Annotated in this window: 60 protein-coding genes and 2 pseudogenes (1 of these 62 only partly in view); 39 read left to right on the top strand and 23 right to left on the bottom strand. The window is 42.2% G+C overall.

Annotation, left to right across the window (positions count from 1 at the left end; genetic code table 11):
- Window positions 1-444 precede the first annotated feature (444 nt).
- Complete coding sequence (locus tag V7K85_RS02225) at window positions 445-654, bottom strand: hypothetical protein (protein WP_334811032.1); 210 nt, start codon at window positions 652-654, stop codon at window positions 445-447.
- Between the two features lie 84 nt (window positions 655-738).
- Between V7K85_RS02225 and V7K85_RS02220 the strand changes: the two genes are divergently transcribed.
- From V7K85_RS02220 to V7K85_RS02185, 8 genes are all read left to right on the top strand, one after another.
- Window positions 739-1,140, top strand: coding sequence for an N-6 DNA methylase (locus tag V7K85_RS02220; protein WP_334811031.1), 402 nt, complete (start codon window positions 739-741; stop codon window positions 1,138-1,140).
- On the top strand, window positions 1,137-1,670 hold the full coding sequence (locus tag V7K85_RS02215) for a hypothetical protein (protein ID WP_334811030.1): 534 nt from the start codon (window positions 1,137-1,139) through the stop codon (window positions 1,668-1,670). The genes V7K85_RS02220 and V7K85_RS02215 overlap by 4 nt, the downstream gene beginning before the upstream one ends.
- A gap of 21 nt (window positions 1,671-1,691) precedes the next feature.
- On the top strand, window positions 1,692-2,714 hold the full coding sequence (locus V7K85_RS02210; RefSeq protein ID WP_334811029.1) for a hypothetical protein: 1,023 nt from the start codon (window positions 1,692-1,694) through the stop codon (window positions 2,712-2,714).
- A gap of 44 nt (window positions 2,715-2,758) precedes the next feature.
- Window positions 2,759-2,986: a hypothetical protein gene (locus V7K85_RS02205; RefSeq protein ID WP_334811028.1), complete on the top strand. Its 228-nt coding sequence runs from the start codon at window positions 2,759-2,761 to the stop codon at window positions 2,984-2,986.
- Complete coding sequence (locus V7K85_RS02200; RefSeq protein WP_334811027.1) at window positions 2,980-3,408, top strand: type II toxin-antitoxin system VapC family toxin; 429 nt, start codon at window positions 2,980-2,982, stop codon at window positions 3,406-3,408. Before V7K85_RS02205 ends, V7K85_RS02200 begins: the two co-directional genes overlap by 7 nt.
- Window positions 3,409-3,417: 9 nt before the next feature.
- Window positions 3,418-3,858, top strand: coding sequence for a hypothetical protein (locus V7K85_RS02195; protein ID WP_334811026.1), 441 nt, complete (start codon window positions 3,418-3,420; stop codon window positions 3,856-3,858).
- A complete protein-coding gene (locus V7K85_RS02190; protein WP_334811025.1) occupies window positions 3,855-4,109 on the top strand; it encodes a hypothetical protein in 255 nt (84 codons plus the stop codon). Before V7K85_RS02195 ends, V7K85_RS02190 begins: the two co-directional genes overlap by 4 nt.
- 283 nt (window positions 4,110-4,392) lie before the next feature.
- On the top strand, window positions 4,393-5,670 hold the full coding sequence (locus V7K85_RS02185) for a hypothetical protein (RefSeq protein WP_334811024.1): 1,278 nt from the start codon (window positions 4,393-4,395) through the stop codon (window positions 5,668-5,670).
- A 336-nt stretch (window positions 5,671-6,006) separates the two neighbouring features.
- Here V7K85_RS02185 and ruvC read toward each other — a convergent pair whose 3' ends face one another.
- On the bottom strand, window positions 6,007-6,498 hold the full coding sequence (gene ruvC, locus V7K85_RS02180) for a crossover junction endodeoxyribonuclease RuvC (protein ID WP_334811023.1): 492 nt from the start codon (window positions 6,496-6,498) through the stop codon (window positions 6,007-6,009).
- Between the two features lie 174 nt (window positions 6,499-6,672).
- On the opposite strand from ruvC, the gene V7K85_RS02175 reads away from it, so the two are divergent.
- Together V7K85_RS02175 and tsaE are read left to right on the top strand one after the other, a co-directional pair.
- Entirely contained in the window at window positions 6,673-8,043 is a 1,371-nt protein-coding gene (locus V7K85_RS02175) for a gluconeogenesis factor YvcK family protein (protein WP_334811022.1), read from the top strand.
- Between the two features lie 50 nt (window positions 8,044-8,093).
- The gene (gene tsaE / locus V7K85_RS02170) at window positions 8,094-8,549 is read left to right on the top strand and encodes a tRNA (adenosine(37)-N6)-threonylcarbamoyltransferase complex ATPase subunit type 1 TsaE (protein ID WP_334811090.1); all 456 of its coding nucleotides are present in this window, start codon (window positions 8,094-8,096) and stop codon (window positions 8,547-8,549) included.
- A 745-nt stretch (window positions 8,550-9,294) separates the two neighbouring features.
- Here the strand turns inward: tsaE and V7K85_RS02165 are convergent.
- Both V7K85_RS02165 and V7K85_RS02160 read right to left on the bottom strand, forming a co-directional pair.
- On the bottom strand, window positions 9,295-10,470 hold the full coding sequence (locus V7K85_RS02165; RefSeq protein ID WP_334811021.1) for a patatin-like phospholipase family protein: 1,176 nt from the start codon (window positions 10,468-10,470) through the stop codon (window positions 9,295-9,297).
- A 434-nt stretch (window positions 10,471-10,904) separates the two neighbouring features.
- On the bottom strand, window positions 10,905-12,239 hold the full coding sequence (locus tag V7K85_RS02160; protein WP_334811020.1) for a dihydroorotase: 1,335 nt from the start codon (window positions 12,237-12,239) through the stop codon (window positions 10,905-10,907).
- 513 nt (window positions 12,240-12,752) lie between these two features.
- Here V7K85_RS02160 and lepB point away from each other — a divergent pair.
- From lepB to V7K85_RS02145, 3 genes and pseudogenes are all read left to right on the top strand, one after another.
- Window positions 12,753-13,394: a signal peptidase I gene (gene lepB / locus V7K85_RS02155; protein WP_334811019.1), complete on the top strand. Its 642-nt coding sequence runs from the start codon at window positions 12,753-12,755 to the stop codon at window positions 13,392-13,394.
- A gap of 412 nt (window positions 13,395-13,806) precedes the next feature.
- Window positions 13,807-14,127: pseudogene (locus V7K85_RS02150) on the top strand (MOSC domain-containing protein); the annotation flags it as partial.
- Between the two features lie 586 nt (window positions 14,128-14,713).
- Window positions 14,714-16,015, top strand: a complete 1,302-nt coding sequence (locus V7K85_RS02145) for a hybrid sensor histidine kinase/response regulator (RefSeq protein WP_334811018.1) — start codon at window positions 14,714-14,716, stop codon at window positions 16,013-16,015.
- On the opposite strand, the gene V7K85_RS02140 is transcribed toward V7K85_RS02145, so the two are convergent.
- The 6 genes from V7K85_RS02140 to V7K85_RS02115 form a co-directional block, all read right to left on the bottom strand.
- Window positions 16,012-16,125, bottom strand: coding sequence for an element excision factor XisH family protein (locus V7K85_RS02140; protein WP_442940534.1), 114 nt, complete (start codon window positions 16,123-16,125; stop codon window positions 16,012-16,014). The two genes, V7K85_RS02145 and V7K85_RS02140, sit on opposite strands and share 4 nt — an antisense overlap.
- A gap of 72 nt (window positions 16,126-16,197) precedes the next feature.
- Window positions 16,198-16,752, bottom strand: coding sequence for a sensor histidine kinase (locus V7K85_RS02135; RefSeq protein WP_334811017.1), 555 nt, complete (start codon window positions 16,750-16,752; stop codon window positions 16,198-16,200).
- On the bottom strand, window positions 16,719-17,801 hold the full coding sequence (locus V7K85_RS02130) for a response regulator (protein WP_334811016.1): 1,083 nt from the start codon (window positions 17,799-17,801) through the stop codon (window positions 16,719-16,721). The genes V7K85_RS02135 and V7K85_RS02130 overlap by 34 nt, the downstream gene beginning before the upstream one ends.
- A gap of 23 nt (window positions 17,802-17,824) precedes the next feature.
- Window positions 17,825-20,809, bottom strand: a complete 2,985-nt coding sequence (locus V7K85_RS02125) for a PAS domain S-box protein (RefSeq protein ID WP_334811015.1) — start codon at window positions 20,807-20,809, stop codon at window positions 17,825-17,827.
- 18 nt (window positions 20,810-20,827) lie between these two features.
- Window positions 20,828-21,886 (bottom strand): PAS domain-containing protein, encoded by a 1,059-nt coding sequence (locus V7K85_RS02120; RefSeq protein ID WP_334811014.1) that lies wholly within the window; start codon window positions 21,884-21,886, stop codon window positions 20,828-20,830.
- 7 nt (window positions 21,887-21,893) lie between these two features.
- On the bottom strand, window positions 21,894-22,061 hold the full coding sequence (locus V7K85_RS02115; RefSeq protein WP_334811013.1) for a hypothetical protein: 168 nt from the start codon (window positions 22,059-22,061) through the stop codon (window positions 21,894-21,896).
- A gap of 430 nt (window positions 22,062-22,491) precedes the next feature.
- On the opposite strand from V7K85_RS02115, the gene ldpA reads away from it, so the two are divergent.
- The 6 genes from ldpA to V7K85_RS02085 all read left to right on the top strand — a co-directional run bounded on the left by ldpA (window position 22,492) and on the right by V7K85_RS02085 (window position 30,043).
- Window positions 22,492-23,655, top strand: a complete 1,164-nt coding sequence (ldpA, locus tag V7K85_RS02110; RefSeq protein ID WP_334811012.1) for a circadian clock protein LdpA — start codon at window positions 22,492-22,494, stop codon at window positions 23,653-23,655.
- Between the two features lie 85 nt (window positions 23,656-23,740).
- Window positions 23,741-25,474 carry a R3H domain-containing nucleic acid-binding protein gene (locus tag V7K85_RS02105; protein ID WP_334811011.1) on the top strand — a complete coding sequence of 578 codons (1,734 nt, stop codon included), beginning with the start codon at window positions 23,741-23,743 and terminating at the stop codon, window positions 25,472-25,474.
- A 180-nt stretch (window positions 25,475-25,654) separates the two neighbouring features.
- Window positions 25,655-27,034, top strand: coding sequence for a glycerophosphodiester phosphodiesterase (locus tag V7K85_RS02100; RefSeq protein ID WP_334811010.1), 1,380 nt, complete (start codon window positions 25,655-25,657; stop codon window positions 27,032-27,034).
- Window positions 27,035-27,513: 479 nt separating this feature from the next.
- A complete protein-coding gene (locus V7K85_RS02095) occupies window positions 27,514-29,286 on the top strand; it encodes a DUF4214 domain-containing protein (protein ID WP_334811009.1) in 1,773 nt (590 codons plus the stop codon).
- Between the two features lie 144 nt (window positions 29,287-29,430).
- Window positions 29,431-29,802 (top strand): hypothetical protein, encoded by a 372-nt coding sequence (locus V7K85_RS02090; protein WP_334811008.1) that lies wholly within the window; start codon window positions 29,431-29,433, stop codon window positions 29,800-29,802.
- Window positions 29,765-30,043 carry a hypothetical protein gene (locus V7K85_RS02085; protein WP_334811007.1) on the top strand — a complete coding sequence of 93 codons (279 nt, stop codon included), beginning with the start codon at window positions 29,765-29,767 and terminating at the stop codon, window positions 30,041-30,043. The genes V7K85_RS02090 and V7K85_RS02085 overlap by 38 nt, the downstream gene beginning before the upstream one ends.
- 630 nt (window positions 30,044-30,673) lie before the next feature.
- On the opposite strand, the gene V7K85_RS02080 is transcribed toward V7K85_RS02085, so the two are convergent.
- Window positions 30,674-31,867, bottom strand: a complete 1,194-nt coding sequence (locus V7K85_RS02080; RefSeq protein WP_334811006.1) for a Coenzyme F420 hydrogenase/dehydrogenase, beta subunit C-terminal domain — start codon at window positions 31,865-31,867, stop codon at window positions 30,674-30,676.
- Window positions 31,868-32,211: 344 nt separating this feature from the next.
- On the opposite strand from V7K85_RS02080, the gene V7K85_RS02075 reads away from it, so the two are divergent.
- From V7K85_RS02075 to V7K85_RS02045, 7 genes are all read left to right on the top strand, one after another.
- Window positions 32,212-32,340, top strand: coding sequence for a hypothetical protein (locus V7K85_RS02075; RefSeq protein ID WP_334811005.1), 129 nt, complete (start codon window positions 32,212-32,214; stop codon window positions 32,338-32,340).
- 112 nt (window positions 32,341-32,452) lie between these two features.
- Window positions 32,453-32,671, top strand: coding sequence for a type II toxin-antitoxin system VapC family toxin (locus V7K85_RS02070; RefSeq protein WP_334811004.1), 219 nt, complete (start codon window positions 32,453-32,455; stop codon window positions 32,669-32,671).
- A gap of 462 nt (window positions 32,672-33,133) precedes the next feature.
- Window positions 33,134-33,583 (top strand): hypothetical protein, encoded by a 450-nt coding sequence (locus tag V7K85_RS02065; protein ID WP_334811003.1) that lies wholly within the window; start codon window positions 33,134-33,136, stop codon window positions 33,581-33,583.
- Between the two features lie 13 nt (window positions 33,584-33,596).
- Complete coding sequence (locus V7K85_RS02060) at window positions 33,597-35,099, top strand: DnaJ domain-containing protein (RefSeq protein ID WP_334811002.1); 1,503 nt, start codon at window positions 33,597-33,599, stop codon at window positions 35,097-35,099.
- Between the two features lie 533 nt (window positions 35,100-35,632).
- Complete coding sequence (locus V7K85_RS02055; protein ID WP_334811089.1) at window positions 35,633-37,084, top strand: glycoside hydrolase 100 family protein; 1,452 nt, start codon at window positions 35,633-35,635, stop codon at window positions 37,082-37,084.
- Window positions 37,085-37,532: 448 nt separating this feature from the next.
- A complete protein-coding gene (rsmB, locus tag V7K85_RS02050; RefSeq protein ID WP_334811088.1) occupies window positions 37,533-39,035 on the top strand; it encodes a 16S rRNA (cytosine(967)-C(5))-methyltransferase RsmB in 1,503 nt (500 codons plus the stop codon).
- Window positions 39,036-39,092: 57 nt separating this feature from the next.
- Window positions 39,093-39,515 carry a tellurite resistance TerB family protein gene (locus tag V7K85_RS02045; RefSeq protein WP_334811001.1) on the top strand — a complete coding sequence of 141 codons (423 nt, stop codon included), beginning with the start codon at window positions 39,093-39,095 and terminating at the stop codon, window positions 39,513-39,515.
- A gap of 7 nt (window positions 39,516-39,522) precedes the next feature.
- Here the strand turns inward: V7K85_RS02045 and V7K85_RS02040 are convergent, their stop codons facing one another.
- The 3 genes from V7K85_RS02040 to V7K85_RS02030 all read right to left on the bottom strand — a co-directional run bounded on the left by V7K85_RS02040 (window position 39,523) and on the right by V7K85_RS02030 (window position 42,862).
- On the bottom strand, window positions 39,523-39,669 hold the full coding sequence (locus tag V7K85_RS02040) for a hypothetical protein (RefSeq protein ID WP_334811000.1): 147 nt from the start codon (window positions 39,667-39,669) through the stop codon (window positions 39,523-39,525).
- 263 nt (window positions 39,670-39,932) lie between these two features.
- A complete protein-coding gene (gene psb35 / locus V7K85_RS02035) occupies window positions 39,933-40,163 on the bottom strand; it encodes a photosystem II assembly protein Psb35 (RefSeq protein WP_334810999.1) in 231 nt (76 codons plus the stop codon).
- Between the two features lie 314 nt (window positions 40,164-40,477).
- On the bottom strand, window positions 40,478-42,862 hold the full coding sequence (locus V7K85_RS02030) for a transglycosylase domain-containing protein (RefSeq protein ID WP_334810998.1): 2,385 nt from the start codon (window positions 42,860-42,862) through the stop codon (window positions 40,478-40,480).
- A gap of 270 nt (window positions 42,863-43,132) precedes the next feature.
- Between V7K85_RS02030 and folK the strand changes: the two genes are divergently transcribed.
- From folK to V7K85_RS02010, 4 genes are all read left to right on the top strand, one after another.
- The gene (gene folK / locus V7K85_RS02025; protein ID WP_334810997.1) at window positions 43,133-43,648 is read left to right on the top strand and encodes a 2-amino-4-hydroxy-6-hydroxymethyldihydropteridine diphosphokinase; all 516 of its coding nucleotides are present in this window, start codon (window positions 43,133-43,135) and stop codon (window positions 43,646-43,648) included.
- A gap of 68 nt (window positions 43,649-43,716) precedes the next feature.
- Complete coding sequence (locus V7K85_RS02020) at window positions 43,717-44,265, top strand: NUDIX hydrolase (RefSeq protein WP_334810996.1); 549 nt, start codon at window positions 43,717-43,719, stop codon at window positions 44,263-44,265.
- 7 nt (window positions 44,266-44,272) lie between these two features.
- Window positions 44,273-44,437 carry a hypothetical protein gene (locus V7K85_RS02015; RefSeq protein WP_334810995.1) on the top strand — a complete coding sequence of 55 codons (165 nt, stop codon included), beginning with the start codon at window positions 44,273-44,275 and terminating at the stop codon, window positions 44,435-44,437.
- Between the two features lie 19 nt (window positions 44,438-44,456).
- Window positions 44,457-44,654, top strand: coding sequence for a hypothetical protein (locus tag V7K85_RS02010; protein ID WP_334810994.1), 198 nt, complete (start codon window positions 44,457-44,459; stop codon window positions 44,652-44,654).
- A 214-nt stretch (window positions 44,655-44,868) separates the two neighbouring features.
- Here V7K85_RS02010 and V7K85_RS02005 read toward each other — a convergent pair whose 3' ends face one another.
- Window positions 44,869-46,194 carry a calcium-binding protein gene (locus V7K85_RS02005; protein WP_334810993.1) on the bottom strand — a complete coding sequence of 442 codons (1,326 nt, stop codon included), beginning with the start codon at window positions 46,192-46,194 and terminating at the stop codon, window positions 44,869-44,871.
- Window positions 46,195-46,434: 240 nt separating this feature from the next.
- Here V7K85_RS02005 and V7K85_RS02000 point away from each other — a divergent pair, with 240 nt between their 5' ends.
- Both V7K85_RS02000 and V7K85_RS01995 read left to right on the top strand, forming a co-directional pair.
- On the top strand, window positions 46,435-46,635 hold the full coding sequence (locus V7K85_RS02000; protein WP_442940533.1) for a transposase: 201 nt from the start codon (window positions 46,435-46,437) through the stop codon (window positions 46,633-46,635).
- Between the two features lie 376 nt (window positions 46,636-47,011).
- Window positions 47,012-47,821, top strand: coding sequence for a prohibitin family protein (locus tag V7K85_RS01995; protein ID WP_334810992.1), 810 nt, complete (start codon window positions 47,012-47,014; stop codon window positions 47,819-47,821).
- A gap of 95 nt (window positions 47,822-47,916) precedes the next feature.
- Here the strand turns inward: V7K85_RS01995 and V7K85_RS01990 are convergent, their stop codons facing one another.
- The 3 genes from V7K85_RS01990 to V7K85_RS01980 form a co-directional block, all read right to left on the bottom strand.
- Window positions 47,917-48,378, bottom strand: a complete 462-nt coding sequence (locus V7K85_RS01990) for a hypothetical protein (RefSeq protein WP_334810991.1) — start codon at window positions 48,376-48,378, stop codon at window positions 47,917-47,919.
- A 348-nt stretch (window positions 48,379-48,726) separates the two neighbouring features.
- On the bottom strand, window positions 48,727-48,888 hold the full coding sequence (locus V7K85_RS01985) for a hypothetical protein (protein WP_334810990.1): 162 nt from the start codon (window positions 48,886-48,888) through the stop codon (window positions 48,727-48,729).
- Window positions 48,889-49,274: 386 nt separating this feature from the next.
- Window positions 49,275-49,781 carry a DUF6174 domain-containing protein gene (locus V7K85_RS01980; RefSeq protein WP_334810989.1) on the bottom strand — a complete coding sequence of 169 codons (507 nt, stop codon included), beginning with the start codon at window positions 49,779-49,781 and terminating at the stop codon, window positions 49,275-49,277.
- A gap of 354 nt (window positions 49,782-50,135) precedes the next feature.
- Between V7K85_RS01980 and V7K85_RS01975 the strand changes: the two genes are divergently transcribed.
- From V7K85_RS01975 to V7K85_RS01945, 7 genes and pseudogenes are all read left to right on the top strand, one after another.
- Window positions 50,136-50,261, top strand: a complete 126-nt coding sequence (locus tag V7K85_RS01975) for a hypothetical protein (RefSeq protein WP_334810988.1) — start codon at window positions 50,136-50,138, stop codon at window positions 50,259-50,261.
- A 48-nt stretch (window positions 50,262-50,309) separates the two neighbouring features.
- A pseudogene (locus tag V7K85_RS01970) lies at window positions 50,310-50,429 on the top strand (IS630 family transposase); the annotation flags it as partial.
- Window positions 50,430-50,818: 389 nt separating this feature from the next.
- Window positions 50,819-50,998 (top strand): hypothetical protein, encoded by a 180-nt coding sequence (locus V7K85_RS01965; protein WP_334810987.1) that lies wholly within the window; start codon window positions 50,819-50,821, stop codon window positions 50,996-50,998.
- A 228-nt stretch (window positions 50,999-51,226) separates the two neighbouring features.
- A complete protein-coding gene (locus tag V7K85_RS01960; RefSeq protein WP_334810986.1) occupies window positions 51,227-52,228 on the top strand; it encodes a helix-turn-helix transcriptional regulator in 1,002 nt (333 codons plus the stop codon).
- A 45-nt stretch (window positions 52,229-52,273) separates the two neighbouring features.
- A complete protein-coding gene (locus V7K85_RS01955) occupies window positions 52,274-53,947 on the top strand; it encodes a TonB-dependent receptor domain-containing protein (protein ID WP_334811087.1) in 1,674 nt (557 codons plus the stop codon).
- Between the two features lie 2 nt (window positions 53,948-53,949).
- Complete coding sequence (locus V7K85_RS01950) at window positions 53,950-54,123, top strand: hypothetical protein (protein ID WP_334810985.1); 174 nt, start codon at window positions 53,950-53,952, stop codon at window positions 54,121-54,123.
- Between the two features lie 604 nt (window positions 54,124-54,727).
- On the top strand, window positions 54,728-55,000 hold the full coding sequence (locus tag V7K85_RS01945) for a hypothetical protein (RefSeq protein ID WP_334810984.1): 273 nt from the start codon (window positions 54,728-54,730) through the stop codon (window positions 54,998-55,000).
- 139 nt (window positions 55,001-55,139) lie between these two features.
- Here V7K85_RS01945 and V7K85_RS01940 read toward each other — a convergent pair whose 3' ends face one another.
- The 5 genes from V7K85_RS01940 to V7K85_RS01920 all read right to left on the bottom strand — a co-directional run.
- Window positions 55,140-55,634, bottom strand: coding sequence for a DUF6174 domain-containing protein (locus tag V7K85_RS01940; protein ID WP_334810983.1), 495 nt, complete (start codon window positions 55,632-55,634; stop codon window positions 55,140-55,142).
- A 302-nt stretch (window positions 55,635-55,936) separates the two neighbouring features.
- Complete coding sequence (locus tag V7K85_RS01935) at window positions 55,937-56,728, bottom strand: phosphatase PAP2 family protein (protein ID WP_334810982.1); 792 nt, start codon at window positions 56,726-56,728, stop codon at window positions 55,937-55,939.
- A gap of 279 nt (window positions 56,729-57,007) precedes the next feature.
- Window positions 57,008-57,169 (bottom strand): hypothetical protein, encoded by a 162-nt coding sequence (locus V7K85_RS01930; RefSeq protein ID WP_334810981.1) that lies wholly within the window; start codon window positions 57,167-57,169, stop codon window positions 57,008-57,010.
- Window positions 57,170-57,177: 8 nt separating this feature from the next.
- Window positions 57,178-57,351, bottom strand: coding sequence for a hypothetical protein (locus V7K85_RS01925; RefSeq protein ID WP_334810980.1), 174 nt, complete (start codon window positions 57,349-57,351; stop codon window positions 57,178-57,180).
- Between the two features lie 217 nt (window positions 57,352-57,568).
- On the bottom strand, window positions 57,569-57,671 hold the final stretch of the coding sequence (locus tag V7K85_RS01920) for a redoxin family protein (RefSeq protein WP_334810979.1). 632 nt of this gene lie beyond the right edge of the window; only the last 103 of its 735 coding nucleotides appear in the window; its start codon lies beyond the right edge, outside the window; its stop codon occupies window positions 57,569-57,571.

Raw genomic sequence — 57,671 nt, 5'->3', positions numbered from 1 at the left:
TAGACGCAAAGCGGCTTGCCGCAGGCTACCACAGAGGACGCAGAGAAGCCAGTGTGTTGGGCGGGTTAAGAGACTTGTACTCCTACGGAGAAGCAAGCTACGCGCAGCGTCTCCCCTTCTCCCAAAGGGAGAGGCTAGCGCCAAGGGAGAAGCAACTGGCGCGACACAAAGAGAAGTCGGAGCGGCGGCTTCCGCCGATCTGAACTTCGGTGGGAATAAGAGTTTGAGAGGTTTTTTGCGTAAGTCCTATTAATGTCAGTGCGTCCACCAATCAAATGAAAATTTTGATTTGATTGGGCACTTAGCGTATTTAAAAACCTACTGTACAACGACAATATAGTTGGATACTCAGAGTGGCTAAAAGCCCTGATTTTCCGTTTGATATCGAACAGGCTTGAAAAAATAAAGTTGGAAACTCTAATCCAATTTGTCTTCCATCTGGCCTTAGCTGCAAATAATAAAGTTGGAAACTGTCACATAAGTATAAGTACTTATTTGTGTCAGGCAATTGAGCTTTTGCTGACGATTGGGGGCAATATCCTCTTGAGAAGATTTTCCCGTATTGGTGCGTACAATCAGAGAATAAGGGAGTCCAGCCTCTAAAGGCTTACCAGCATAAATTACCTGATTTGCCTTGGTTTTGGTTCTCCACATTAAACCTTTTGACCCTGTTACCTCAACGTCGTATTCTGTAACTCCAGATACTGGGTTCCAGCGGAGTAGGGGAGTAATCGTTGTTTGCAGTTGTTGAAACCGGGGGGAAGGTTATTAATAGTTTTTCCCGATGGGGTGCTTTGTAATTCTGGTGACAAATATGTGCGTGAGTACATTATGGGGAAGAAGGATGAAGCAACGGGGCAATTTCATGGGGGAAAGGCGATAGTTAAAGCAGTGATTAGTTTGCCATCGGATACGTTTAAGCTATCAGGAACGGGGGCAAAAACTAGTATCCTTTATTTACAGAAACGTCAGGTAAGGAAGGATGAGCCAGTAAGGTTTCAGGATGAGCCGCAACCGAATGTGTTTATGGGTATGGCTGAGACTTTGGGCTATTTGGTGAAAAATAATGTGGAAAATTATAGCGTCGGCGTGTCAAATGATTTGGCGGCGATCGTTGGTGCTTATGTGAGGGGAGAATGATGGCAAGTATTGTTAGACTTAATGCTCAACGTTTGAGCGATCGCCTAGATGCTGTTTATTATCATCCATTATTTCTTGATAACGAGGATCGTCTCAAAAGTTCATCTATAAAAATATCACGCCTCAAAAATATTGTTAAAGAAGGGCGGCGATCAATTTATTTTGGTACTGAAACTTTAGAAAATGATGATGTCCCTAATAACTGGATTCCTTTTTTGACAGCAGATGATTTTTGGGAAAATGGCTTTTTTGTTAATTTAAATTCATGTCGTAGGGTTTCTCCTAAATTTGCTGAACAATATCCCAAAGGTCAGCTTAGAGGTAATGAACTACTGGTAAAAGTAAAAGGGCCTAATCAGATTACTGCATATAATGAGATGCCACCGGAAAATAGAGTTTTAGTAAGTGGCACTATCTGGGGAGCATTAGTTAAGAAAGAGCAGGTAGATCCACATTATCTAGTATCAGTTCTATCTTGTCCTTATGCTGTAATTGCAAGGTCACGTTTGAGAACAAATCTCAATGTATAATTTCTTGCTCCTGATGACTTATTGAATATTAAGTTACCTATTCCAGAGATTCGTGAAGCTCAAAACTACATTGGTGATAAGGTGCGATTGGCGGATAGGTTGAGGGAGCGATCGCGGGAACTTCAAAACAAAATATCCGAAATTTTCACAGATTTTAATCCTAGGGAATTTTCTAAAGGTAAGACATCACGGATAAGCACAAATGAATTAGTCGATAGCCTTAATCCTAATGCTTATATGCCTCGTTTTTTAGAGTCTGATAGAATTGTACGTTCCTATCCCCATACATCAATTAAATCAATTTCTCTAAATATTGCAGATGGGCCATTTGGAAGTAATCTGAAAGTAACAGATTATCGTACAGGTAAAAAAGCATTACATCCTGTCATTCGAGTGATAAATTGTGAAAATGGGCAATTAAATACTGATGATTTAGCTTGGATAGATACTGCAAAGCAACAGGAATTATCCAGAAGTGAAGTTTTACCTAATGATTTATTAATTACTAAAGCTAGGCGCATAGGTTCATCTGCTGTATATCCTGATAATTTGCCACTTGGTAACATTACATCTCACCTGATTAGAGCTAGAATTAAACCAAATATTGACCCTTGTTATGTAGCAGAATTCCTCGAAACTAAGGTTGGTCGTGCTGTTACAGAAAGACATAGTTTTAAATCAACAAGACCTGAACTTACAAAAGGAGAAATAGAGTCTTGTAATATTGCTTTACTTCCGAATAACTTGATAAAGCAGGTAGGCAATTTTGCACGAATCAGAAACACTTGTTCTAACTTTGTAATATTGCTCACCATCACCGCACAACTTCTAGTAGAAGCCCTCATCGAAGGAAAAATAACCGAAGAAGAACTCCAAACCGCTCAACAAGTACTACAAAAAGGCGACAGAGAACCAGATAAAACCATCCTCTCACGCCTCACCCACAAAGGAATAGATATCAAAGACGAACCGCCCCTCTTCCCCGACTTAGACGCACTTTATGAAATTATCGACCAAATAACCAAAGACACAGAGGAGGAATAAACACTAAAGTCAAAATAGGTAAACTCAGCAAATTATAGAAAATTATGAAATGTACAATTGACCTACCCGATACCCTAGCCCAACAACTAGAACAATATTTACAAGATCATCCCGATCAAAACCTAGAACGTCTCATTCAGGAAGCCCTAGAAGAAAAACTAGCTGGTAAAAATCTATCTAAACTACTCACCTTAGCCGGAATAGTCAACGAATCTCCTAAAAATGCCAGCAACCAAGCGGAAGACTCTCCTAATATTATTAATCCATGCTAAGTCCCATCTCGCAAGTGGTGATTGATGCAGGGCCTTTAATCGCCTTGTTATATGCTAAAGACCCCCAACATACAGAATGCAGAATTGGCTTTGAACAACTCAGTCAAGCTAAAGTCAGAGTTTATACTCCTATTCCTATTTTGTTTGAAGTTTACAAATGGTTGTTATACACAACTAACCCCAGGACAGCCCAAAGCAGTCTAAACATCATGTTAGAAAGCTTACATCTAATTCCAGTCAACCAAGCTGACGTTCTTGAAATCTTCGCCCTACTGCAAACCATCCCTAACTGGCAGGGAAGCCTGGAAGATGCGACAGTAATTTGGGCAGCAAGAGTGCGTAAATGTCCCGTTTGGACAATTAATTATCGAGACTTTGGCAGCTTTCCCGCATTAGAGTTTTGGAATCCTGACCTCAACTGAGGCGAAAAAATGAAGCTTTCACATTCCACCATCCGCAACTTAGAACAACTCCTAACTATTGGTGAAATTCCCACCGCAGACATCAGCCCCCTAAAAATCGGGCAAAACCTCGGAATGTGGATAACTTCCACCGATGGTAGCCGCATCATCGCTACTCCTGCAACCGTCCAACTGCTGCAAACCTTACCTAGCCTCTCAGAAACAGTCGCCGCCCTCCTCAGTTGCGAAGCTGATATCCGCCAAGCTTGGGGTAAAATTATCGCCGCACGTCTGCAAGAACTGGGAACTCGCCGGGATGCACAAGGACTCAGCGAAGCTATTAACACCTTGGGACAAGCATCTGAAACTTTAATTCAACTCTTACCCCAAGCCGCCCTCAGTTCTAGCAATTACACAGAATTAGAACGTACTCTGTTTGACGCACCCGCCGAACAAGCCCCGAACCTGTGATGCGAACATTTGCCCAATATACTGCGATCGCGTCCGCTTTGGAAACTGCCAATAGCTTTGAAAAATGGATGGATGAGTTACTGGGTGCAGCTTTTAAAAAAGGCGCAATTGAACTACACGCCGCCGAATCAGGACAAGCCAGACATGGAAGGGGACTATTTGGCGACAGGCAACGTAAATTAATTAACTGGAGTATTTACCCAGAATTCGACGCTTTATTTCTAGCTTTTAAACCTATTAACTATGAATAATCTCAATAAATCCATTATTACTCTACCTAGTACTTTAACATTTACCTATCAGGGTGCGTATGAATTTAGCAGAGTTCTAAACTCTATTTGACTGGACATTAAACAATCAAGAGGTTGTATATAAAAAAATTAAAATTATTAATGCTGTACCAGAGATTAGGGAAACTATTGATTTTATTATGGATGAAAATACTGAAATTAGAGAGTGACTAGCTCATATTTTTGCCACAAATTACAGTAAAAAACATTTTTGATATATAAAAGCTATGCTGACCAATAAGTTATGAATAATCAAAAATTAGCAAAAGATAACCATAATACTGCTACTTATCGCTGGGCTACTACTGGTGTTTCTTCCTATCCCTTAACTCATCCCATTGTTGGACAAAGAGATTTCTTTTTTAAGTTTCGGCACTTTATCCACCTCATAGACCAAGAAGATGAACGCTTTGCCCATGTCTTTGCCATCATCGCCCAATGGGGTGTAGGTAAATCTCGCCTCGCCTACGAACTCATCAGCCAAATTAACAATACTTCCCCCGGTTGGGCAGTACGCGACCAAGCTGGGTCTTTAACTGATGCCAAACTATTTGATAATGATACAGACCGCGAACAATATCTTGGTCTTTACATCCGTTACAGCCAGATTGCCAACGAATACCACAACATCGATAACTGGTTTGGCTACGGTTTGTATAAAGCCCTTTTACCCCTAACTAAAAAGACCTTTGATACTTCTATTCAAGTCAGTATTGCCAAAGAAGCCTATGACCGCCTGATTGTTAAAGGTTTTGAAGAAAGCAAATTAGCCGCAGCCTTAGAAGTCGAAAAAAACTACTCAGATGAAATTCTCTATGAAGACTCTTCTCTAGTAACAAATCTCTGCCAAGCTGCTTACGATTATTTAAGCCAATTTGGGATTAAATATATCTTAATTACCCTGGATGAACTAGAAACAGCCGCCGAAGCCGCCACCTACGATTTAGAACCTGAAGATATTAAACGTCTTGATGGTCGGGCAATTAAACTGATGGGCAAAGCCATCAAAGAAGAAGATCCCCGGCGAAAATTACCTTGGCTGAGATATGTAGCTTTATGTTCCCCAGCTATTGGTGATGAACTAAGAGAAATCCAGTCTACAGCCCGACGTTTTGAATTAGTTGAACTTTCACAAAATGCATTTGCAGATGTTAGTGATTTTGTCAATGCTCTCACACAACAAGGACGCTTAAGCGAAACCTATCCCGAAGGCTTAGTAGAAGCTGCTTACGCTATGAGTGGCGGTAACTTCGGCTGGTTTAACGTCATTATGGCTAATGTAGATCAAATTTTGCGCGATCGCGGCATTAGTGGAGAAAAAGACCAACCAACAGTCGCTGCACTATTTGATGCATCTGTAAAAGTTTCTAACCGCATTAGCAATCATATCCTCGACCATAACGCCATCAATGAACTCAAACTAGACCGAGTTCATTTACTAGCAGCCAAAAAATTACTGTACGGGCAATTACCAGTTCCTTTAACGCAATGGCAAACAGAAGAACTCAACGCCTTATTATAGCAGTAGACAAAGCCGTTAGGACAAGTTGGCGGTAGATGCTTTCAACAAGCGTACATTGTGAATTGATTTTTGTCCTAAGCTTCCTGTCCGTTGCTATATGTAACGAAATATAAATTTAGGCAATACCTTAGAAATTCCTTATTTCACAGTTTTGACAAAACTAAACATATATCGGTTTTATCGTGCCTACCTATTTACTTCAAATCATAATTTTACATAAGTTCTGAAATTCTGATTTCTTGAGCCAAGTTCCCATCTGTGCCAGTTGGTTTCCAACTTTATTGTCTAGTTTCCACATTTATTATTCAGTTTCCAACTTTATTCTCTTTTTACAACCTACATCTGATACGAAGCCGTTAAAGCTACCGCCAAAGCATCCGCTGCATCATCCGGCTTGGGAATCTCATCTAAATCCAACTCCCGCGCTACCGCCTCTTGCACTTCCGACTTATCCGCATTGCCATAGCCTGTTAAAGCTTGCTTAATTTGAGCAGGAGTATACTCTACGTAGGGAAGACGACGCTGGCCCAAGACCAAAATGAGTACACCCCGCGCCTGTGCAACCATGATTGTACTTGACATCCGATAGAAGAATAGTTTCTCGATCGCCACCAAATCTGGTTGAAATTCCTCCATCAGGGTGTGTAAATCATCAAACAAGGTACATAGGCGCTGTCCCATTTCTACATTTGCTGAAGTTTTAATTACCCCAAAATCCAGCATATTTACTGTAGTCTCTTGTACCTTGTTGGGAGTTTGTGTGCAGGTAATTACCCCAAATCCTAAAATTGCCAGTCCTGGATCTAATCCTAAAATTCGTTTTTCCATTAAATTCACTTTTATCAAGCCAGCGTATTGTTTAACTAGGAATACTGGCAATCTTCACGACTTGCTCTTAGTCTAAAGGAATTGACAAATATAATAGTTCCACGCCTGGTGTTTTAAACCAAGTGGTGTACATTTTCTGTTAATTATTGTTTGTAGCACTGCTCCAAATCAGGTATGTCAATTGGTTTTCTCAGACAAGCCCTCAACGCCCTGCAAAAGCAGTCGCGTTCTCGTACTTCCTATCGGGTTAACCAGTGGTTCAAATGGTTATCCCCTGGACTATCGGTAAAACGTTGGTTGTTGATCAGTACTGGGGGTGTACTGCTGGCGAGTTTAGGGTTAGCTATTTGGATTAAGCTGACCCCGATTTTTTTGATGATTGAGTTGATTAGGGGTTTTCTGGGAGTAATCACCAACATCTTACCCAACTATCTCAGCGGGCCTTTGGTGCTGCTTGGCGGCTTGCTGTTAGTGCTTTGGGGACAAACTCGCACCGTAGGCTCAATTACTAAAGTACTAAGAGCAGAAGGCGGAGAGGAACTCATTGATGTTTTGCTGGCCCATCGTCGATTGTACCGAGGCCCGAAAATAGTGGTAATTGGTGGTGGTACAGGACTTTCTACGTTGTTGAGGGGACTGAAAACCTACAGCGCTAATATTACTGCGATTGTTACTGTCGCCGATGATGGTGGATCTTCTGGGCGGTTGCGCCAAGAATTTGGAGTGCTACCACCAGGGGATATTCGCAATTGTTTGGCTGCACTAGCAGATGAAGAAAAGTTATTAACAGAATTGTTTCAATACCGCTTTCGGGCTGGAGATGGGTTGACGGGTCACAGTTTTGGCAATTTGTTTTTAACGGCAATGAGTGATATTACTGGAGATTTAGAACAAGCGGTTGCAGCCAGTTCTAAAGTGCTAGCGGTACGGGGACAAGTACTACCAGCAACTCTCAGTGATGTTCGCCTTTGGGCAGAATTAGCCGATGGTCGCCGCATTGATGGGGAGTCTAGCATTCCCAAAGCTGGCGGTAAAATTGTTAAAATTGGCTGCATTCCAGCTAATCCCCCAGCGGTACCAGCAGCTATTAAGGCACTTAAAGAAGCTGATTACATCATTATTGGCCCAGGTAGCCTTTATACTAGCCTAATTCCTAATTTATTAGTACCAGAAATTGCCGATGCGATCGCTCAAACAGATGCCCCCCGTATTTATATCTGCAATATAATGACTCAACCAGGAGAAACTGAAGGCTACACTGTTGCTGATCACATCAGAGCAATTGATGCTGCTTGTGGGCAAAGACGGCTATTCGATGCTGTGCTGATACACAAAAAATCCCCCTCTGAGCAATCACTCATCCGCTACGCCCAACAAAACTCCCATCCCGTTTTCCTGGATAGAGAAGCTGTAACTCAGTTAGGGCGAAGGATTGTTCCAGCTAATGTTTTGTATGAAGATGAAACGGGTTTTGTCCGTCACAATCCGCAGAAACTAGCACAAGTATTGTTGCGGTGGTACAGTAGAGGTCATCATGGAAGATGAGTTAATAGTCCAAAATTCATAGTGAGCTAGCTCTTGACTTTTAACTAATGATGAAAATTTTTCTTGCAGATACAGAGGCGACGCTACGCTTAGGTATTACTCTCGGTGAATCCCTGACCCCTGGCAGTGTAATTTTACTAGAAGGTGATTTAGGCGCTGGTAAAACTACTTTAGTTCAAGGCATTGGCAAAGGTTTGGGAATCGCTGAACCCATTGTCAGTCCAACTTTCACGTTGATTAATGAGTACACGGAAGGACGCTTCCCCCTTTACCACCTGGATTTATATCGTTTAGAACCACAAGAAGTTGCAGCCCTGAATTTAGAAAGTTACTGGGAAGGTGTTGAAGTCATACCAGGAATTGTGGCAGTTGAATGGGCAGAACGATTGCCCTACAAGCCAGATAGTTATCTGAGTATCAGTTTGACTTATGGGCATGGGGGCACTCGTCAAGTCGAACTCATACCATTTAATTGTGCCATTAGCGAAGTCATTACCGCGATTTAAGCTCATCTCCCGACTGAAGTACGAGAGATTTCACTTTTTTGATCGCAACACTAAAAAATTTCTGCAAATAGTCGAGGGAGAACTCCACACTCGTCCTATCTGCCACTACCACGTTCGCCACCGTAAGTCACTAACATTGTTATCTCAACCAAAAATAAATGAAAAAATTTTCTAACAGCAGCTTTATTGCTGCAATAATCAGTTAAAAAACTGATTTAGATGGTGTATGAATTAAGAAAATGTAAACTGTTGTTGGGTTAAATGAGAATTTTCACAGAACTTAGTCAGCTTGGTATAACCCGATTGGTTCTCTACTGTCATTAAGAGAACAAATCTGGATTATTTAGCAGCCAAAGCTAGTATAGGAAAGTTAAACAACATCAAGTTCTGTAGAAGTTGTCTAATTTTTCCTTATACTCAATATACCCAAAACAAAGTCATAATATATACACAAAAATACTGAATATATTAAATATTTGAAAATTAATTTAAATAATTTTAAATAGCAATAACTTCTTTTCTTCACATCTGTAATTAACACTGATATTAATAAAGCCTTAAATAAAACATCTCGTATTTCTACATAATTATCGTAGAAATACGAGATGTTTTATAGCAGTTCCCGATCTGGTAAGGTACGTTTTCAAAGCTACTAACCTTGTTAAACAAGATTTGGGTGTACCTCAGTTGCTTAGGAAACGCTATATCCGAAATTAGTTGATGTTAATATGCCTACGTGGATGCACTAGTTATCTTGAATGAAAGAAGCGATCGCCTTTTTTATCGGATAACCGGAATCGTCTCTGGTATAATACGTAAGACCTCGATCAATGAATGCAGAGGTAGTATCTATTAACTGCTGAAGAATATCGGGATTAGTGTTATCTATTTCTTCAGTGACTTTTTCCCCTGTAAATCGGTTTTTTCGATCTTCTGGAGGTAATACAATCCGAGGATCTTTATAAGTCTCTTTTGGCTTGGGTTTAAATGTCTCATTTAAGTCATACTGAAGACGTAAGTAACGTTTAGAATCATATCCACCCATGATTTGTCGGCAAATGGTACTACCAATCTCAGATGTAGGTTCCATAAAGATATTAGTAAGATGTTGTGCCCAGTTCAAGCCTCTCCATTTGCTTATTTGCTCATATTGATATGGTTCACCAGTTTGACCTGTGCCAATAGAAAGGATAGAAATATCTTCCAATCGCAGATTATCAAGTTTATACTTTTGCTTGATTGTTGAATCGACTGAAGACTGACTGATCCTCATAACTAGACTCAAAGCTGCCAGAGAAGGGTTATTCGCAGAAACTCCTCCATCAATGTGTGGAAATTCCCAATCACCAAATTTTTCTTTATCTACAGGTTTTAATTTATATGGTGGGAAAAAAGTGGGTGCTGAGGCAGAAGCGGTACATATCTGCCATAAATAACAGTCATCGTACCATCTGTCTCCTAGATCGGGATGACAATTTGTAAAAAAGGTTGTATTACGATATAGCGTATCGTAAGCAAGAATCAAGATAATGGGTTTTTCAATATCCTTTATTCTTGTGGATTTATACGCATCTTTGAGGACGCTAACAATTCCATCATGAGAATATTTAGGTACTGAAAATACATTAAGAATTGGTTGAATGATGGACGGAAAGTTTTTATAGCGCTCTTTTCTATCCAGCGGGAATATATCTTTACCTCTATCTATATATAATTTAATGAGTTCATCACTTTCCTTTCCGACAGCAATCCCTCCTGCTAACATTGAACCAGCAGAAGTGCCCGCAATCAGATCAAAGTATTCGTGTAAAAAGTTTCCTTTCCCCTGATTTCTAATTTCTTGTTCTACTTGTTGAAGTATTCGTGCTGCAACGACTCCACGAATACCGCCACCGTCTAAAGCCAAAATTTTGAAGGACATAGCAATTCTCCTTGATTATTTCTATGGTTAAGTTCCCTCCGTTGTAGCAACTACCATACCAAGGATGTCAAGTAGGCAAAAGAAGAATAAATAGGTAATCTTATCGGGGGAAGGAAGTAGTTATTGAAGATTTGACTTGAAACACTACAAATAAATTCAGGGTTTAAAGTTGCAATTTCTGATACAGCGACAAGTCAATACCCTTTGGTTAAAAGGGTAAAGGAGGAAAAACAAAGATTTTCGCCTTTTATAAGCTGTTCCACATCTAGTTTGCATATCTAAATTTCATGAAAGTATTGTGGGGTGGGCATCTTGCCCGCCATAATTATGCAATTTAAGTGTGGAACAGCTTACCAATTTGAAAAAAGAGTGCGACAAATAGATTGCCATAACCTAGACACAGAAGGCGATTCCCAATCCAAAATAAATATTTGCTATAAGAAAGTTAAAGCTTGACCCCGCACTTGCGTATTTACCTGGCCTTTGTCATAAACTATTTCACCGCCAACAATCGTGGTTACAGCCCAGCCAGTGAGGTTCCAGCCTTCAAAGGGACTCCAACGGGATTTGGTTAAAAGTTCCTCACGCCGAACTGGACGATATGTATTTAAATCTACAAGCACTAAATCGGCATCATAGCCAGGTGCGATCGCTCCTTTATTAGGAATACCATAAGCCACAGCTACAGCTTTGGACATCCAGTTAACAACTTGAGCCACAGTACACTGTCCCTGCATCGCCGCAGTTAACATCAAAGCTAGGGAAGTTTCCACCCCAGGCATTCCCGAAGGACTATTAGGGTATTCTTGAGCTTTTTCTTCTAAGGTGTGCGGCGCGTGATCTGTAGCGATGAAATCGATCACGCCATCGCGCAAAGCTTGCCAGAGAACTTCGTTATCGTGGGGCGATCGCAAAGGTGGATTCATCTGTGCTAATGTGCCAATCTTCTCATAGGCATTAGTATTTAACAACAAATGCTGTGGCGTTACCTCTGCTGTTACCCAACTAGGTTTACCCTGACGCAGCAAATCTGCTTCTTCAGCCGTTGACATATGCAGAATATGCAGACGACGTTGATATTTTTGAGAAAGTTTTAATGCCAGTTGGGTTGCAAGCATTGCCGCTTGATTATCTTGAATTTGGGAGTGAATGGCTGGATTGTGAATGTTGGCAAATTCTTGGCGTCGTTGGTTAATTCTAGCTTGGTCTTCGGCATGAACCGCAATTAAGCGATCGCCTTTAGCAAATATCGCAGAGAGTGCTGTTTCTCCATCAACCAGCAACTGACCATGCATCGACCCCATGAAAATCTTAATTCCCGGTGTTGGCTTTGCCAAAAGCAAATCTGGTAGATTCTCTGTTGTTGCCCCAATAAAAAAGCCATAATTAACCAAGCACTTGTGTGAGGCACGTTCTAGCTTGTCGTCTAAAGCCTGCTGTGTAGTTGTCAGGGGGCGCGTATTGGGCATTTCCAAAAAGGAAGTGACTCCGCCTTTAGCACAGGCACAACTGGCGGTGAATAAATCTTCCTTATGTTCTAATCCAGGTTCCCGGAAATGTACCTGCGGATCAATAACACCTGGCAACAAAGTCAACCCTTCTGCGTCAATTTCAGTGACTAGTGCTGTTTGGGAGATTTCTGGTTGGGAGATTTCTGGCGCAACTTCGACTATTTGGCGATCGCGCGTCAACACATCCCCAATCATCAGTTCACCATTGGGTAAGATTATGTGAGCGCGGCGAATCAGTAAAATTTGTGGAGATGACATAGGGTTCAACAATTAAAAATGAAGAGATTCAATCGTGGCAAGAGTTATGGCTATTTTCCGGACGCTTTCTTAAGCAAAGGTAGCTTATGTATTACAGAGAACTATGCTTTTAGGTTAAACTTAGTCGCGCTCTGAGTGAGCAATTTTGCCGCCTGTTAAAAAAAGTTTATTTTTAATTTATGAAGAACCCCGTCAATCAATTTTGGATTTTAGATTTCGTCGTCACACTTCGACAAGCTCAGTGCGGAAACCTCAGTCGAACGATTTGGGATTTTGGATTGACCTTATCCTAGAAAGAATACGGTTTGGGGATTTGAGATTGGTTTCGCCCACCAGAGGCGAGTCATCAACCAGAAGAAACACCCTCAATCCAAAATCTCAAATCCACAATCTAAAATTGGTAGTCAAGATGCGAACATGATTAGGAAATTAAAGTTTTCCCGTTAAGATTAACAGATAAAGTCTCACTAGGCGAGTTAATTACCTACATCTTTCGTTCAGTTAAGTAATTTCATGCAAAATCAAGTGCCTGATAACAACTCTAGTCAACAACCTGATAATTCCTGGATCGCAGAGCTAGGTAGAACAATTGTATTGAGCATTGTTCTAGCTCTGGGAATTCGTACCTTTGTTGCTGAAGCACGCTGGATTCCTTCTGGATCGATGGAACCGACTCTGCATGGTACGCCAAACCAGTGGGAGGCAGACAAAATCATTGTCGATAAATTGAAATATAAATTTGCTGACCCGCAGAGGGGAGATATTGTAGTATTTTCACCTACGAAAGAATTACAAAAAGAACAATACCAGGATGCTTTTATTAAACGGGTAATTGGCTTACCTGGAGAACAAGTACAACTTAGAGATGGCAAGGTCTATATCAACAACAAACCCCTCCCAGAAGGGAATTACTTAAGTTCTGGGCAGACCACAGTAATTGATGTTTGCCAATCAGCACCACAGCCAGCTTTTTTGACAAAGCCCCAGACTATACCAGCCGATTCATATTTAGTACTAGGTGACAATCGTAACAACAGTTATGATGGTCGCTGCTGGGGTGTTGTTCCCCGCCAAAATATTATTGGGCGTGCTGTAGTTCGCTTCTGGCCTCTAAATCATATTGGAGGAATAGATAAATCGCCAATATATCCATAATTAACAATATTGAGCAAATGGATAAGTAACAACAAAAGAATTTTAGATTTTAGATTGGGGACTACTAAATCACCAATCTTTAATCCAAAATCTGTCTTGAAAAGTTTACTACGGAGGAGCTACTGCGTTGGTGAGGCAGTCCAGTCTTCTCCCTACAGCCTTTCTCCTAAAGGAGACGCTGTTCGCGTTCGGGCATCCTACGGCGGGCGTTAGCCTCTCACGAATGGGAGAAGGGGAGACGATGCCGCGCATAGCGCAGCTCTCTTCTCTACGAGAGGCTGCCGCCAACGAGTCCGCGAACGCGAACAGCGTCTGGTAGAGAGCGTCTGGGGGTTTCCCCCATGAGAAACTGCCGTTAGCGTAGCGGTAGCGAGTAATCTAGCGTCAAGGGTTTCCCGACTTGTTCCTTGCGGTACCAGCATTTTGGGAAGATCAGCTATTTAGTGAGCAAGGTGATTTAGTCTCCTTTCGAGTGGGAAATGTGCATTTTTTTGGGATTAATCCATGTCAGCGTTGTATAGTCCCAACACGCGATTCTTACTTAGGGGAAGCTTACCCAAAGTTTCAAAAAATCTTTGCAACCCAGCGACAAGCAACTCTGCCAAATTTGGTTGCTTCATCGCCTTTTAATCACTTTTACAGATTGAGTGTCAATACCCAATTACCCCCATCGTCAGCCGGAAAAATTTTACAAATCGGCGATGAGGTTGACATACTTACACAACAAAATTAACATTTATTTAAAATAAAAAATCCCAAAAAATTTACTTGGGATTTTTTGTTTTTACTATGTATAGCAATCCTATTTGAGATCCGAACAGTGTTGCTCCTGATACAGTTTAGGAAAATAAAATTCTTATTGATTGGTAAGGAACTTCATTTGGGTATAAATGTATCATTAGTTTATATTTCATTTAAGATTGCTATAGATGCTTCTGGTGTGTCCACATTCAGAAGTTTAAACTGTAATTTTACTTAAGGATATCTGTTTTATAAACCCATAGAACAACAATTGGTTCTTAAGTTGCTTGCCGCAGCACCTCAATGGTAGCTATCAAATAGCACCTGGGAAAAATTTCATTGTTGATGCTCGGCTAGATAATCTGCACGTGCTATCTACTATACTACTGTAAGCAGGCTATCAGGTTGGCAAAGCTCATAACTGGCTAATAGCTTTGATCGTCTGTAAAACTCTCCAGCAACCGTGGGAGTTAAACTATAAATATAAGTATTTTGGTGAAATTGATCAATAAATTTCCGGGTGATTTCAAGGAAGCATTTCCCATCTTCAATAATTATACGCCTAGCTTTTGATAATAATGCATTTTAATCAAACTAACCATCATAAAATAAATATTTTGGTGGTCGATGATACCCCAGATAATTTGCGGCTTTTATCGGCGATGTTGACTGCACAAGGTTTTGAAGTTCGCAAAGCCTTAAACGGTAAAATGGCACTGACTGCATGTCAAATGGTTTTGCCAGATGTGATTTTGTTGGATATCAATATGCCAGATATGGATGGCTATCAAGTTTGTCAACAGCTTAAAGCTGATGATAAAACTTGTGAAGTCCCAGTAATTTTTATTAGCGCCCTGGATGATGTTGTAGATAAGGTAAAAGCCTTTGATGTTGGTGGTGTAGATTATATTGCAAAACCTTTTCATGGGGTAGAGGTTGTGTTGCGAATTGAAAATCAGATTAATTTACGTTTGCTCCAAGTTAAACTGCAAGAAAAAAACCTTTTACTCCAACAGGCTCTTGACAACTTGCAAGCCTCTCAAGTTAAACAGATTCAGAACGAAAAGATGGTGGCGCTGGGACAGTTAGTGGCTGGGCTTGCTCATGAGATTAATAACCCGATCAGTTTTATTTATGGGAATCTCCAATATGCTGGTCAATATGTGCAAGACCTAGTAAATATGATTGAGGTCTATCAACATGAATATCCCAAGCCCACACCAAAAATTCAGCAAATAGCTAAAAATATAGACCTGAATTTTATAATTAAGGATTTGCAAAACCTGATAGATGCAATGTATAGAGGATCTGATCGGATTCGGGAAATTGTCCGGGCACTTCAACACTTTTCTCGGCATGATGAAGCAGAGATGAAACGGGTAAATATCCATGAAGACATCGAAAATACTTTGGTGATGTTACAACATCGACTCAGGGAAACAGCAGACCATCCTGCAATTGTTGTAGTGAAAGATTATGGTAACTTGCCCCTAGTCACTTGTTATGCAGGTGAACTAAACCAAGTATTTATGCATCTGTTGAATAATGCTATTGATGCAATAGAAGAGGGAGTGGGAAATCAATCTTTTACTCCCGATTTACTCTCCACTCCCCAAATTCAAATTCACACAGAGGTGACAGACTTGAATATGGTCAAAATTGCGATCGCTGATAATGGCACTGGTATAGAAGAGTCGTTGCGATCGCGTTTATTTGACCCATTTTTTACGACAAAACCTGTGGGCAAAGGTAGTGGTTTAGGATTGTCCATTAGTTATCAAATTATTGTGCAAAAACACCGAGGACAAATTACCTGTACCTCATCTGTTGGCAGAGCAGAGTTTGCGATCGAAATTCCCATAGAGCAACCTCAGCGTTAAGTGAGAACAAATCCACCAAAACGTAGGAAGAGAGGATCATTGGTGATCAGCCAACCATCTTTCTCTAAAGCGTGTTTTACTGGATTATGGAAAATGTCCAACGCCTGCATAAATTACTGTTAAGCGTTTGAATTTTGATCATGCCTTGAGTTTAACTGTTGATTAACCCGTTGTATCACCAATCACTCTGACAAGCTCAACGGCAGTTGAACTGTGAACGTTGTCCAGCCCTGAGTGCTGGTAACTTCTATTGTGCCTTGGAGATATTCGACTAACTTCTTCACTAATGCTAAACCTAATCCTGTGCCGCCATGTTGCCAGCGATCGCTTTGAGGAATCCGGTAAAACGGCTCAAAGATCCGAGATTGTTCTTGTTTGGGGATTATCACCCCAGAATTGCTAATTGTGATTTGAAAGTAGGGAAGTTGAAAATTACCTAATACATCAGATTCAGCATCCTTATTGATCAGACTTTTTGTGGTGTCAATTACCCGAACATTTACCGTAATCTGTCCATCAGGCGGAGTGTACTTACAAGCATTGTTGAGTAACTCTGAGACAATTTCGGTCAGGCTAGCCAAGTCTGAAACTAAAGGTGGTAAATTTGCAGGAATGCTAACTTGCAAAGTCTGTTGTCTAGCTCCAGCACGTTCCTGAAAATGCTCGGCAACGTGAGGCAGCCAGTTTTGGAGTTTAATTGAAGTTAATTCCAATGGATAGACATCTGCATCAAGCATTCGTATATACAGTAAATTGTCACTAAATCTAGCTCTTGTTCGCATTGATCACGCAGGATACTTAAGTAGCGAGCTACAGATTCAGATGGGGAAAGTGGGTTTGAATTTAAGATGCCCTGCTGATCAAGAAGATTTTCTAGGGCGGAGATTGCCATTTTGATGTTTGACAAGGGTGTTCGCATTTCATGAGAAGTGGTTGCCAGAAAATCCTCTTTCAACTGGTTCAGCCGTTGGAGTTCTGCCACTCGAATTTCTGTTTGTTGGGCACGTTCATCTGCAAGATTGTGTTCTTCGGTTAACCGTCGTTGCGTATTATCGTGGAAAACTAGTACGGCTCCTGTAATTACACCACTATTCTTTCTCACGGGAGTAGCGCTATCAGTTATTGGTATAGTTGTCCCATCTCTAGCAATTAGTAGGACGCGACTGCCTAGATAGATAGTAGTTTCTTGTTGGAGGGCTGCGATGATTGGATTTTGGACGGGGATCTGAGTTTCTTCGTCAACGAGTTTGATCACCTCGGTTAACATCCGTCCCTTGGCTTCATCCCATCGCCACCCTGTCAATGCTTCAGCGACCTGATTTAGGTACTTGATGCTTAACTGAAGATCGACTACAATCACCCCATCGCCCATTCCCCCAAGCACAGAACTCAAAAATTGTTCGCGATCGTAGCGATTGAGTGCTGTTTGAATGGTAACGTAAAGTTCTTGCTCCTTGATCGGTTTGAGAATATATCCAAAGGGGGATGTCAGCGTTGCCCGCTCCACAGTTCTTTTATCAGAATGACCTGTGACGTAGATGACAGGAATTTGCAAATGATGCCAGATTTGCTCAGATGCTTGAATACCGTCCATCTCGCCTCGCAATCTGATATCCATTAAAATCAAGTTTGGGCGCAGTTTGGTTGCTTTTTCGATAGCGGCTTCTGCGGAATCGGCGATATCTACAACAATATATCCTAGTGACTCTAAATTTTCTTGTAAGTTGAGCGCAAGGATATATTCATCTTCAACAACAAGAACTCGAACTGCGTCTTTTCTGTGCATGTTTGATGAGATGCCAATCATGTTCATGCCCGGCTGTTTGTAAAAGTAATTTTGAACTCTGTTCCCTGTTGAGAGTTAATTTCGAGGCTTCCCCTTAGCTGCTTGACTAAACCCTGGACAAGAGTTATACCCAGCGTTTTAGCTTTCTTGCTATCAAAGTTTTCTGGTATTCCAATACCATTATCTCGAATAATGAGTGTGAAAGTAGACTCGGATTCTTGATAAAACTTAACCTGAATTTCGCCTCTACGATTACCACCAAAGGCGTATTTCAAAGCATTGGAAACCAGTTCATTGATAATCAAGCCACAAGGAATGGCGGTTTCGATGTCGAGGCTAGCATCATCAACTTGAATATTCAGTTGGATTTGGCTGGAACTGACATTATAGGAATCAAATAAATGAGTTGTTAAATCTGGAATGTATTGAGCCAAATCAATATCAGCGAGGTCTTCAGAACCGTATAGTTTTTCATGAACCAAGGCAATGGAAGCAATGCGGTTTTGGCTATCGCGCAAAATTGCAGTTACCAGAGGCTCTTGTGTCCGTCTGCATTGCATTTGCAGCAAACTGCTGACAATTCCTAAATTGTTTTTAACACGATGGTGAATTTCCTTGAGTAATACCTCTTTTTCTTTCAGAGAGGCTTTGATTTTTTCCTGCGCTTGCTTTTGCTCGGTGATATCTTGTTGGATAGCAACAAGGACGCTTCCATACTCAGGATGTCCAAAAATGGAAGCGGTAGCGCTACACCAGAATGGAGTGCCATTTTTTTTAAGATTATGGACTTCATAAGTTGCTTCACCGTGTTCCCTAACAGCAGTGCAAATCGCTTGATGAACCTCTCCAGGTGTATTATGTTTATCATCGTAGTTGATGATCGACACATGCTGACCGATTAATTCACCAGGTTCATAGCCAAATATCTGCTCGAATTTAGGATTGGCGTAGACAAACACGCCATCTGTAGTACGAACTAGGCAAATTCCTTCTGCCATGTTACGGATGATGACTGCTTGCAACTCTAACATCTGTTCAGCGCGTTTGCGATCGCTGATTTCAACTACGACAATGCCCATGCTAATGGGTTGATCGGCTTCAGACTGAATCGGAAAGTAGGAAGCTAGCCAAGTCCGGATCACACCAGGGAATTTTGGGGTTTCTCCACTGATCTCCAAATCCAGAATCGGTTCATTCGTACTCAAAAGATGACGAAACACCTGCTCTTGCTTTCGTGCCAAATCAGGGACAATCTCCCACGGTGTCTTGCCAATATGCGCCGCTGCGGGAATGCCATTAATTTCTGCTAATGCTTCATTAATTAATGAATAACGCAGTTCCCGATCCATAATGGTTATACCAACAGGTGCGTTATTGATGAAGGCATCCAATAACTTTTGCTTGTGAGCCAGTTCTCGCTCTAGAATCTTGCGTTCTGTGATGTCGATCGCCACCCTACCCGCTAGCTTTTGTTCAGACAATCCCAGAATCGGGAACTTGTATACCAAGAACTCACCAAGGGTGCCGTCTGGTCGGGGAGCAACCTCGATCGCCTCAATTACCTGATTTGTCTTTATGACTGTGCGAATGTGCTCGAAATGCTGCCGAGCAACTTCATCTGGGTAGAGGTCAGAAATGGATTGCCCAATTACCTGTTCGGGTTGTAATTTAAATGTCCGCAGGTATGTTTGATTTAAGTAAAGTACACGACCATTTATACCAGTAATCCAAGCTAGCACTGGGCTATTGTTCATAAATGCCTGGAACCGGGCTTCACTTTCTTGCAAGGCTGCTTCTGCTTGCTTCTGCTCGCTGACATCAATAATTATCCCCAACATCCGTACAGGTTCGCCTGCTTGATTATAAACGCCACGCCCTTTCCCCGTCAGCCAGTGAACCCTACCATCGGGAAAAATTACTCGATATTCACCTTGAAAATTAATATGTTGTGCCAGTGCATTTGATACAGCTTGTTCAATTCGGTCAACATCCTCTGGATGAACAGAATCGCGCCATAGCTGATAGCTGGCTGCTGATATTTCTGGCTCTAAACCTAACAAACGATAATGGTTGTCGTTCCAGATAACTTCACCTGTTTTAACATTCCAATCCCAGAGACCAATGTGGTTAAATTCCAACGTTAGCCTCAATTGTTCTTCACTTTTGGCTAAGGCTGCTTCGGCTTGTTTGTGTTCGCTGATATCCCGATGAGTACCAGCCATCCGCAGGGGGTTGCCGTGTGCATCCCGCATTACAACCTTGCCGTAGTTTGCAATCCATTTCCATTGGCCAGACTTGGTTCGGAGTTGATAGTCAAATTTGTAGGGTACTGAACAGTCCTTGAGGTGGGCTGCTAAGATTTTCTCAACCCAAGATAGATCATCTGGATGAACTAATCGCTCCCAGGTACTAAAATTCTGTGGGAGTTCATCAAAGCTGTATCCGAGCATTTTGAGAAAAAGGGGGCTGTAATACACCTCTCCAGTCAAAATATTCCAGTCCCATAAACCATCCCCAGAAGCCTCAAGGGCTAATTGTAGTCGTTCCTCACTGTTTTTGAGGGCTATTTCTGCTCGTTTGCGATCTTCTTCATCATGCTTCCGTACAGTAATATCTGTGATTCGTACTAGTTGCATCACAGTACCAGCAACTGTGATTTGTTTGGCTGCGATGTTTCCCCAAAAGGAATTGCCCTGCTTGGTAATGTATTCAATTTCTCGACTCCAAAACCCTTGGTGGTTAATTTCTTCTACAAAGGTGGCGATCTCATCGGAGGTGAACGGTTGTTTTTGCAGAGTGTGACTTTTAATGTTAATGAGTTCAGCTTTGCTAGAGGCTTGAAATAGCTTCACTGCTCGATCATTACAGTCAGTGGTCAGTAATGTTTCTACATCTACCAAAAAGAGGGCATCGGCGGATTCATTATAGACAGCTTGTAGCAGGTCACGACTGCGGATGATTTCTAATTCGGTTTGTTTTCGTTCTGTAATATCTAGAACAGATCCCAACAGTTTAACTGCCTGCCCTTAAGCGTCATCAGCTATCTCTGCTTTCGACTCAACGTAGCGCACCGAACCATCAGGTCGGATAATTCGATACTCAACATTGAAAGGGGTTATTTGGGCGATTGTCTGTGACAGTTGGGTTTCCACCCACGCGCGATCATCTGGGTGAATTATTTGGAAAAATTCCGCCTGAGTGGGTTCTGATTGAGTTGGATTTAAACCAAAGATGCGAAAGGTTTCCATTGACCAGCAGCGCTTTTTCGTTTCTAAATTCAATTCCCAACTGCCTATATGGGCGATTTGTTGAGTAGTGGCTAGCAGTGCTTCACTTTGTCGGAGTTTTTCCTCAGCTTGTTTGCGTTTGCTTATGTCCCCAATTGAACCGACCAATCGCACTGGATTTCCTTGCTGATTCCAGATCGCTTTTGCCCGCGATCGAAACCATCGGTAGCTGCCATTTTTGCACCGGAGACGATATTCGACGTTATAATCTGAAACTTGCTGGAGTAAATAAGCCTCTTGTGCAGCCATTACTCTTGTATAGTCATCAGGATGAATGCGAAGACTCCACTGATCATCATTATTGCTAATTTCGTTGGGTTCATATCCCAACATTGTGAACCAAAGCTCAGACCGGAAGGTTTGATTAGTAGATATGTCCCAATCCCAAATTGCTTCATTAGTACCTGCGATCGCTAAGTGCCAACGTTCTTCAGCTTTTTTGCATTCGCGCAGCAAGGCTTGTTGTTCGGTGATATCTCGCCCTTCTGGAATCAACAAAACAACTTGACCCGTCTGGTCTGGAAGGGGACGCAGTGAAAAATCGATTGTTGCTACTCGGTTATTTGCGCCTAGAACATCAACTTCATAGCGAATAAACTCTCCTTGAGCAGCACGGGCGATCGCTTGTCTTAATTCTTCTTGAGTTTGAGGTGAAATCGTCCACCAGTATGCTTCCCAAAAAGGGCGATTGATCACATCCTCTAGCTGAAGTCCGCCAAAACTTAGCGCAGTCTGGTTCGCCTCCAGTAAAATCCCATCCGGCGTCAGTAAACCTGTGAATTGAAAGGTGTTATTCAAGATGGTATCAAAATCGGCGATCGCTTTTTTGTAGTGCAGTAGTGCGTTCCTCCACTTTGGCTTTTAACTTGGTGTCGAGGGTTTGCAGGTTGTGGTATTGGGCTTGTTGGATGGCGATCGCTAATTGCACCGCCAGTTGGTTCAGTAATTTTACCTCATCTGTTGCGTGGAGCAACCAATTTGAGTGATCACCTCAACTACAATCTCTATTTATTGACCATCTTTTAGCTTTAATGCTGTTTTGGGAAAAGTAATCAAATTTAACCCAGGTTTGCGGTAAGGGATTTCCAACAAATAAATTATCCAATCTTGTGGGATGGAGAGAAGTCATCGCGCTAGCTACCTTGAGATAACGCCTAAAGACAGGCGTATGCTTACGGGAAAGCAAGCTACGCATAGCGTCGAGGACAGAAGGCATCAGACTCCTCTAGTCGCCGCTACCCCAACGCAGCGTCTCGCTTCTTTGATCAACTGGCTGGGCTTGAGAGCCACTCCCGACAAGAAATAATTGAATATTTTTTACTTGGAAGTCCCTTAATTAGGAAACCAGGATTTTTTCTTGATACAGACTACTATTTTTAGTCGCATAAACGCATAATAGAAATGTGACTGATCTGTTCGCCCCTTTACAATCTCTCAAACAAGGTGACTGGTTCAAGCTTATCTGCGGAGCCAGCTTCCAGCATTTACCGGCAGTCAGAAGTTTAACGTTAGCCTATACTTTGGCGGGCGCTGACTGCATAGATGTCGCAGCTGATCCAGCGGTGATTACAGCGGCGCAAGCAGCGCTACAAGTAGCCAGAACTCTTGCTAGGGATGCCCAAAAGCGAGGCTTTGACTACAAAGGCAACTCACCGTTTTTGATGGTCAGCATAAACGATGGAGAAGATCCCCATTTTCGGAAAGCAGAATTTAATCCTACTGAGTGTCCTACAAACTGCCCTAGACCCTGTGAACGGATTTGTCCGGCACAAGCAATCGTGTTTAAGAGTATAAAAGAAGACTTTTCGGGAGTAATATCACAAAAGTGCTATGGCTGCGGTCGTTGTATACCAGTTTGTCCATATGATAGAATTTATACAAGTTCATATATGTCAACGCCGGGAGCGATCGCGCCATTGGTAATGTCAACGGGAGTAGATGCCGTAGAAATCCATACAAAAGTCGGGCGGTTGGCAGAATTTGAACAATTATGGCAGGCAATTTCACCGTGGGCCGATCAACTAAAGTTACTAGCTATCAGCTGTCCCGATGGCGAGGGGATGACTGACTACCTAAAAGCAGTATATGACCTGATTGCCCCACTCAAGAGTGCTTTAATTTGGCAAACCGATGGTCGTCCCATGAGTGGTGATATTGGCGATGGCACTACTTTAGCGGCGGTGAAATTAGGGGAAAAAGTTTTGGCAGCTAAGTTACCAGGATATGTGCAGTTAGCAGGCGGCACTAATAGCTATACCGTTGCTAAGTTAAAGACAATGGGACTGCTGAAGGGAGGAGGACAAGGGGGACAAGGAGGACAAGGGGGAATTTCTCCCTTGTCTCCCCCCTCTCCCTTGTCCCCCCCCTCCTCCATTGCCGGAGTCGCCTACGGTAGCTACGCCCGTGTACTGCTGTCACCGATTCTCGAACAGTTAGAGAATAAGGAGGTAAGTAACACCAATGTGAAGGCGACTATTTGCCTAGAAGAAGATGATACATTACTTTGGCAAGCTGTAGAACTTGCCCATTCTCTCGTTTCCCAGATTAAGTCACAGCAGGAGCGCTAATCGCTGGTTCTTTGAAAATTTCCCAAAGCGGCTTCTCCTGCACGCAAGTGTCCTCGCTATCTCTAAAAACGTCACCATAGAAAGCATGACGATTACAGACGATCTCCAAAAGTTATTAGACATTTTGCCCCAAGACCTGCGACAAGTACTAGAGAGTCATCCCAAACGAGATAGTTTAGTAGAAGTGGTCTTGGATTTGGGTCGTCGCCCAGAGGCTCGCTTTCCAAATCAAGCGGAGTATCTGAGCGAAGTACCCGTTACTCAAGAACAGATAGATGATTGTATTCAACGAGTCGGAATCTTTGGCGGAGATAATCGGGCAGGAATTGAGCAAACTTTGCATCGGATCAGCGCCATCCGCAACCGCACTGGCAAGATTATTGGCTTGACCTGTCGCGTTGGTCGGGCGGTATTCGGAACCATTGGCATGATCCGCGATTTGGTAGAAACGGGTAAATCGATTCTCATGCTGGGGCGTCCAGGCGTGGGCAAAACTACTGCCTTACGGGAAATTGCCCGTGTTTTAGCGGATGATCTGCTGAAGCGAGTGGTGATTATTGACACCTCCAACGAAATCGCTGGGGATGGTGATGTTGCCCATCCCGCCATTGGTCGCGCTCGGCGGATGCAAGTGGCTCATCCAGAACAACAGCATCAGGTGATGATTGAGGCAGTGGAAAACCATATGCCAGAAGTGATCGTCATTGATGAAATTGGCACGGAACTGGAAGCTTTAGCGGCTCGTACCATTGCGGAACGGGGTGTACAGTTGGTAGGTACTGCCCACGGTAATCAGATTGAAAATTTGATTAAAAACCCCACCCTTGCTGATTTAGTTGGGGGTATCCAAGCTGTGACACTGGGAGACGACGAAGCCAGACGCCGAGGCTCTCAAAAAACTGTTTTGGAGCGTAAAGCCCCTCCTACCTTTGAAATTGCTGTGGAAATGTTGGAACGCCAACGCTGGACAGTACACGAAAGTGTTGCTGATACAGTAGATAATCTGCTGCGGGGGCGTCAGCCTACCCCACAAACGAGAACCGTTGATGACCAGGGCCAAATCGGGGTTACAAGGCAGTTAGCTGTTGTCAATGGTCGCGGTGGACAGCTAGGGACAGTGGAGGAATCTTTCCCACCAGCGCGACCCTCTAATGGCTGGCGTTCATCTGGACAAATGGTAGCACTGCCGCAATTGCCAGTAGAGCGGGTGACTGGACGCAGTGAGTTTGACCGTTTGCTGGATGAATCCTTCAATTATTCTGAGAGCATTGATTTCGATGCTGCTACCAGACAGCCAGGGCCGAATGGTGAAGATTTGCCATTGCACGTTTACCCCTATGGCGTTAGCCGCCACCAACTAGAACAGGTAATTAGCGTGCTAACTTTACCGGTGGTATTGACAAAAGATATAGATAGTGCTGATGCAATTTTAGCACTGCGATCGCACGTCAAAAACCACGCTAAATTACGCCAAATGGCCAAAGCTCGTCATGTGCCCATCCACATGATTAAATCCAGCACCATTCCCCAAATTACCCGTGGTTTGCGGCGGTTGCTGAACATGGACGACCCGGAGATGGCCGATGACCGAGAACTGCAACTGTTTTTGCACAACGGTAGCGATGATGAGATGGACGCCTTGGAAGAAGCTAGACTTGCTGTTGAGCAAATTGTGATTCCTAAAGGACAGCCAGTCGAGTTATTGCCGCGTTCTCCCCAAGTCCGCAAAATGCAACATGAGTTGGTAGAACATTATCGCCTCAAGTCGCATAGTTTTGGTGAAGAACCAAATAGAAGATTGCGGATTTATCCGGCATAATCTCACCCTCAACCCCTCTTTGTTGGCGTCAGCCTGCCGTTAGGCATAGCAAAGAGGGGAATCAGGAAATAGGACTTATCCCGCAGAAGACAGCCGATTGCAAAGTTTAAACTCTCGTAAACCTTGTTTTAACCTCGAACTCTCAAGCTATAAAGTTATAGATTTGCGAGGTTTGAAAATATGCTTCGGCTCAAAAGTTATGTATTATTTATCTGCTTTTTTCTAGCATTATCTGTTTCAGTAATTCTAGGTAGTATCAATTTTGTTCACGCTATTGACTTGCACAGCCACAACTCAAACCTTCCCAAGCTAAATACTCTATACGGACAACCTCCGATAGTAATCGGTCATCGCGGCGGTGGAACTGGTTATCGTCCAGAACATACGGTGGGAGATTTTGGCCACGAGCTGATTGGTTCTCACAACTTAGGAATTGAATTTGGTGCAGACTACATTGAACCTGATTTGGTAGTAACCAAAGATGGAGTCCTGATTGTTCGCCACGAACCTCTATTGGCAACAGTGAAAACAGATAACAATGGCAATATTGTTTACGATGCTCATGGGAAACCTACTATCCAAGAAGCCACAACAAACGTTGCCGATGTTTCCGAATTTGCTAAACGTCTAACAACCAAAGTCCTTGACGGGATTCGTGTTACAGGTTGGTTTGCAGAAGACTTTACTTTAGCTGAGATTAAGCAACTGCGGGCAATCGAGCGCCTCCCAAATATTCGCCCTCAGAATACTCAATATAATGGTGTGTTCCAAATCCCTACTTTTGATGAAGTTATCAACCTTGCCAAACGTAGCGAAGCAAAAACTGGTCGGAAAATTGGTATCTATCCCGAAACCAAGCACCCGACATATTTTGCTGAAGCTGGTAAATATTTAGATGGCACTCCGATCCATGTGAATACTTCACAACTTCTGATTAATCAGTTGGTTGCGAACGGCTACACCAATCGCGATCGCATTTTTATTCAATCTTTTGAAGTCTCTAATCTTAAAGAATTAAAAAATAAGATCATGCCAGCTGCTGGAGTCAATATTCCTCTGATTCAGTTAATTGATAGCAGTGGCGCTCCTTATGATTTTATTTACCACAAGGTTCCTCAAACCTACGCTGATCTGATCACTCCGAAAGGGTTGACCCAAGTTAAAATTTACGCAACCGGAATTGGCCCTGACAAACGGCTAATTGTGCCTGCCTCTGCACGATTAAATAAGCAAGGTCAACCGATTGATATTAATGGAGATGGGCAGATCAGCGATGCTGATAAGTTCCTCGAAAAGCCAACTTCCTTAGTTAGTGATGCTCATAATGCTGGCTTGCTACTCCATCCTTACACCTTCCGTAGCGATTCATATTTTCTGTCCCCTGACTACCACGGACAACCACTTCGTGAGTTTGAACAGTTCATTAAGTTAGGAATAGATGGCTATTTTACTGACTTTGCTAATTTTGGATACGTTGCCAAGCAAGAAGCGATACATCGTCCCGTGAACCTCAAAGAATTAGAATATGGGAACTTCCAAAAATCAACTAACCCACAGTAACGTTTACATCTCAACTACAGCAAATGAGTGAGATGATGTTTGAAAAGTATTATAGCGTTTCCTAAGCAACTGAGGTACACCCAAATCTTGTTTGACAGGCTTAATAGCTTTGAAAATGTACCTCACTAGGTCGGGAACCGCTATATTGCTAACACCAAAAGCTCCCAAACCTAACCCTCCTACCCCCATTCCCTACAAGGGAATGCAGGGTGGTTTCATCCAAGCAGAGAAAAAACTAAAACTGGGTTTCAAAGCCTCTCGACCTTTCGGGCAGAGGAATGGAAGCGGGGTAAAAAGCCATGTCACAAAACGAGAATCAAGACTTATGTAATTTTTCTTTCTTCGTATGAAACCACCCTGCTATTCCCTTGTAGGGAATGGGGGTTTCAAAGCCTTTTTCTATGGTGGATAAAAACAGGACAAGCAACAGAGCATTGAAAACAGTCTTGACGTTAATTAATTAAGAGTGAGATACAACCATGACTACAGCAGATATTAATTCAATTACTCAGCTTTATGTGACCTACCTCAATCGTGCCCCTGATCCCTCTGGTCTGAATTATTGGCTTGGCCTAGCCAATCAAGGCATATCTCTTGAAACCATTGCTGCTGATTTTGGTGAAACACAAGAGGCCAAAAATAAATATTCTTATTTGGCCTTTCCTAATACCTCCGATCCGACTGCATTCGTCAACTCAATCTACTTAAATGCTTTTGGTCGGAACGCAGAGCAGGCAGGATTGGACTTTTGGGTTAATCAGTTGAAGACTCAAGGATCGGGTATAGCTTCGACCTTTATCTTCACATTAACCCAAAACGCTTTGAATGATGACAAGATAGCTTTGCAAAATAAAGTATCGATTGCCACACAGTTTTCTAATGGACTGCTCAGTAATAATATTAAATCCCCCACCTCAGAGATATTTGCAGATTCAACAAATATCCTCGATAGGATTAACGCGACCACAGCATCTGTTACAGCAGGTCAATCGTTGATTAATCCAGTTATCACTAATAACATATCAAAAGGGACAGCAGATACAGGCATTGTAATCCCAAGTGGTGCAATTGCTCTGACAACCTCCATTGTTGACAACTTAACAGCTACAGCGGATAATGACACGCTCATAGGCATTAATAACACTGTTAAACCAGTAGATAATCAAGTCCAAGCCACTGACGAGATAGATGGTGGTCTAGGCACTGATACCTTCCAATACATTGGTGCTTCTGGTACTGCTGATGTCCCAACTCTATTAAATGTTGAAAAAGTAGAACTTTTAAATCCTACTACTGGTACTGTAATTGACTTCACTGGCAAAACTACAGGTCTTCAACAAGTCACCATTAAAGGTCTCGCTAATGCCAATCTAAACGCTTTTACCGCCAAGGGACTTAGTGGTATTACCCTTGGTGTTGAAGGTGTCACCCCTACCACAATTGTCACGTTGCTCACGGCTGATTTTGGTTCTACGACCACAAGTGCAAACTTGTCTATCAAAGATGCCGTAGTGACAACAGATGATCTAAACACAGGCACTATCAACGCTGCACTCACTACCCTTAACATTGCCGCTGATGGTTTAGGGAGCAATTCAATTGGGGCATTAATACTACCAACGGCCACGACATCCCTGAAAATTACTGGTGCCGGCACACTAGATTTAGGTAGTACTACCCCGACGACAGTATCAACGATTGATGCCAGCGCAAACACAGGCGGTGTTAACGTGATAGCTGGTGCTGGTGTTAACATATTAACTGGCGGTAGTGGTGTTGACCTATTAAGTGGCGGTGATGGTGCTGACATATTAACTGGCGGTGCTGGTGATGACATATTATTTGGCGGTGCTGGTGCTGACATATTAACTGGCGGTGCTGGTGCTGACAACTTCTTTTATAACGCATTCACTGATTCCGCTGTAACAGATACAACAACATATACTGGCTTTGATACTATTAGTGACTTCACGGAAGTAGATGATATCCTCAAAATAACCGGATTTGCTGCCGCCAACCTCATTGCTCAAACGACTGTGCAGGCAGCCGTAAATGCTGCTGCTCCTGCAAACTTAGGTAATGCGCTTGCCGCTGCTGCTACGCAAGTTGCAGCTTCTCAGTTTGGTGTATTCCAATATTCAGGTACTACTTATGTCTTTGGTAATGATGCCACTGCCTCTGTAGGTGCTACTGATCTAGTTATTGAACTCACCGGCCTGCACACGCTGACTGCCGCGAACTTCAGCGCCTAGTTATCTCTCTTGATTTTCATAAAGAAAAGACTGACCTCTTATGGTTAGTCCTTTTTTTTAGCTTTCCTGTACTAATACCAATTCTCTATGAAGATGCATAGAATAAAGTTTCATAGAATAAAGCTTCAAGTATAAAATCATAACTTGTCAAAGAGGAGATTACGAGAGAAGACATTTGAGCTAACTCGTCTTCAACCCATTGGCTTACGGTATGTGACAATTTTGACATTGCTGGGTGGTTCAAGCCCAGAGATCGCCATTTGGCTAAACAAGGTAATCATTGATGAAATTACTCGCTTATTGAGCATCGGGACAACGCAGAATGCGATCGCCCTAATACTTTCTCAACCGCTGCTACTTTCCAGTATTGCAGGTTCACTGCTGGTGAATTTGGTGAGTGATGCGATCGCTAGCATCAATAACTTTGTATATACTTCCCTGCGCGTAGGCGTAGCCCGCCGCAGGCATCGCTCGTGCTTTGTTGCGACTGTCTCCAGCCCAACTACTCATCCTTGACGAGCCAACAGCGAACCTTGATCCGAAAACAGAACATGAGATTTACAACATTTTGCGTACCCTGGCGAAGGGGAGAATAGCCTTTGTAGTCAGCCATTGCCTCGCCTTGGCAAAACTAGCAGACCGAGTAGTAGTACTAGAACACGGTCAAATTATCGAGGTAGGCACTCATGACGAACTCGTCGCACTATGCGGACAGTATCACTTGATGTTTAGTCGTCAAGCAAGTAGCTACAACTGAGTCGGGAGTGGGGGGATGAGGGAGCAGGGGGAGCATACTTCTCTACAAGAGGCTGCGCCAACGACTGCGCTCAGTAACCAGGGGAGACAAGCTACGGTGTACACACAAGTCGGAAAAACTTCATCCACCAAAGATTTGCGGTGCGTTACGCTGGCGTGACAAAGCTAAATTGTTACAATTTGGCGATGCCTGCGGTGGGCTACGCCAACGTATTTGTTATTTCGGCGGACTCATTTGTTATTTCGGCGAACTCATTTGTTATTTCGGCGAACTCATTTGTTATTTCGGCGAACTCATTTGTTATTTCGACGAACTCATTTGTTATTTCGGCGAACTCATTTGTTATTTCGGCGAACTCATTTGTTATTTTGGCGTCTCCATAACTAACCCTACGAAACAACTAGAAGAGTTGAAACCTATGCTGGTCATACTTGTGTGTACACCATAGAGGGAGACAAGGAGAATAACCAATGCCCCATACCCAATACCCAATGCCCAATACTTCTCTACGATAGGCTGCGCCCTAAGCGTAGCTATGCCGCAGGCTTTACGGCTCCGCTCAGGGCAAGCTCAGTACAAGCTCAGTACAAGTGCCCCATGCCCCAGTCGCCAGATTCTCTGTGTACTTTTCTATTCTGGTAACTTATATTGCCCAACAATACGCTTGGCAAACTCTGGAACATGCGCTTCTAATTTCTCTGGATAATTTCGCTTTACATACAAATAATTCCGAGTAAAGTGAGAATCAATGGAAAACCGCGCATATTCCAAACCCTTGGGGCCAATTTTTTCGATGACCACACCCATCAGTTTTGCTGCCCACATCGGGAGGGTAACGCCTTTATCGTAAGCGGGAATACTTTGCTGTACAGCTTCCTTGCGGTTGCCTTTAGACATGACTGGTTGAGTATCTAACTGGTCTTTCACCAAATCCAGCATTTCGTTACCAGTGTCATTTCTAACTACAATCCATTGCCAGCCGAAGGGTGCGCCCATGTAGCCAACAACTAAATCGGCTAGGGAGTTGACGTAATCAAAGCAACTCATGCAGGATGGGGCAAAGACATCTTTGAGTTGGTTGGTCTTCAAGCCAAAGAAAGGCACTGTTTCTGATGAGCCATCTTCATGTTTGAAGTGAACTCGGAAGTCTTGCATGAATTCGTAATGTACAACTGTATCAGGCGATCGGCTGGTGGTTTCTAAGAATTTTTGCAGTCCAGCGCGGTTAACATTATCTACGCAGGGCGTACCCAAAACATACAGCTTTTCTAAGCCAAGTTGTTTTTCTACGGCTCGTAATGCCTGGATTTGGCAACCAACACCAATTACTAATAGCCGCTTCATCCCCGATTTTTCCACCTGTTCCAATACTGAAAGGTTCGGGGAAAGTGTTGGTTTATTTACCCGCGCTGCTAGTATTTCTTCTGGAGTCCGGGCGATGATGGGCATGGGTTGAAAGCGGTCTTCTTTGGTGTTTTGGACGCAGACGACACCTTCAACTATGCCGCGATTAAGCATTTCAATGGCAATGCTACTAACAATACCTGTCCATTGTGCGCCTTCAATGGGCTGCTGTTTCCGCGCCGCTATCATGTCTTGATGAACACCAAAGTACAGTTCATCAGGATTATCGAGATGGCGCGATCGCGTGTGTGTTTCTTCTTCAAGTTCGCCTATTTGCTGATTAATAAAAGCGCAGGCTTCCTTGACATAGTGAATATAGTATGTATCGCATAGTCCGCACTCGCTACAGAGTTCTTTCGCAGGGCGGCGGCTGGTAGGCTTTAAGGCTCTGGCTTTTTTGTGAGGAGAAACTGAGGTCATGTAAATTTTTTGTTTTATCCAGGAATCACTTTTATTACAATACCTTCACTGGCTATGAACTTGACGATAGAGATTGAAAAAGAAGAGAATGGACGCAATAAGCTGAAGTGATTGATTTTCCTGGTGTACTGGCTTACGGGTAGACAAAGGAACAAAGGAACAAGCAGTTGCTAGAGTTCAAGCATTAGGTCTGCGTGTTTTGGAAGATAAGCTTGAACATGGGGAAGCAACACACAGTAGCAGCTAGCGCCAGTGCAGCCCCAAAATTTGATGTTTTTAAGCAAATCGGCATCTTTTTAGGATTAACTTTATAATTTATATGAGTACAAATTTGGTAAATACTAATGTTGCAATCCATTGAAGGAGTGTATAAAAACGGTAAAATAAAACTTTCAAAATTACCATCTGATGGATCAGAAAGCCGTGTTATTGTAACTTTTTTAAAACCACAAAAAGCTCAAGCTAAAAAGTAGATAATGTGGCTTGGTATGTTTTCTGGAAATAAACAATCAACAGAAAAAAATTTTCACATTACTGAATTTTATGGAGATACCGAAGACGGATTAGATTGGTCATAAGTAATTCATGAAGTACGTGATTGATACTCATGCTCTCATCTGGTTTCTTGAAGGAAATTCCCGATTAGGTGCAAATGCCAATGCTATTCTTTCTAATCCTGATTCCCAGTTAGTTCTACCAGCTACAACATTAGCCGAAGCTGTTTGGATTGTTGAGAAAGGAAGAACATCTATTCCTTCTGCCAAGAATTTACTTTCAGCAGTTGAAGCTGATTTCCATGTGTAAATTTATCCCCTGGACAAAGATGTAATTGAAACAACTGTAGGTTTATCTGCTATTAATGAAATGCACGATAGACAAATTACTGCAACTGCGCTAGTTTTAGCAATGAAAGGTAATGAAGTGCACTTATTAACCTGTGATTCAAATATAACCGCATCAGCATTAGTTCCGATTATTTTGTAATGAGTTAGCAAAGTTGTTTGTCGGAATCGCACAAAATCATCATGTCATAGAGAGTGCGATCGCACTAAAATCTGTAGGGTGATGAGTTTACCTAACTAAAAATTTGTACTAATAGTTCAAACTTCATAAATAAGTCGGTGGATTTGAGGATTTTAGCTTTTTTCTGCTTTGCGGAAATTTCTGATGGCGTTCTAGGTTTTGTTTCTTAAGCTTAGGTAGACGTAGCCACCGAGCTAAGGGTGTGCCTTTCCGGAAAAAGTCAAGCTAAATTTAATTAATTTTATGTTGTTTGAAGTTTTTAAAGAAGGAATTTTTTTATTTCGTGAACTACATGAAGCCAGATGGCAACCTTTTGGTTTAGAAGGTGATTTATTACTATTTTTTAGGGATTTAAAAAAATCTATTGACTCAAAAGATGTAGATAGAATTAAAAAATTAATATCTGATAATTATTATAGTAAAACTTATGTTAATACAAATAAAATTCAGTTATTATCCTATTTTCAATATATTTTTAAAACACTGCCATTTTTTGTAAACCCTTCTTTAGAAGTTGAGGTTTGTAAAGCACCAGAATCAAAAAATCAACAAGAAGCATTCTTAGTCATCAAACCTATTCTTAATGTTCATGCTTTAGGGATTAATTTTGGATCTCAAGGATTTGGGACACCGAATCGCATGGGAGTGCTTTTAGAAAGAGATAAAAATTCTGGCTTGTTTTCTAGTTTATAGCGTCGTCGGTGGTATGGGTTTAGTCGCGCCTAAAGTAGGGCTGGCATTTGGTATTGGTGCAGTCCCGATGGCGGGAATTGGTGCAGTGGTGGGACTCGCCGCCTATGGTATTGCCAAACTGTTAGACGAATCGGGAATTAGCGAAACTCCAGCAGAGCTTTTTGAGCGGATGGAAGAGAAAGTTTTGCAGATGGATGCCTATTCAGAAGCAGTGATGGAATTAGAAGCATTTTTATCTGGTGAGGATTTCAACCAAAAATTTGCTGCTTTGGAAGTCGAAGCTGAGTTACAGGCGCTCAAAGCTAAATTAAAGAAAAAATCAAAATTTGTTACCCCTAAACCTTCTACTGGCAATATTGAACCAGAAATAATATCTTCGACAACCCAGTTACCTGAAAGCTGGAGATGTGTACGCACACTCAAGGGTCACTTAGGGGCAGTTAATGCGATCGCTATCAGTCCTGATGGTACTACCTTGGTTAGTGGCAGTGATGACAGACAAGTTTATCTGTGGAACTTGAAAACAGGAAAATGGCTTTACACGTTCTCTGGACAAGCAGAGGCAGTTTTATCTGTTGCTATCAGCCCTGATGGACAACAAATTGCAAGTGGCAGTGTTGACCGCAAAATCAGCAGTTGGCAGATGGACACAAGAAAATTTCACTGGACATTCTTTTATTTAAGTTCTCCCTACAGTCATAATGGTTTTGTTAACTCGGTAACCTACAGTCCTGATGGGGCAATTATTGCCAGTGGTGCTGCCGATAAGACGATTAGAATTTGGGGACGCTACACGGGAACAATAAAACGCACCTTGAATGGACACTCAGATGCGGTTTTGTCTGTCACCATCAGTCCCGATGGTAAAATCCTTGCAAGTGGTAGCGCGGATCAAACTATTAGGCTTTGGGATTTAAAAACTTGGCAACAGCGCTATATTTTCACTGAACATTTGGGAGCTGTGAATACAGTTGTTATTAGTCTTAACAGTCAAACTCTTATTAGTGGTAGCACAGACACCACAATAAAACTGTGGAATCTCCAAACTGGAGAATTACTCTCCACTCTGACTGGACACTCAGCGGCAGTTTTGTCTGTTGCCATCAGCCCCGATGGAAAAACTCTCGCCAGTAGCAGCAAAGACGGGATTATCAAACTTTGGAACCTACATACTGGGGAACTACTACAAAATCTTTCTGGGCGAAATGCCGTTGCTTTCAGTCCTGATGGCAAGACGCTGGTAAGTGGCGGTAATGGCGGAAGCATCAAGATTTGGAGTCAAATCCAAAACTTTGATAAATTTACTCTCGACTCTGTATTATCTGGGGAATGGTGGGAAGTCTTGGGTGTAGATCAGAGTGATAATTTCAATGTTGTTAAACTTGCCTACCTTCGATTGGCAAGACAATATCATCCTGACGTCAACAGTTCTGCAATCGCAAAAGCTTCAATGCAAGGAATTAATCAAGCTTATAAACAATTCCAGGAGCAGTTAAACGCTCACAAATGTCAGTAGGGTAAAATATATAACTCTTCAGAACTATTGACATCTTAACTTTTTCAAGCATTCATCTTGCATATTCTGACAAAAAGTTATAAATTATTAGGTTATAGGGGAATAATCTAACCTCTTAGTGTCAAAAACTAATCTTGCTCAAGTAAATATACTGGAACCAGTTTTCACTTCACACAAACCTTAAACAGCACTGAAGATATGTTTTTGTTTGGTAAAGCAAAGATTCCGGACATGAAAGGGAACAATAAATAATCTAAAAATATATCTTGTGTGATTGTTTTTAATAATCATGTTACTACTTGTGATGAAAAACAGCAACTATAATTCATCAAAAGAAGAATCAATTATAAGCCAATTAACTAGCAACATAGCTGCATAAATGTTAGCAGATTTCTTCCTTGTTAGTTGATTAATTTTTCGGTAAATTATATTTGCTATTCAAAGAATCGTTTTTGTTATGCTGAGAATAGCAAAAATAATAAATGAAGACGCATCTACCACAAATTCACAACCCAAATGGAGTTATTCTGGCGATGCACCTAAACGAATTGGAAACTACTGAAAATTTAAAAGAAGTGGAACAAGCATGGCAAACACTAGAAAAATCAATTCTCTATTATCAAGGCCGCCCCGTTGGTACGGTAGCCGCTTATGATGGATCTGTAGAGGCGCTTAATTATGATCAGTGCTTTGTTCGGGATTTTGTCTCTGCCGGTCTAATTTTTCTGATCAAAGGTAGAACAGATATTGTTCGTAATTTCTTAGAAGAAACCTTAAAGTTACAGCCGAAAGAAAAGGCATTAGATGCCTATAAACCGGGACGAGGATTAATACCAGCTAGCTTTAAAGTTGTATCAGAAAATGGGCAAGAATATTTAGAAGCAGACTTTGGTGAACATGCGATCGCTAGAGTTACACCTGTAGATTCTTGCCTATGGTGGATTATTTTATTACGTGCTTATGTAGTCGCCACAGAAGATTTTTCTTTAGCCTATCAACCTGAATTTCAAAATGGTATCAGGTTAATCATGGAAATCTGCTTGGCGAATCGTTTTGATATGTACCCAACGCTGTTGGTTCCAGATGGTGCTTGTATGATTGACCGTCGGATGGGCATTTATGGGCATCCTCTAGAACTACAAGTTCTTTTTTACACGGCATTGCGTGCATCTCGTGAACTGCTAATTTGTCAAGGAAATTCTGATATTGTTGAAGCCATTGATAACCGATTGCCTCTTTTATGTGCTCATATTCGCCAGCATTATTGGATAGATATTAATCGTTTGAATGCAATTTATCACTTCAAAAGTGAAGAATATGGCAAGGGTGCTGTTAATCTGTTCAACATATATGTAGATTCTGTTCCCTATTATGAATTAGATAAGTGGTTATCAAAAAAAGGTGGTTATTTAGCGGGTAATGTTGGACCGTCACAGCTAGATACTCGCTTCTTTTCACTGGGAAACTTAATGGCAATTATTTCCGACTTAGCCACCGAAGAACAATCACAAGCAATTATGACTCTCATCGAGGAACGATGGGAAGATTTGGTGGGAGATATGCCAATGAAAATTTGTTTCCCAGCTTTGGAACATGAAGAATACAGAATTGTAACTGGATGTGACCCAAAAAATATCCCCTGGTCGTATCATAATGCTGGTAGTTGGCCAGTTTTAATGTGGATGTTAGCAGCTGCGGCTATGAAAACTAACAAAATAAGTCTTGCACAAAAGGCTATTGAAACTGCCCAAGGACGGCTGAGTACAGATGAATGGCCAGAGTATTACGACGGTAAGAAAGGGCGACTGATTGGGAAACAAGCTAGGAAATATCAAACTTGGACAATTACTGGGTTTTTATTAGCAAAAGAACTAATGGCAAACCCCACATATTTACCATTAATCAGCTTTGGGAAATTACCAGCAGAACAGGTTTCTAGAGCATGTGAGCTTGAAATCGCTACTGTAGACCCGTATATGACTTGATAGGGAAGTTATGAGTCATTAGACCTCTTGCATAAGGGACTTCCAAATAAAAAAATACTCAAAAATTAACGAAAAAGCTTTCTCCTCCTCATTTCTCTGTGTTCTCTGTGTCTCTGTGGTAGCCTGCGGCAAGCCGAAGCGTCTACGTTTATTTGGGTAATTTATTTCTTGGAAGTCCCTAAGTTGAATAGACCCCCCTTAATCCCCCCTTATAAAGGGGGGAAACTTGAAATCTTGCGCCCTCCCCAATACATTGGGGAGCCACTGCGTTGGGCGGCTCTGCCGACTTGAAGCAAGTGGCGTGAGGGTTGGGGAGGGGTGATTCAAGGATTTTTGCAAGAGGTCTATTCTATTTTAGATTTTGGATTGAAGGAAAAATCTAAAATCCAAAATCCAAAATCTAAAATTGGCAGAGTTAAAATACAAAAGCCTCCTGACTCATGTTTCCATGACAAACCCCCGTCAACTAGCTTTTATTGCCCTGCGAGATGTTTATAAGGGGGCTTATGCTGATGTTGCCCTAGATAGAGTGCTGCAAAAAGTTAATTTGGCTGATTGCGATCGCCGCTTACTAACAGAATTAGTTTATGGCAGTGTCAGAAGGCAGCGCACTCTTGATAGTCTCATTGATCAACTCGCCAAAAAGAAATCTCATAAACAACCACAAGAACTCCGGATTATTTTACATCTGGGTTTCTACCAACTGCGTTATCAAGAGCGTATCCCCGCCTCAGCTGCTGTTAATACCACCGTCCAACTAGCTAAAGAAAACGGTTTTTCTGGACTCACGGGTTTTGTTAACGGTCTATTACGCCAGTACATCCGCCTTGCAGAGAAGATAAAGGGAGATCCGTTACAACTTCCAGAGAACTTAGTGGAACACTTTGACTTTGCACCCGATCTGGAAAACCTCTCTCCAAACCTCTCCCCTTTTAGGGGAGAGGCTTTGAATTTTCCCCCTTCCCTTGTAGGGAAGGGGGTTGGGGGGTTAGGTTCCGTTCCAGATGACGTTAAAAGTCAGGTGGAACGCTTGGGGATTTTACACAGCTTTCCTGACTGGATGATTCAAGTTTGGTTAGAACAACTGGATTTTGCCGAGACAGAACAACTGTGTGAATGGATGAACCAATCACCAACAATCGACTTGCGTATTAACCCGCTTCGCACTTCAATCGAGGAAGTTGAGGCGGCTTTGCAATCTGTTGGTATTTTGGTGAAGCGTGTTCGTCATTTACCCCAAGCGCTACGACTGATTGGTAGTGCTGGGTCAATTCAAAAACTACCTGGTTTCAAAGAAGGTTGGTGGACTGTACAAGATAGTAGTGCCCAATTGGTAAGTCATTTGCTCGACCCCCAGCCAGGTGAGGTGGTAATTGATGCGTGTGCTGCACCAGGAGGTAAAACAACCCACATCGCTGAATTGATGGCAGATAAGGGAGAAATTTGGGCTTGCGATCGCACTCCTTCTCGTCTTCGCAAACTCCAAGAAAATTCTCAACGGCTGAATTTACAATCTATTCAAATTTACACTGGTGATAGCCGTCATTTTGCCCAATTTAAAAACACCGCAGACCGCGTATTACTGGATGCTCCATGTTCTGGGTTAGGAACCATGCACCGTCATGCTGATGCTCGTTGGCGACAGACACCAGAATCTGTCCGAGAACTTTCGCTGCTGCAAAAAGAATTATTAACACATACATCCACTTTTGTCAAACCGGGTGGTGTACTAGTTTATGCCACCTGTACATTGCATCCAGCAGAAAATGAACAAGTAATTTCGGCATTTTTAGCTAAGTCACCTGATTGGCAAATTGAGTCTCCCAGAGGTCTTGAGTTACCTTATTCTGCTCATACCACGCCTCAAGGTTGGTTTAAAGTCTGGCCCCATCAACAGGACATGGATGGCTTTTTTATGGTGCGCTTAAGAAAAACCAATAATTCCGAGTGAATACTGTTTGGGATTGTACGATTTGATGGAGGCCTGAATCTACCAGAGGAGGCAGCAATGGTTACCGATTCCAATGTGAAAAACTTAGTTAAAATCCTGATTGGAGCAGCCTGGATCGATGGCAGAATCCAGCCAGAAGAACGGCAATATCTGCGCGAAATAGCTCAAGCAAAAGGTTTGGCTAACGATCCAGAAATTAAGCCTTGGCTGTACGAATTAGTTCCTGTACAACCAAAAGAGTGCTATGACTGGGTGCGGGAGTATTTAGGCGATCGCCCCAGTCTTGAAGATTGTGAAAATCTGATTGAAGCCATCAGTGGCTTAATTTATAGCGATGGTGAAGTTGCCGTCGAAGAAGCCAGACTCTTGACCCAATTGCAGGACATGGCCAAGCCGAATGAGTCAACTCAACCAGCTCATACTCTGCTTCTCAAACAAATTCAAAAGCTTTACCGCCGTTGGGTTGAAGTGCAAAACTAACAAGGAGTTATGAGTTATGAGTTGGCAAGACGCGATTCTTCGCGTCTTTTAATGATTTATAAGTATTGGCAATCAAACGAGCGCGAGAAGTCCGAGCGGCAGCTTGGGCCCATAGGGCAGCCTCTTCGAGTCCGCCAGCGTCTAGCTGCGCCAACGCCTGCTGTAGGATGCCCGTTCGCGAACAGCGTCTCCTTTAGGAGAAGGGCTGTAGGGCGAACTGAACTTGTCCCAAAGGAAGACACCAAGGGCGAACGGTGACTTATCACTCATCACTCAGCGAGCAGTTTGAGCTGCGGCCACCGAACTTCTGAGCGCCGGTTGACGGCGCTCAGAAGTTCGGTGGCCGATAAAATCTTGTCCCTTCGCGTAACGTCTCGTAGAGAAGGGGAGACGCCAAGGGCGAACGGTGACTTATCACTACTTTGACTTCGGTTCACCCACACCGGGAGTTTCTTCTTTATCAACTTTGGGCACAAAATTAGGACGCTCTTTGCTTTCCCAACCTGCGGGGCGTTTCGAGTTGTACCAAGCTATTGAACCAATAGTTACAGCAGCAATAAAACCAACGACATACACCAAGGTGAAAGCAAAAGGAAATTGACCACCACCTGTTGCGACTGAATCTGCTGCCTGCATCAATATATGCATGAGTATATTCTCCAAATGTTAAGTAACACTACTTGATACACTATAAAAAGAGCCTATCACTTAACATCCTCCCATAGTTTAGTTTGAGCAACTTAATATTGTACAGGAAAGAGCAGGGGGCTGGGGGAGATCAGGGAGACAAGGAGAATAACCATGCCCCATGACGCCAGTCTAGGAAAGGGGAGCCACTCCGTTGCGGGGTTCCAAGAGTTGTACTCCTACGGAGAAGCAAGCTAGCAAGAGCGTCTCCGACAGGAGAAGGAAGTGGCGTAGAAACCCCTGTAAGAGCGCGCTGGCTTTCCAATGCCCACTGCTCATTGCTGAGAAGGTCTAAGTTTATCCCGCCAGCTAGGCTCTGATGATGAAGAACCGGAACTATTTGGGGGAGACAAAGATCGCCGAGTTCTTCGAGGTGGGGAAGAAGAAGGAGAATCAGATTCTACTCTTTTAGAGCGCCGCCGTGAAGTAGATGATTTTTCAGAAGAGTGATTGGAACTTGATTCTTCGCTGCGATCGCGTCTTCTCCGTCTTGGGGTAGAATTGCTTGATTGCTGTTCTTCTTGAGAATAGCTTCTCCTGCTTCTACGTCTTTTTGATGAACCACTATCCTCAGAATTAGAATTTCTAGAACTTTCCCCTTCTGAGTCATCATCATCAGAAATAGAACGATTCAGCACTTGTTTGGGCTTGATGGACTGGGCTTTGATGGTGCCTTTGCGACCTTCTAACTTGGGTCGTTTGGGAAACTTTTCTACGGGCATCCCCTCTGCCGCTTTTTCCATAAATTCGTGCCAAGTATAAGCGGCGCTACTACTGCTGCCGTCTGTGGGGTGGTTGTCATCGTTACCTAGCCAAACCCCTGTCACCATCTGGGGAATGTAGCCAATAAACCACAAATCACGGGCTTCGTCGGAGGTGCCGGTTTTGCCAGCAACTGGTCTATTATCTAACTGAGCAGCACCACCAGTCCCGGCTTCTACAACGTTGCGTAGCATCCAAGTCATGATGGCGGCACTGTCAGCGTCAAGAGCGCGTTTAGACGTGAAATTAGCTGACCAGATTACTTTGCCTTGGCGGTTGAGAATGCGAGTAATACCATGAGGCTCTGTATGCAATCCTTGGGTGGCAAAACTGCCGTAAGCGCTGGTTAATTCCAGCAAATTCACTTCGTTGGAGCCGAGAGCCAAGGAATAGGTGGGCTTGAGTTCAGATTTTATCCCCATATCATGGGCAAGTTTAATCGTTGGCGTAAATCCCACATCAATCAACACCTTCACCGCAATAATATTGATAGAGCGGGTGAGAGCATCTAGCAAGTTCATTGAGCCGTGGAAGTTTTTACCATAGTTTTTCGGTTCATAGCCATCTACGACAATGGGTGCATCCTCATAGGTATCGTAGGGACTTTTACCGCTAGCGATCGCAGTAGCATATACAAACCCTTTAAATGTCGATCCTGGCTGCCGCTGTGCCTGGGTAACCCGATTAAACTGGTTTTTTCCAAAGTCTTTTCCCCCAATCATTGCCTTAATTTCACCACTGCGGGGGTCAATGGCCACCATTGCTCCTTGCTTAAAGTTTTCCCAGCGTCCTTGATTTCGCAGTGTTTTAGCTACTGCCTCTTCTGCCACCTTTTGCCAAGTCGGATTCAGCGTAGTTTCTACTACTAAACCCCCACTTGTCAGCACGTTAGGAGAAACGTACTTCGGCAATTCTTTTTGGATGTAGCTGGTAAAGTAGGGTGATTCTACTTGTACTCGCTTGGGTAAACTGCTTTTGAGGGTTAGTGGCTCCTGAACTGCTGCCTGCCTTTGCTCTGGTGTAATTACTTTATCTTCTTGCATCCGTAGTAATACCAAGTCTCTCCGCCGTTTCGCAGCTTCAGGATTCTTGTCTGGGGCGTATAAGCTAGGAGCAGGAGCTAATCCAGCAATCGTTGCCATTTGGGCTAAAGAAAGTTCATCTGGCGATTTACTAAAGTATACCCAGGCTGCATCTGCCACACCATAAGCTCCACCTCCCAAATAAACCAGATTCAGGTAACGCTCTAGAATCTGATCTTTGGTTAATTCCTGCTCCATTTTTTGTGCCAGGCGAACTTCCTTGAGTTTGCGCCAGATTGTCTGTTCTTGTTTCAAAAACAGAATCCGTGCTAGCTGTTGGGTGATGGTACTACCACCTTCGACTACACCTTGCGATCGCAAATTATTCAAACTCGCTCTGAGAATCCCTTGAGGATCAACTCCGTTGTGTTGCTTAAACCTTCTATCTTCCGAGGCGATAAAAGCTTTTTTTAAATTATCTGGTATTTGTTCGAGTTTTAGCTGTTGTCTAGTCGCTTCACCTTGTTGTTGTAATATAGTGCCATCAGCAGCTTTGATGGTCAGTGTTTGCTCTCTCAGCACGGCATTCAACTGTGCCTTATCTGGCAAAGTCCGATCTATTAAACTGATGCCGTAGATCAAGGCAACTATCCCACTACCTACACCCAAGCCTGCCCAAAACCAGATGCGACGATAGAGTGGTTTACCGCCAGTTGCCTGATTAGTCCTCATCCTAGATGGGAAAATTTTCATTTTGCTCAGTAACTGCCTCGCCTGCGCCATATATGCTGGTGGTAAGCTCTCATTTGTTCCTCCTTGTCCAGAGTCACTCAAATTAGTTGGTTTTCGCTTGAACCAGGAGGTAAGCTTCCCCACGTCAGTTCCTCGCTCAAAGTAGTAATTATCTAACCACCATCAATCAGCTTGGGGGTTAGCGTACCACCATTGTGTTAGTATAATATCCTATAAATAATTAACTAAATTCACCAGAAAATAATGTTTTTTAGATTTAGTTAATTTAGTGCTGTAAAACTACTGCAATTTTGATAACTACTGGGAATATACAAACTATTGACATTTTCGGGAATAAGTGCCGCAAAGTATCCGCAAATACAGCCCGAAAACGGCTTACTTAAGGAGAGTAGGATGCCTACAGCGAGCTACACCTACGCAAAACCCAGACGAAGCGCCCTTGCCCTTGGTAGTAATATCGGCGATTCACAGACCATTTTAGAAGCAGCTATAGAGACTTTAGCCCAAATGCCAGGTATTCTCTTAGAAGCCAGATCCAATTGGTATCAAACCAAAGCCGTCGGCCCACCACAGCCAGATTACCTAAATGGCTGCGTCACATTGCAGGTAGAAATCCAGGCCCAGCAGTTATTAGAAATTTTGTTAAAAATTGAACAACAATTTGGGCGTGTGCGTCAGGAACGCTGGGGGCCACGAACCCTGGATTTGGATTTGTTATTATATGATGACTTGATTGTGGATACACCAAATCTCCAGATTCCCCATCCGCGAATGCGGGATCGGGCCTTTGTGTTAGTACCATTGGCAGAAATAGCCGCAGATTGGATAGAACCAGTTTCTGGGTGTGTTATTAAAGAACTGCTGAAAGAGGTAGACTGTTCTGATGTACATTTATTCATGGGCAATTAAAATTACCATCCTTAAATGCAGAAGAACACTGATTTTACCTCTGTATTCACAGATAATCAGATTTTACTATGCCATTAGGTAGAGAATTACCACAACTGCTGAAACAACGCTTGTTTTATAAAGGACGCAAATTTGATTTTGAAGTTAATCGCTTGCGTTTGCCGAATAAAGCGGAAGGAGAATGGGAATGTATTCGTCACCCTGGTGGCGCCCTAGCTGTGCCGGTGACGCCAGAGGGTAAACTTGTACTCGTGCGCCAGTATCGTTTTGCAATTCAAGGACGGATATTAGAATTTCCGGCCGGAACTGTAGAACCAAATGAAGATCCCTTAGAGACAATACAGCGTGAAATAGAAGAAGAAACTGGCTATAGTGCCCAAAAATGGGACAAACTAGGCGAATTTTTCCTCGCACCCGGTTATTCTGATGAAATTATTTATGCATTTCTGGCGCGAGATTTAGAAAAGCTAGAGACACCACCACCACAAGATGGAGACGAGGATATCGAAACTGTGTTTTTGACTCCCGAAGAATTAGAGAAAGCTATTCTCGAGGGAGAGCCGGTAGATGCTAAATCAGTTTCTAGCTTTTTTCTGGCGCGTCCATTTTTAGTTTAATACCAATATGCTGCTAGAGTTAGCGATGCCTACGGCGGGCTACGCCTACGCAGATGCCTACGGTGCAGGCTTTGAATATGCTGACGAGATGATTGTTGACAACGATTTGAGTCGATACGTCAAATATCCCCGTTTTCGACTCATTCCTGATAGCTACACCGTGGGAAGGTAAAATAAAGTTCAAAGGCTGGATGAGTGTCAGGGCGGCGATTACTGCGGTGATCCGAAATGACAGGATCATCAAAGTTTTACAAAATTGTATCGCTTTTACCGTGGATGTGGATACAGTAGCTGCGATGTCTACGACGGGCTACGCCTACGCCCTGGCTGCTGGTTCTTGTAGCGAGGAAATTAGACAAGACATTCCCAAGATGAAGATAATTTTTTAAGTAATTAAAGGTTAAAAAAGACCTATATAACAGTAATATTACATAGCTAATTTTCCAGAATACAAGATATAGCTATGACTATTTGCGTCATCCCATACTGCGTAGGCGTAGTCCGCCGCAGGCATCGCTAACTTTAATTCCAATGCTATCCTTTCTCTAACTGCTTACCTCATAGCCCATTACCCAACTGAAAAAGGAATTGAATTAGATTGCCTCAAACAACTTTTGTACCTAACGGTTCAGACTCGAAAACTATATTTTCAATATTCAAGGCGGTTAGCATATAACCATCACGTACAAAAGTTGAACTTCCGTTGCTGTTTTGAATGCTGTAATTGTTAGACGAGCCAAGTAATATTAAAGTATCAAACCCCTTACCACCATCAAGTGTGGCATTGCCATAGCCAACATCAAATATATCATTTCCTTTTCCTCCAGCAATGAGAATATTGCTAATAGAGCCACTTTGATTTGCACTTTCAATGGGATTACCATCTGCATCAAGACTGTCTACCTTCCTGGACTTGAAGTAATCATTACCAATGCCGCCATCGATACTGATAATAGCTACACTTCCGCCTTGTATTCCCACATTAGTTCCGTAGCCAAATATCTTATCGTTGCCTTTGCCTCCATCAATCTGTCCAGACAGGTTGTTAATTCCAACTCCTAAGCTGCTGGAGATACCAATACCAATAATGCTATCGTCACCATCACCGCCATCGATAGTACCGTTGATGGTATCCTCATCTTTCTCACCAAAGATGTTGCTATTGTCAATTCCATAACCGATGACTTTGCCAACGTCAATGCCAGTACCCTTAATCAAATCATTTTCGTTTCCGCCACTAATGTTGCCGCCTATGTTAGTAATGCCAATTGCCTGACTGGCAGTGGTAGTACCGATAATGGAATCATCCCCGTCCCCGCCTCTGATAGCGGACTCAAAGATGTCAATACCGCGTCCAGAGTTGCCGTTGTTATTACCAATGCCAGTGCCTGTAATGGAATCATCTCCCTTTCCAGCATCGATAAGACCACCAGCGTTGAGACCGATGCCAACTCCAACATTGCCACCTTTAACTTCGCAAGTGCCAGTTCCAATGATTTTATCGTTTCCACCCCCGGTGTTGATAACACCGTTAGCTGTGTTAAAGATTCCATAATCAGCGTAGCCGCCTGTACCAATACCGACAACGGAATCATCTCCATTCCCGCTACTAATTATGCCGGAGTTAGCAATACCAGTCGCATCAGTGCTTCTTTCTAAGGAAACCTTTGCGCTACTTGCAATCCCCTTAATTTTGTCGTTTCCGTTCCCGGTTTCAATGATGCCATCATTGGAGATACCTGTAGCGATACCGTTAGTTGAAGTGAGTGCCCCAGTACCAGTGATAGTATCCTTTCCTGAATAAGTGTTAATAATCCCCTCGTTTAAAACTTGAATACCAGTAGCCAAAGTATTAGCCTTCTCTTCCCCTAGCACAGTGTCGGCTTTGCCAGTCCCAATTACATTAGGGGGAACTATAAGTTTAACCATAGTAGTTAGTCTCCTTAATTCTGAATAGTAAATCCGTGTTTGAGTTGTTAGTTATGCGTTTACCTGTTCGGGTAGCCTAACTGAGTCATGCGGTTAAATGCTGCACGAACAGAAATAATGTACCATTTTCTCTGTTCGTGCAACAACGCCTTTAGAGGATGTTTTAAAAGTGAGGGGGTATAGTAAGAAAGCTCACAAGGCTTAAGCTGAAATTTGTAAATACCAACACCTCGTGAGCAAATGACTAAAGCATATCCTAGTAATCTGACATGGGAACAGTGGGTATTGATAGCAGAAGAGTTTCCATCAGCCAAGCTTGGTGGTCGTCCACGTAATGTAGCAATATATGCGGTTGTCAATGCCATTTTCTACGTGCTGTGCCAGGGATGTACGTGGCGAGGTAACCCAAGGGATTTTCCTAGCAAACCGTTCCATCACTAGATGGGGCTTTTTTATGGAGAAAAAGTCGTTCTGATCTGGGTGATGCGATGCCTAATGGGGGCAAACTTACCTTTTCAAATACTACGGTTTTTCGATATCATTACAGTAATTTAGGTAAACATACAGCTACTCTAACCTTCACTATCTCAAAAGTTGGGTAGTAAAGTACACATTGGCGGCTTACCTATATGCCTGTACATTCAACGCATTAACTGCTCAGTCATGGACTTGCTACTTATTGGTAATACTGTTTTGTTACCTTGGCTAGAGTGACATGAAAATTGATTTAGAGCCAAAGTTATAAGAGCATGACGTCAAGAAGCTTACAACTCCTAAATATGTGTCTCTATGCAAGATTCATAAATGTTTCATACAGATGAGAAAAAATACAACTTTTAACAGTGCCGGTAAACTGACTGCTCTTTTGTTCCTGATAACTATCTTTCTCACGCCTTGTGTGATTATAGATGCAGGTGAACGTGGCGTATTGATGAAATTTGGTGAAGTTCAAAACCAGATATTAGGAGAAGGACTTCACTTAATTATTCCTGTAGTCAATACGGTGAAAAAGTTGAGTATTCGAGTTCAAAAGCAGGAAATTTCGGCTGAGGCTTCTTCCAAAGATTTACAAAATGTTTTCACTGATGTAGCTCTCAACTGGCATATTATTCCCCAGGAAGCAAATGCCATTTTTCAGGAAATTGGAGATGAACAAGATGTAGTTATTCGGATTATTAACCCAGCCGTTGAAGAAGTACTAAAAGCAGTAATGGCAAAGTATACTGCTGAAGAAATTATCACTAAACGAGGAGAAGTCAAACATGGAGTAGATGATGCAGTGTCCACACGATTGGGTAGCTATCACGTTGCAGTTGATGATATTTCTCTAGTTCATGTCCATTTTTCCGAACGATTTGGTGAGGCGGTAGAGGCGAAGCAGATTGCTGAACAAGAAGCAAAACAAGCAGAGTTTATCGCGCTAAAAGCAACAAAAGAGGCTGAAGCAAAAGTTAATTTAGCAAAAGGAGAGGCTGAGGCGCACAGATTATTACGTGATGGTTTAACTCCAGAAATTCTCCAAAGGCAAGCAATAGAAAAATGGAATGGGAAGCTGCCATTAATTGTAAGTAAGGAAGCTCCAAAATTGTTGAATTTAAGTGAAATTTTAAAATTTGATGAAAATTGATATTCTTTTTCACGAAATATCTGCTAAATAAAACGTAGGGGCACACATCTGTGCGCCCTAAAACCAATTCCTTTGTAGAAACGTGATAAACTCAATTAACCGTTGGAGAATAAAATTGGAGAATCGAGAATCTTCAACTGGATCAATAGGATAATCAACAGGGTATAAGCTGTTGAAGAAATTAGACCGGTGAATAATTCTTTTTTGAGATTGTGCTCTTGAGGTTCTTTTTGAAAAATGTCCTTAGAACCGAATTGCATCAAGAGAATTCCCACAATATTAGAGAGCCAGTACCCGATAATTGAACAAGGTAGAAGTAATTTTGGGGAAAGTAAACTACATGCATACCCAAAAGCATAAGCTATTGGCAGATTGAATAGTAGGTCATTCCACCAACATAGTGGTGACAACAGATATCCCAGTATGAGAAAAAATCCACCTCTGAGTTTTTTGAAAATGTCTTTTTTGAATTCATCTGGAGTAGATTGTTGTAAGTCCTCCAGAGTTGTGTCTCCTGTTACATTCAACTCTTGACTAACGTTTTGGACGCTTTCCATAAAAACCTACTATTCCTATCGTCTTAGTGTAGTTTAATATATAAACTAAATCAAAGTCTAGTACAGGAGTGATAACATTTTGGTTTTTTGATGCTGAAAATTTTACCAGTGAATAGTTTCAGCAAAATAGTAAAAAGCAAAATTTAGGTTTAACTCAGCTGCAACTTAACAATAACTGATTTCTACCAGAGGCGCATGAATGCGATCGCTTCTTGCAGAATCTGGGTTAATCCTTCAGCATTCGTAACAGGCTAAGACGAAATCAGTTTTGTCAATAGTAATTACGCTATAAATCAGGCGATAATGAAGTATCAAATTAAGCTTCTTACTGAATCGTCAGGGTCAGGGCTATTTCATTCTAACAAGTTGTTTGAGTGTGTCTAAACCAAAAGAGTAAAGTCGTTGGGCCGCCTTGGCGCGATCCCAAGAAAGCCGCGCCAACTGCTGTTTAAACAAGCAGGAGGATAACTGCCAAGAAGATTTTGAGCGATCGCTGCTTCGTCTACGCACTTTTTAAGGTTTGTAATGGGGTGCGATCGCCTCAAAGCAAATGATAAAAATGCGTTGAGTTGATGCTTATATCTTCAGCGAAAGTTGGGTTACTTGCCATAGCAGCGCCGGGTCAAAAAGTTTCATAACGTTTCTCAAAATCGATTCTGCTTCTCTTTAAGATGGTAAGGCTTGTGGCGTTTTCAGAGCTACTTGAATGTCTAAGTTAGGAAATAATCTGATTTCGGTTACTTCTGAAGAATTCTGCTTTTTTAAAGTAAGAGCTTGAAAAAAACGGGCAAAGCACCATTGGCTTTGACCGCATATTGTAATGATTTGTTAGCTCGCACTCGCCAGGACTAGGATACAGACATAATAAGGGCCGCAGCAGATGATCAAAAATAGCTTCATCGATTTATGTATGAACCCTGATGAAGTTCTTCAAAATTGCTAATTGTAGTAAATACACCAGCATCGGCAGCTAGATTACCGATATTAATTTGGGTTGGATAACCAAGTTGTGGGTTGTACACCACAGTTAGTTCGGGTTCTCCACGCTTAATCGTATTCCGAATCAAATTAAAGAGCTTAGGAATTGTACTATATTGTCGTAATAGCTGTGAATTTATTGGCTTACCAGTTTCAGCATTCATGATCGAACTTGTGATGCCGTTACGTACTTCAATGATTAATGGCCCTCTGAATTCGGGAATACAAAAGCAACTATTACTAAGTTTGTAGCGATAGTTGTTAATTTTTTGTCGATTCCACAATCGGTGATTAATTTGAATCTGTGTTAAGTTTGAGCTAGCAATCTCTGTTTGTACTCCATGCGTAGGAGGCACAGACATTACTGGGGCGTTCAAACTCACAGATACTACTAAGATTGCACCAATAGCAATAGGCAAGCGCATGTGAATCCTTTGTTAACGTTTAGTTCTAACTTCAATGTGACTAAACAGGATTCCAGAAAACCTGAGAGCATTTACAGTAATTGAAATAGGCATCACCGCGCCATTCGGTTTTTTGTACGCTCAGAAATTTAGTAAACCTCGACCGAAAAGAGTCGTTGCCCGGTTAAGGCTTGGAAAGTGCGCTCTCACGCTTGGCTTTCAAGTGGAAAGTAAGAAACGCAGTCATCAACGTTTCTTAAACGAACTTCAAGTTGCATCTCTAGGAGATGAAATATCACCTTAGATATACCTTGATGAAAGCATTGCTGTATAAAACTTTTAACCAAGCGCGTACAATTTTCCACTTTTGGCACGGTGATGCCTTACAGTGGCTATCAACGGGCAGCACTGCGGGATGTGGTTGTACAGGAGTCGGGCGATCGCATGGGTAAAATCGCCTGGGCTGACTACCAGAAACTAGGTGCTAAGGTGATGGCATGAAGGATAAGAATAATGTCTTTGCAACTATTAGGCAGCTCGATCTGTGCAATGAGAGAATTTTACTTTTTCTGTCATTCGTTCTCAGTCGTTAAGGTTTTATTCGAGTTTTGTGTCTATAGTAAAATTTTTGACTTTACAAACCTTAAGGAATATAATGTTTTCTCATGAATCATTCCGGCTTACTATATTACCTATTTTACATTGCATAGCAAATTATGATAAATTCGAGAGTTTTTCTGGTTTTGATATTTCTTGGTGCAGTAATTTGTCTTCCTAGCTATGGACTCTTATCAAGGAGCAAGTTTTCAAGAATAGAAGTCCAATCAATTGCTCAAGGTAATCATCAACACTTTATTGACAGAGTTAAAACTACCTTAGATACCCAATTTAATCTGAAGTATGGACAGATAGCTTACCTCCCTACTGAAGATATTGAAATCAAATTTTCAAAAGTTATCTAGGACTCTAGGTGCCCTTCTAATGTAACTTGTATTTGGCAAGGGCAAGTTATTGTTGGATTAGACATCATAAAAAATGGTAAGAAGTTTTCAACATTAATGCTAACCCTTATACCAGGTCGTGATGTTTCACCAATTCAATTTTTTGAGAAATATACGGTGACATTGAGACAGGTTTTGCCTTACCCAAAAAACGGACAGACGATCGTGACCGAAGACTACATTGCTAAAATCGTTGTTGCTAAGGGATTTCCAAGCAATAAAATCCCCAGTGAGTAGAAATTATAATCATTAAAGCTTTTGCCTCCCCTTCACGGTTGCCTACGGTAATGTACTGCACATTCCCGGAAAAGTCAGCAAAACCCAAGATTTATTGCTAGATGCTAAATACTACTCTGTAATAGTGAGATTTTTCTCAAAAATTGATCATAGCTGTCGGTCATCTAACTTGTGTAGGGTTAAAGAAATAGTGAGAATTAATCTCAATAAATTCTAGTTTGATTAATCATGACCATTATTCTTTCAGCACAGTCGCATCAGCAACTCTTTCAAGAAGTGAATGAAACCCGACAAAACAACGACCCCGATGATGAGTTAGATATTACCTACAAGTATCCCCAGGCATTGGGAGAAGGATATTCTCGACGAGTTGAATTGCGACAGAGTTTATTGTTGGAGATTGAGAGCTATCAGCGCCATGATAATTTAATAATACAAAGCATTGACCATCCACATCTCCTAGAGTTTTGGTTTATGCTTTCAGGACAGTGGCGGGAAAGCTCTCTTTGGGCAGTTAATGAGACGGAAGCCGGACAGTACGGTTTTTTCGGCAGTGGTATGGCTATTAAAGGAGAAGATGAGTTTTCACAAGGACGCCAACTTTTGGTGGGTGTGCATTTAGAACCAGAACTGTTGCAGTCCTTTATCGGCAATTCTTCTGGGGAACTACCAAAAGCATTGCAACACTTGATGCGTGAGCCAGAGCAACCTTACCACTTTCGCTCCAACGTCATAACTCCGATGATGCAATATAATGTGCAGCGGATATTGCATTGTCCTTATCAGGGTATCATTAAGCGCATGTACTTGGAAGGCAAAGTGCTGGAACTGTTAGCACTGCTGCTGGAGCAAGAAGCAGAAATTCACATGGGAAGTCGGACACACAGGCCACTAAAGTCGGGAACATTAGAGCCGATTCTCTATGCCAGAGACTTGTTATTGCAACAGATGGACAATCCACCTTCTATTGCAGAACTGGCACGTTTAGTCAAACTCAATGAGTATGCACTTAAGCGCGGATTTCTACAGGTATTCGGCAAGCCCTTGTTTGCTTATCTCCACGATTACCGCTTAGAACAGGCGCGTCAATTGCTGGAAACTGGGGAAATGAAGGTGAGTGAAGTTGCCCAAAAAATCGGCTTTGCTAGTCGGAATCACTTTGCTGCTGCCTTTAGGAAGAAATTTGGCATTAACCCTAAAGAGTACTTGATGCAACGCAAACACTCCTGATAGCGACCAAAAAAAACTCCCGCTAGCGACCAAAACAGCTTTCTTATAGCACTGATAATTTTAGAGACACCTCAAGGTAGTCAACTGCAAGTCACAAATCGCAGTGCTGGCAGCAATTTTATTGCAGATGTATCTGGCGGGCAATTGCGTTTACCGTCGGGTGAAGCTTTCACATTTCGTTCGGAAAAACCGCTTGCGGAAATTGCTGAAATAACAGTAACGAATGTTGATGCAAATACTGTACGGGTGACGGTGGTAGGTGTTGCAGCTATGCCCACGGTTGAGTTATTTGATGATAATGTGGGGCTGGTTTTTGGGATAGCATCTGCTGCAACGGCGACACAGCCACCGCAGCAACCGCAAACGCCTGCTAGTGAAACACCCCAAGAGGAACCAGCAGCGCAGCAGGATGAGCCGATTGAATTGGTGGTGACGGGTGAGCAGGATGGCTATAACGTACCAAATGCGACAACAGCGACAAAAACTGACACCCCGCTACGGGACATTCCCCAATCGATTCAAGTTGTACCCCGGCAGGTGCTGGAAGATCGTAATGTGAGAACTTTAAACGAGTCAGTGGAAACGGTCAGTGGCGTTTCAAATAGTGGAGACTTGAACGGTGCGACTGGCGGAGGCAGATCCATCAGAGGATTTGCTTCGGAAACAAATTTACGCAATGGCTTTTCAGAAGGCAGCGCTTCTTTTGACAACCTCTTGGAACCAGTTGGAACCATTGAGCAAGTGGAAGTTCTCAAAGGACCCGCCTCGGTTCTCTTTGGTGCTCTAGAGCCTGGTGGAATTGTCAACATTGTCACCAAACAACCCTTGAGTGAACCCTATTACAAGCTCGAATTTGAGGCAGGAAATTATGGCTTTTATCAGCCTTTGATTGATTTTTCTGGTCCCTTGACTGCCGATAAAACTGTGCTTTACCGCTTGATCGCCAGCTATCAGGGTGCAAACGGTTTTCAAGAGTTTGTTAACACCGAACTGACCACTGTTGCACCCTCAATCACAGTCAACTTTGGCGATCGGACAAGCCTGAATCTGTACTATGAATACACTCACTTCTTTGCAAATCCTCCTAGAAGTTTTGTTCCGCTCTTGAGCGATGGTAGCTTGCCACCTAAGAGCTTCTACGCCACCTATCCTGATTTCTACTTGAGCGATATTACGACGCAAAAATTTGGCTACACGCTAAAGCATAAATTTAGCGACAACTGGCAGTTTCGGAATAATGTTGCTGTAGTTCTTAATAGTAATACCCGAAATGAAGCTCTTCCTAGCGGAATAGTGGACGATCGCTTCCTAACAGGCTATTCCGCTTATGAGGGTGACATCAAACTTGAAAACTATTTTGGACAAATCGACGTGCTGGGGAAATTTAATACTGGATCGATTTCACACCAACTTTTAGTGGGCTTTGATTTAAACCACTTTTTCACGGATTTTGCATACTTTTCCCCTAGTATTAATAATTTGCCCGATCTCGATATCCTCAACCCAAATTACAATATTCCAAGACCCGAATTTGATTCATTAAATTTTGCTGGTACGACCAAGACTCAATCATACGGAGTCTACCTTCAGAATCAAATTGCCTTTAGTGATAACCTGAAACTCCTGCTTGGTGGTCGCTATGATTGCTTGTCCAATGAAAATGAACCAATAGGATCTGATAAGACGGAACAAAATGATGGTACCAGTTCAAGTATCTGAGTTTGCAAGCTCCTGAAGGTGAACCAATCCATAGTCACTTTCGCTATGGAGATGAAAAATCGAGCTTTCAAACGATGATAAACATGAGCAATGATGCGGAAGATAAGGCGAAATTCAATCCTTGGTGGCCTACTTATTGTGGTGGTGGTAGGACTAGTTGTGGTCAGGACGAATAGCATCAATTCTTGTCAATAACACAAACGCGATCGCTATAGAGCAAAATAGCGATCGCGCTTGTTAATCATTGATGTTTTGGTGTGACTAAGCAATTTTATTGAGTGTGAGGGGATAAATAAAGTTAGATAAATTTTTTTAAAGCCTGTTGTTGACAAGTGCGGTTGTTCTTTTGATCAGCACACCCGTTAAAGCTGAGGAAGTACGATAGGATGTTCAAGAATCCAGTAGAAACTATTCGCCAACTGAACGAAACGGTTTTGAAGAGTTTGTCAACACCAATCTGACCACGATCGCATCCTCAATATGCCTAAAAACCATATCTCTGGTGGGCGTGGGTTTTAATCACTGGCTTTTTAGCTTACGGAACAAAGCCTCTAATGTATACCCATTACCTATCCAAATTCGTTTAATAGGTTTCAAAATTAGAATATATCTTTCTAAATCATAGCACGCGATGAGATCCAACACCGATACTGGAATAGCTAGAGCCTCCTTAGGGTGGGGTGAGTGGTAGCAAAATTTTTATGTTTTTACATATAGTCTGTGTAGAAATTTGAACTAATAATAGCTAAAATAAAAATACTGAGGCATCTTCATAACAAAATGACAGATTTAACTCCAAATAGCACATTTTTAATAGCAGGAATTGTTTTTATAACGATTGCTGTCATCGGGCAATCTAAATTAGGTTTTATTGAAATTAATCCCGGTTGTTTTGGGAGATTTTTGGCTCTATTTATTGGTATTTCGAGCCTATTATATGCTTTGGGATTACTTAATCTTTCAGCCGAAACCCTTGATTTATTAATAACTTCTCTGACAGAACAAATTAAACAAAGCATAGGTTCAATCAATGAACTTATACAAGGATCGTAATGGGTCTGACAAATTGATTTCTGGGTGCATCTGAATACTTTTGGTTAAGGGGAAAAGCTTAAATTTCTCTCTTAACCTTTGAAAATATTACTAATAATACGCAGAACTCTCTATTATATGAATGCCTCGTTAGCTATATTTATTTTATTTGTTGCAGATTCTTAATTGTGAAGAATATTTCATCATCAGTTATTCGACTATCATAATCAATATTAATTTGAGTTGGGTAGCCGATTCTCGGAGCATATTGTACAGTCAGATTTGCCGCTTTCCGAATCAGCGCATTTCTAATGATATTAAAGAGTTTAGTAATTGTATTGTATTTTTGAAACAATTGTGCATCTACTGGTTTACCAGTCTCTTTAGAAGTGATAGAAGTTGTGACACCGTTCCGTACTTCAATAATCACTAGTTCCGTGGCTTTGGGTAAACAATTGCAACTTCTAGTGAATTCATAGCGATAGTTAGGGATTCTTTGCCGTTTCCATAATCGGTAATTAATCTTAAATTCTTCAAAGGTGAAACTAGTAAACGCTGGTGTTTGCGCTACCTGTATAGGAGGTTGAGACATAACAGGTGCATTCAAACCCAAAGACACCAGTAAAATGGCATTAATTGTGATTGGCAAGCGCATATAAATCGATCCTTAATTCCAATTGCTCACTTTAGGGTGGTTCAATCTGATCGCCAAAACAGTGAAATTATTTGTGACACTCACTGACTGTGGTAGTACAGATTTCCGATTCGTTTCGCTATCCCCCCTATTGATCAAGAGGAGAAATGAACCTGATTTTGTGTCCAGAATTTGTATATATAAATCTATCTTATTAGTTATGGACACGGCAACAAGCTTTCATATCGTTTATCATTAAAATCTCTTCGTGTCTGCGTGTCTATGCGTCACCCTAAATATTAAGTCTTTAAGCGAACATAATATCACTCCTCAGTTATCAACTCTCTTTCTTCAGGAAGTAAGGTAGTTTCATCCTCAGGGCGTTCGTCAAAGACGTTGGCGTAGCCATCGCCATCTAGAGATTTGGCTTTAGTTCTATATGGTGTGATAATTAGACTGACACCAATTGTCCAAGCTAATGCAACCATCCAACCCGCAAGAATGTCACTGGGAAAGTGAACCCCCAAATAGAGACGACACCATCCAATAGCGATTACATATAAGCTGCCGAATATCAGAAACAACCAGCGCCAAGGGCTAGCCCAACTTAAGGATAGCAAAATTGCTACCAGTGTTACACTCGTCATGGCATGAGCACTGGGAAATGCAAAACTCGACTCAGGCGCAATCGACTGCCACAACTGTGGACGGACTCGATGCATTAATTCCTTTGCTGTGCGGTTGATAATCACACTTCCCAGTGAGGCGGTGAGTAAATAAGCTAGCGATCGCCAGCGTTTTTGAAGTAGTAATATTAGTGCGATCGCACCCAAAATCGGTATTGCCGTCCAAGGCAATCCAATTATAGCTAGCGTCACTGCTAAAACATCTAACTGTGGGTTTGCTGTAGAATGAACTGCTAACAAAATAGGTACATCCCACGGTAAGCCAGCTTGATTCTGCCATATCTTCACTGTCAGGATTTCAAATACCTGTAAAGGTAAATAAACTCCTATCAACAGGAGTAAGAGCGATCGCCAACGGGCAATCAACAGGTTTCTGAGAAAATAAACAGGCGACTGACTCTCTTTATTGGCTTTTTTCACTTTTTCCATATCTAAATAAAAAAGGCTGATTAACGACTTCACTGATTACAAATTACTGGAATCTTGAATAAAAAAGATAACTATAGCAATCTCGCAGACTAACTAATCAGCGTATACCTTAATTAAATTTTGCTCTCTGCTTCTGCGTCAAATTTACGGCATAAAATTTATCTGATTGTTTGGAGGGCAGTAAATACTTCTACCAAATGAATAGCCAGTTTCTGCATCGATTAATTCCACAATTTTGGCGTTATCAGTGCAGACACTTCTACCTTTAGACATTCTCAACTAACCCTTGACAAAACCAGTCACTATCCACACCATGCGGTTGGTAGAAATCGATGATTTGTACATTCCTGTTTGGGCTGCGAATTCCTCATATATTGTAAGTTTTGCTTCTGCTATTTGCATATTACTAGACTTTTTGAGCGCACCTTCAATCGTAATCAAGCGGCTTGCTAGTAAGCTATTATTTGCAGGGTATATTCGTACTCTGAGTTCAATGGTCTTGCTTGATTGACTTGCTTTTTTGTCTGTACAGGTTTAGCTGTGACTGTCTGCACTAGCAATAAAGTAGTGGCGCTAGCAAATACAAAAGCAGATAATGAAGTTATTGTAAAAATATTAACCATAGTGCAAATGCGCTTCATAATGCTCAGAATGCTAACAACTTCTACCACCAATTTAAGGGATCACATCCACATTAGTACACCCTAAATCTAGCCTTATATATCACATTAACTTAAAACATAAGAGTGGCGGCGCTTGACCCATTTAAGGGCGATCGCCGCCTTTTTTCATAACAACCTGAAGTTGACACAGGTGACAGCTGTATACCCCAACTGAAACCTATTTAGCAGCGAAGTAGGCTTCTAGCGCCTCAGAACCACCAATTAATTTACCATCGATAAACACTTGGGGAACTGTTGTCGCACCCGTAACGGCTTTTAAC

It is taken from the genome of Nostoc sp. (assembly GCF_036917615.1).
In the GTDB taxonomy this organism is placed as follows: Bacteria; Cyanobacteriota; Cyanobacteriia; order Cyanobacteriales; family Nostocaceae; genus Nostoc.
Note: the sequence above shows the minus strand (reverse complement) of the source record. Positions and strands in the feature narration are given on the sequence as shown.

Excerpts from the sequence above, each read along its gene's own strand:
- V7K85_RS02160 (WP_334811020.1), bottom strand. The coding sequence starts at position 12,239 with ATGTCATCTCCACAAATTTTACTGATTCGCCGCGCTCACATAATCTTA.
- V7K85_RS02070 (WP_334811004.1), top strand. The coding sequence starts at position 32,453 with ATGAAGTACGTGATTGATACTCATGCTCTCATCTGGTTTCTTGAAGGA.
- V7K85_RS02075 (WP_334811005.1), top strand. The coding sequence starts at position 32,212 with ATGTTGCAATCCATTGAAGGAGTGTATAAAAACGGTAAAATAAAACTT.
- ruvC (WP_334811023.1), bottom strand. The coding sequence starts at position 6,498 with ATGGAAAAACGAATTTTAGGATTAGATCCAGGACTGGCAATTTTAGGA.
- V7K85_RS02000 (WP_442940533.1), top strand. The coding sequence starts at position 46,435 with ATGACTAAAGCATATCCTAGTAATCTGACATGGGAACAGTGGGTATTG.
- lepB (WP_334811019.1), top strand. The coding sequence starts at position 12,753 with ATGCAAAATCAAGTGCCTGATAACAACTCTAGTCAACAACCTGATAAT.
- V7K85_RS02135 (WP_334811017.1), bottom strand. The coding sequence starts at position 16,752 with ATGCTTGATGCAGATGTCTATCCATTGGAATTAACTTCAATTAAACTC.
- V7K85_RS01945 (WP_334810984.1), top strand. The coding sequence starts at position 54,728 with ATGACAGATTTAACTCCAAATAGCACATTTTTAATAGCAGGAATTGTT.
- V7K85_RS02175 (WP_334811022.1), top strand. The coding sequence starts at position 6,673 with ATGTCAATTGGTTTTCTCAGACAAGCCCTCAACGCCCTGCAAAAGCAG.
- psb35 (WP_334810999.1), bottom strand. The coding sequence starts at position 40,163 with ATGCATATATTGATGCAGGCAGCAGATTCAGTCGCAACAGGTGGTGGT.
- V7K85_RS02010 (WP_334810994.1), top strand. The coding sequence starts at position 44,457 with ATGAGTGTCAGGGCGGCGATTACTGCGGTGATCCGAAATGACAGGATC.
- V7K85_RS02100 (WP_334811010.1), top strand. The coding sequence starts at position 25,655 with ATGCTTCGGCTCAAAAGTTATGTATTATTTATCTGCTTTTTTCTAGCA.
- V7K85_RS02105 (WP_334811011.1), top strand. The coding sequence starts at position 23,741 with ATGACGATTACAGACGATCTCCAAAAGTTATTAGACATTTTGCCCCAA.
- V7K85_RS01935 (WP_334810982.1), bottom strand. The coding sequence starts at position 56,728 with ATGGAAAAAGTGAAAAAAGCCAATAAAGAGAGTCAGTCGCCTGTTTAT.
- V7K85_RS02045 (WP_334811001.1), top strand. The coding sequence starts at position 39,093 with ATGGTTACCGATTCCAATGTGAAAAACTTAGTTAAAATCCTGATTGGA.
- V7K85_RS02080 (WP_334811006.1), bottom strand. The coding sequence starts at position 31,867 with ATGACCTCAGTTTCTCCTCACAAAAAAGCCAGAGCCTTAAAGCCTACC.
- V7K85_RS02165 (WP_334811021.1), bottom strand. The coding sequence starts at position 10,470 with ATGTCCTTCAAAATTTTGGCTTTAGACGGTGGCGGTATTCGTGGAGTC.
- V7K85_RS02015 (WP_334810995.1), top strand. The coding sequence starts at position 44,273 with ATGCTGCTAGAGTTAGCGATGCCTACGGCGGGCTACGCCTACGCAGAT.
- V7K85_RS02005 (WP_334810993.1), bottom strand. The coding sequence starts at position 46,194 with ATGGTTAAACTTATAGTTCCCCCTAATGTAATTGGGACTGGCAAAGCC.
- V7K85_RS01990 (WP_334810991.1), bottom strand. The coding sequence starts at position 48,378 with ATGGAAAGCGTCCAAAACGTTAGTCAAGAGTTGAATGTAACAGGAGAC.
- V7K85_RS02200 (WP_334811027.1), top strand. The coding sequence starts at position 2,980 with ATGCTAAGTCCCATCTCGCAAGTGGTGATTGATGCAGGGCCTTTAATC.
- V7K85_RS02225 (WP_334811032.1), bottom strand. The coding sequence starts at position 654 with ATGTGGAGAACCAAAACCAAGGCAAATCAGGTAATTTATGCTGGTAAG.
- V7K85_RS02130 (WP_334811016.1), bottom strand. The coding sequence starts at position 17,801 with ATGCACAGAAAAGACGCAGTTCGAGTTCTTGTTGTTGAAGATGAATAT.
- V7K85_RS02055 (WP_334811089.1), top strand. The coding sequence starts at position 35,633 with ATGCACCTAAACGAATTGGAAACTACTGAAAATTTAAAAGAAGTGGAA.
- V7K85_RS02020 (WP_334810996.1), top strand. The coding sequence starts at position 43,717 with ATGCCATTAGGTAGAGAATTACCACAACTGCTGAAACAACGCTTGTTT.
- V7K85_RS01965 (WP_334810987.1), top strand. The coding sequence starts at position 50,819 with ATGCTAACCCTTATACCAGGTCGTGATGTTTCACCAATTCAATTTTTT.
- V7K85_RS02060 (WP_334811002.1), top strand. The coding sequence starts at position 33,597 with ATGGGTTTAGTCGCGCCTAAAGTAGGGCTGGCATTTGGTATTGGTGCA.
- rsmB (WP_334811088.1), top strand. The coding sequence starts at position 37,533 with ATGACAAACCCCCGTCAACTAGCTTTTATTGCCCTGCGAGATGTTTAT.
- V7K85_RS02205 (WP_334811028.1), top strand. The coding sequence starts at position 2,759 with ATGAAATGTACAATTGACCTACCCGATACCCTAGCCCAACAACTAGAA.
- V7K85_RS02145 (WP_334811018.1), top strand. The coding sequence starts at position 14,714 with ATGCATTTTAATCAAACTAACCATCATAAAATAAATATTTTGGTGGTC.
- V7K85_RS01960 (WP_334810986.1), top strand. The coding sequence starts at position 51,227 with ATGACCATTATTCTTTCAGCACAGTCGCATCAGCAACTCTTTCAAGAA.
- V7K85_RS01925 (WP_334810980.1), bottom strand. The coding sequence starts at position 57,351 with ATGGTTAATATTTTTACAATAACTTCATTATCTGCTTTTGTATTTGCT.
- V7K85_RS01980 (WP_334810989.1), bottom strand. The coding sequence starts at position 49,781 with ATGCGCTTGCCTATTGCTATTGGTGCAATCTTAGTAGTATCTGTGAGT.
- V7K85_RS02095 (WP_334811009.1), top strand. The coding sequence starts at position 27,514 with ATGACTACAGCAGATATTAATTCAATTACTCAGCTTTATGTGACCTAC.
- tsaE (WP_334811090.1), top strand. The coding sequence starts at position 8,094 with ATGAAAATTTTTCTTGCAGATACAGAGGCGACGCTACGCTTAGGTATT.
- V7K85_RS01940 (WP_334810983.1), bottom strand. The coding sequence starts at position 55,634 with ATGCGCTTGCCAATCACAATTAATGCCATTTTACTGGTGTCTTTGGGT.
- V7K85_RS02185 (WP_334811024.1), top strand. The coding sequence starts at position 4,393 with ATGAATAATCAAAAATTAGCAAAAGATAACCATAATACTGCTACTTAT.
- V7K85_RS01995 (WP_334810992.1), top strand. The coding sequence starts at position 47,012 with ATGAGAAAAAATACAACTTTTAACAGTGCCGGTAAACTGACTGCTCTT.
- V7K85_RS02140 (WP_442940534.1), bottom strand. The coding sequence starts at position 16,125 with ATGCAGGCGTTGGACATTTTCCATAATCCAGTAAAACACGCTTTAGAG.
- V7K85_RS02195 (WP_334811026.1), top strand. The coding sequence starts at position 3,418 with ATGAAGCTTTCACATTCCACCATCCGCAACTTAGAACAACTCCTAACT.
- V7K85_RS02065 (WP_334811003.1), top strand. The coding sequence starts at position 33,134 with ATGTTGTTTGAAGTTTTTAAAGAAGGAATTTTTTTATTTCGTGAACTA.
- folK (WP_334810997.1), top strand. The coding sequence starts at position 43,133 with ATGCCTACAGCGAGCTACACCTACGCAAAACCCAGACGAAGCGCCCTT.
- V7K85_RS02215 (WP_334811030.1), top strand. The coding sequence starts at position 1,137 with ATGATGGCAAGTATTGTTAGACTTAATGCTCAACGTTTGAGCGATCGC.